Consider the following 57671-nt stretch of genomic DNA (forward strand, 5'->3'; position numbering starts at 1 on the left):
TCTTTTTCAAGGCATATTAACTGTAAGGAGAATCATGAAATGCTACTTCAAATCTTTATTAGGGGAAAGATTTTGAAAAAGCTTAACATACATCTATTTTTACATAAATGTAATATATAGTAAATTGATAATGTTTATACTTACTATTACTAATATTCAATCAAGATAGTTAACACTATTTGTATAGTGTTAACTGATGTTTAGTGTAGTATACATTTAGAAATCTGGTATTAGATTAAAATTGTCAAAAAGCTAATAGATTTATCATTTCAAATTTTAATTAAGACTTAAACGATTTTAATTGAAATTGGTGTGTATTAACTCTTATAAGCTAATGAAAGTAAATAAAATAAACAAAGACCCTGTAAAAAAATACAGGGTCGGATACAGGGTTAAGGGAACGCATAGTTTCTTAAAAACATAATAGCATATATATTTTGTTTAGCTATATGAGGATTTTGACAAAATTAAGAACAAGACAAAAAATCTTTAAGAAAATATATTGGTGGAGATATGATTTGGAAGTGAACTGTTTACCTGTTGATTTAGATGAAAGTTTTGAGCACCGTGATCAATCGGTCTTTGAATTAGAGGTTTAGGTTAGTGAGATAATTAATCTTTCTGAAAAAGAAAAATGTTTTTTTAGATTAAAAGAAGAAAAGACACCTTTTGGGTGTCTTTTCTTTTGATATACAGCTCACATATTGTTGAATTAGATACGAAACCATAATTCGACTATAAAATAAACAACATAAGAAATTTTAACATAATCTGGACTGAACAGAATATGTAATAGTGCATTTTTAGTATTCATTTGGTTTATTGTGGATATAGAACAGCAATATAAATAAAAAAGGGCATGCAGTCGTATCTGCTGCCCTTTTTAGGAGGAATTTAAGACACCAATAGGACACGTATTGGTAAAAAGGCTCAAAAATAGTATATGTAAAAAGAAAAAGTCCTATACCAAAAGTGGACTGAGCTTTATCTTTTTTACTTATTCAAAAATCAAATCCCGCTCTTTTTGAAATCGGTACAGCAAACATATAGTTTGGAATGGAATCAGAAAAAGTATACATGAAAATGGCAGACAACAATTTTGTCGCCTGCCGGTGCCAAGGGACTGAATGAGTTAGTCAATTCCTATAAATTGCTACCCCATTACCAGAAGAGTGAAGCCGCTAGTTCAAACGGCTTAAACCTAGTTTGCCTGATAAAGAAAAAATTATGAGTGAAAATTTTGTTTGCTCTATATGAAAAGATACTTAGATATTCATCAGACAAGGATAATACAGCATACCTTGAATAGGGTGTAGGAACGAATTAAGGAAAAGAATGTGATTAAGGAAGGGACTGAATCAGGAGTGGGAATTTCGGACAGGATTTGGGGAGCCGTGGTTGCCTTGGGCATTGCGACTAATATCGTTGCTTGTATAATGGCAGTATACATTCAAAAAAATGAGTTAATGATAAACTACCTTACAAATATTTTATTTTTAATAATTATAGCGATAACGTATATTAAGATGAAAATTAACAAGTGGGTGGCGTTAGGATTTACGTTAGTTGTAATGGAAAAAGGTATTAAGGCAGGTTATGATTTCTACACACATGATTACTATGGTGTCAGTTGGAGTTTAGCTATCATTGTCTATTGCATATACGAGATGGCTAATTATTATGTTGAAACAAATAATTAGCCCCAAAAATAAGGGTTAGTAGGCGGAATTCTTGTTAAAGTATACAATTTTTTTGAACAATGATATTACGGTCCTGTTTTTTACTTTAAGAGAATAAAAAAAGACGCCATAAGGCGCTCCAAAATTGGGTAAATGAGGTTTTAGCTTTTTAATTTAAAGAAATTATGTATCAGCTCACAATGAAAATATATCATAATATACAATCAAAATAATATACATTAGTACATATCTGAGTTTAACAAAAGTAAGAGGATGCAAATCAAAATAATATAAAAAAGACACTACAAGAGTGTCTTTTTTAGGAAAATACTCTATAATTAACTTTGGGGAAGGTAATGTTAGAGTATATATTTAGCATTATCTTTATATTTGATAAACCATGAAATCAAAAGATTTTGTGGTTTATTTTTTGAACAATAGATATTACATTATTGGCAGTGAGCTATTGATCATTATAAGCATTAGGAGAAAGGGGATTAAAAGTCTAACATCGAATAACAGTTCCGGAATATAGCGTTGCGAAATGATCTCCCATATCCCAAACGGTACTTGCTTGTATATAGCCCTTAAAGCCTTCTGAAGAATAATAGATCTCGTTTGGTATACTTTCTTTAGTTTGGAAATGTGCTTTAGAATATTTTACATAATGGTTTTTAATAACTTTTGATTCTGGAACAATATTGTTTTTTTGTTCCAATGTTTGCCTAGCACTAGAAGGTGGTATGAATTTTTGAGTGTCTTGGTAATTATGATCTAAGGTGTCAGCCTGTACACTGTGTGACGACACAAAGACGCTTAAACTACTTCCCACAATTAATGTTGCAAATGCTAACTTTGAGACTTTCGTTAATCTAATCATTTTATAATCTCCTTTTCATTATTTTGTAAGGTACCTCCTTACACCTCACAGTCTATATCCACTACATAAGGGTGTACATACATATTGATAGACAAAATTCTACAAAATACCTCTTGTTTTTTGATTTGTGTATAATAATTCAATGTTTGATAATTTATTAGAAGTAAAAATGTAGGCCTTATATAAATGAAAATGAATAATTTATGCAGATCTTGTATATAAAATTATTGTTCAAATATTCTAAAATGAGTTGATAAAGATGATGTGGTATTATTAGACAATAATTGATTCGATAGGATGATTTTGAAAAGTGAATTCTCTTTTTGAGTTTTTATCATTTAAAATAACTAAGGAATCAAGTACAAGACCACAATTTAAATAAAAAAAATGAGAAAAATGATACACATTTTTCTCACTTTCATCAATTAGGGTGGCATATACATAAATATGCGTTTAAGAGGATTTTTGGATGAAAAATCCACATACATAGTATAACAAAATATTTAAGACTCTTCGCATGTAATATTGCATATGAAAAGTTGGTAGATATAATAGATAGTCTATTTCTATTATTTAACGGATTTTCCGAAAGAGTTCTCCTGTCTTAAGAGAGTGCTGGGTGATAGATGAGAGAAGAATTTTGGTTTGGCTTAGCCAAAAGAACAATACATATTTTGATATGTAAAGACCCTCCAAATGGAGGGTCTTTACATACACTTATATTAATTTTGTTGTGGTGCACCACCATGATCGCCAACACTATATGAAGGAGCAGGATAATGTCCATGGGTAGCAAGCTGATCTGTTTTAGAAAACTGAGAAACTCCCGCCGTTAGAACTCCAATAAAAGCAATACCTGATAATAATAGGTTGATTTTTTTCATTATTTTAACACTCCTTTTTCAATTGATTTTCTTCTTGCTTGGTAACAAATATGGAAATAGTCACTTACCTTTTGGTGGTTCTCTAGTTGTCTACATTTTGTAGCAAATAATTCAGCGTATTCGACAACAAATTCCCATAATTCTTCTTCCTCAAAGTATAAGATTCCTTCTTGAATGATATTTTCTAATTCTTCCAATGGAATATTTTCGTTTAATCTTTTTAAAATAGAAAAGTGGTGTGTGTATTCTTCGTTATGAATTCCTCTACAGATCTGTAATCCCTTATCAATGAGTTTGCTAGCTGCTAATTGTTCTCCTAATTTATAATGTTCCTTAGCTTGTAGGAAGATAGCCTTGAAGTGTGTAGGGATTTTCTCTGTTACTTCTGAAAGGTGACGAATAGCTAACGTAGACATACTTTGATCAGAATACAGCCATCCCATAGTACTTTTTACGTATAACAAAGAATCTTCTTCCTTATTCTTTTGTAGTAATTCAATTGCACAATGTAGATATTCTTCTGCTTGTTCGTACTGCTTTAAATAGATACAGCAACCTCCTAGCAAACTATTACAAAAGGCTGTTTTTACTTCATAACCTTCATACTTCGAAAAGATTTCTCTCGATTTATTTGCGTATTCGATAGAAGCTAGCATGTTATAGGTATGGTGATAAAAAGTAGCAATTCTATAGTAGAATTCAGCGTGTTCAATTTCATCTGGAATGTCTACTAATATCTTTTCCGCCAGTTTATAATGTTCCTCTGCCTCAGTAAAACTTGATATAAAAGTGGAATGAATGGATTTAAAAAAGTGATAATAGAAGCGTAGAAAATGGTCTGTAGGCATATCATAATCACTAATAGCATCAAAACTATTTTGTTGAATACCGAGGCTATCTGTTAAGACCGTGTAACGAAATTCAAGTAGTGAGTAATAAAGTAACAAATTTTGATCCTGATGTTCTTGATTCGACTCAATGCGTAACTTATTAATTTTTTCATCAATTTTCTTTTTCAGATTAGTAGCTTTTATAACTTGTTGAGATAGCATAGATCGATACCAGTCGTTCAATAGAGAGGTTAACTCTTCATTTCTCTTTAATGAAACACTCATTATATACTCCCCCATCCTATAGAAATATCCTAATCCAATTTAATTGTAACTATCATAGCAAAATAGAAGGGAAAATGAAGTGATTTTACATTTTTTTCAATAATATTCAGAAAACAATCAATTGTTGTCGAATGTGCTTATAATTTAAGTTATTTGTTTGGTAAATGTGATCAATTTAATACGATTAACATTCAGAATAATCAATCATTTTTTATTTTGTATATAAAGAATAAAAGTTTTATATTGTGAAGTATAGAAGGGAGATGCTTATAAATGAAAATACCTTGTTTTATCATGCGTGGAGGAACGTCAAAAGGCTTCTTTTTTTTAGATAAAGATTTGCCTTCCAATCAATCTATTAGAGATGAGATTATTTTAAAAGCATTAGGGGCAGGGAATGCAAGAGGTGTTGATGGAATGCATTAGATCCTTTATCAAATAAAATTGCGATTATTCGGGCGTCTACTACACCAGGGATAGATATCGATTATACTTAGGAATCCCTCACTTCTAAACGAAGTGAAAGTGGGGGTAGTTCAAAATAATGAGAAAGAATCAAAGTTATGATGTATTGAAAGAAAAGAGCGTATTAATTTTCCGAACCAGGGTTAAATGTCAAAGGTTCGAAATAATCTTCTAAACCTTGAAATAACAGGTAAAAATAATAAGCACTCACGTAGAAGTGCTTATTCAAATGCGATTTCTGTTTTACCATCTGATGTGAAGTATCTTATGGTTGTTTTGTCGTATTCTTGCAAGCCACTTTGCGCAACGGCGTCTTTTAACTTTGTTCTCGTTCTGTAGCCGAAATTTTTTCGTAAGCCTTCGTCAGCATTTGACAATGCTGTTTTGTCAACGAAAACATATAAGACATACACGTTATTTTCTTTATTTAATTCAACCGCTGTTACAGTACCACCGAAATATTCTATAATCTCTTTGGTTCTACGTTCAATACTTTTTGTCATTCTTGTCTGCTCATCTTTTGGTTGTTCTGTTTTCACCGTTGTTTGTTGTGTTTTTGGCTGCTCCTTTTGAACCATTTCTTTTTCGCCGCAAGCTGCTAACATTACAACCGATAAACCAACTACGAATACTGATTTCTTCATCATCTAAATCCTCTTAATGCTAATATATAAATATTAGCATACAATGAAATTTCTTGCTGAATATGGAATGAAATGTAATGCTTGTCGTGGGTATGAATTATGTGATGTCACCTATTGTAACAGTTAAAATGTTAGTACTTATCTTTTCTTAATAACATTATATATTTGGCTTCGTGAAAAGCATTTTAATGGATTGTTTTAGCTTAATATAAAAAGAGAACGCATTATTATTTACGTCCTCTTTTTATATATTAGATAAATTTAAGCAGAAACATTTATTTTAATTATGTAGATTCACGAATAATTAAGTTAGTAGGATATTCGATAATTTTACGTTTAATAGATTCATCTGTATTTATATATAGTAGTATCTCGTTAACGGTTCGTTTACTCAGTTTAACAATTGGAATATCAATAGTACTAATTGTTGGGGTTGTAACTGTACAAATTAATTGATTATCATAACCACAAACAGCTAAGTCAGTTGGAATAGAATATCCTTTAATAGTAGCTCCTTTAATGACTCCAGCAGCAACTTGATCATTTCCTGTAAATAATGCAGTAGGTTTATCTTTTAATTTATCTAGCTTCTCAAAAATTCTAAACCCATCATTAATAGTAATTGCATCTCCAAATAGCCATTTTTTATTGAATGGTAATTGTTTTTCTTTTAAGGCATGCAGATAACCTTGTTGGCGTTTTAATTGTGCTTGACTATTAAGAGAATCAAAACAAAAGCCAATTTTTTTATGACCTTTGCTTATTAAATGTTTAACAGCTTTGTATCCAGCTTCAAATTCATCGTAACAAATTACCGGAATAGGTGCATTTTCCTCATACTCATTACAAAGTATTATGGGCCCATATGCTAAATAATGCTCTATATTTTCCCAACTATTTTCTAGGGATGCGAGAATTACACCATCTACAGCCTTATTCTTTAGTAAGGAAAGTAATTCAAGTTCAATTTTTTTCTCATAAAAAGTCTGATAAATTATCAATTTGTAATTATGCTTTAATAATTCTTTAGAAATTTCTCTAGCTAATTTTCCGAAAAAGGGATGATCTATATTGGGAATTGATAGTGCAATGGTTTGTGTCTTATTTATCCTAAGATTCCTTGCAATAGAACTAGGAGTATAGTTGAATTCTTGCATTACTTTTATTATTTTCTCACGTTTTTCTGAATTTACATAAGGATGATTATTTAGAACTCTTGAAACCGTAGCATTTGATACATTACATAATTTAGCTATTTCATTAATTGTTACCATAGAGAAACCCTCCGTAAAAAATATGTTGACATGTAATCGATAACATAAAATATAGTCTACTCATGATTTTCAAAATAATTTCTTAGAGGTGATTTAACGTGAAAACTCTTACTACAATTTCTGGACATAGTAAAGACAATTTAGCTTTATTAAAGTGCCTCCAGGGGGAAACAAAAGAAAAAGAATTTGAAATTAGTAATATATTACCGAATCACAAGATGAAAGAGAAATTATTTAGGGAAAACAAATTGAAAATAGATATTGATATAGAAAAAGATATTTTCAATTATAGCAGAAAAAATATACAGAAAATAGAATTTATGCCAGTTAATCGGTTGATTTCTCAAGATGAGGTTGAAAAAATTATAGGGGTTTTAAAAGATGTTTTACCGACAGGTCAATTCACAAGTGGACCATTTTCAAAAAAACTAGAAGAAGTAATCGGAAGTTATTTAAATAAAAAGTTTGTAATTGCAACAAGTAGTGGCACAGATGCTCTTATGGTGTCATTGTTATCTATTGGTATCCAGCCGGGGGATGAAGTAATTATGCCAGCTAATAGTTTTGCTGCTACTGAAAATGCTGTGTTAGCAGTCGGAGCAAAACCTATATTTGTAGATATAGATCAGAAGAGTTATTGTATTGATCCTTCTAAAATCGAAGAAGCTATCACCCAAAAAACTAAATGCATTTTGCCTGTACATTTGTATGGTAAACAATGTGAAATGAAAAAAATTCGTGAAATCGCGGATATATATCAATTAAGAGTTATTGAAGATGCATGTCAAGCTATTGGTTCTTCAAATCTTGGAGAATATGGAGATATTATTGTTCTTAGTTTTAACCCATATAAGAATTTTGGTGTATGTGGTAAGGCAGGTGCAATAGTTACCGATAATGAAACTCTTGCAATACGTTGCAATCAATATAGTTATCATGGATTTGAAATTGATAAAAAAAATAAAAAGGTATTAGACTTTGGATTCAATTCTAAAATTGATAATTTGCAAGCAGCGATTGGTTTGGAAAGAATTAAGTATTTATCATACAACAATTTAAAAAGAGCGTATTTAGCTCAACGATATATACGTGATTTAAAGGAATTAGAAGATAGAGAATTAATTAAGCTACCTAAGATGACAGAAGATAATGTCTGGCACCTTTTTCCGATTAGAGTTGAAAATGGAAGAAGAGACGAGTTGAAAAATAAATTGTACCAATTGTATAACATTGAAACAGATATTTATTATCCGGTATTATCTCATAAACAAAATACTAAGTGGGTAAAGGAAAATGATTTGCAAAAAAATATATTAAATACAGAGCAAGTTCATAAAGAAATATTACATTTACCTTTACACCCAAACATGATGTTAGAAGAGCAAAATTTCGTTTTGGAGGGATTATTCAATGTCAATAAATAATGAAGTTTTAAAGTCTTTAAATTTTGAAAGACTACCGCAGGTTAAAAAGCCTAAATATGTAGTGTTCTGTGATTTTGATGAAACTTATTATCCTCATAACATGGATGATTCTAAAAGAAGCAATATGAAATTGTTAGAAAAGTATTTGTATGAACACGGAAGTAAAGGGGATTTAGTAATTGGTTGGGTAACGGGAAGTAGTTTAGAATCAATTGTTGAAAAAATGAAAAAGGGTGGTATGCAGTATTTCCCTCATTTTGTGGCGAGTGGATTAGGTACAGAAATAACGTACTTTGATAGTAATGGGACTACTATAGATGATCAAATTTGGGAAGGGAGAATTATAGAGGGTGGTTTTGATTCTTCAAAGATTGAAAGAATTCTTAAATTGCTAGAAATAAAATATGAAATTTTTTTAAGACCTCAGACACAATTAGGAAGTTCTAAGTACAAATTTAATTTTTATTATGAAGAGCAAAATGAATTTATTGATGCAAAGAATTTAGAAAAGATAGAAGAAATCGGAGAAATATTCCAAGTTGGAGTTAATATTAACAAATGTAATCCATTAGCTGGTGATCCAGAAAATTGCTATGATGTAGATTTTATTCCACTTGGAACAGGTAAAGATGAGATAGTGAAATTTATTTTAGACAAGTACGAACTAGATAAAACAAATGCAATAGCTTTTGGAGATAGTGGGAATGATTTAAGAATGCTACAAGCTGTAAGACATGGTTATTTAGTAGAAAATGCAACAGAAGAGGCTAAAAAAATACACTCAATGTTAGCTCAAGGTGAATACTCGATTGGAATTTTAAATACTCTAAAGCACATTATTAATTAAAAGGGGATGTTCATATAATGAATATTGGAATTATAGGTGCAGGAAGTATTGCAAGAGCTCATTCTAGAGCATTATCAACTGTTGATAATTGTAAATTAGTTGGAGTGTATGATGTTAATTATGAGAATGCCGATAAATTGATAGGGGATTTTGGTGGGAAGGTTTTTAATAGCTATGAAGAGTTACTAGAAGTAGTTGAGGGGGTAATAATATCTTCCCCGAATTTTTGTCATAAATCTCAAGCTGTTCAAGCGTTATTAAAAAACAAACATGTGTTATGTGAAAAGCCAATGGCAATCTCTTGTGAAGAAGCAAAATATATGATGACAATAGCAAAAAATACTAATTTAGTCGCTTCAATGGGTTTTAACTATCGCTACTTATCTTATGTAAAGGCTTTAAAACAATTAATTCAAAATGAAGAATTAGGGGATATAGTAGTGATAAGATTGCATTTTAAAAAGAATAGCGCTTTTAGAAGAACTTCGTTTACTTGGCGAGATGATTTTCAAAGTAATAAAACTAGTGGGGCCTTGGGAGATTTGGGGATCCATCTAATAGACTTACTATGGTTTTTGTTCGAGAGTGATTTTAGAGAGGATACCGTTCGTACTAAAATTAAAACAAATGTTAAGGAAAAAGAAAGCAAACCAGTATTTGTTGATGACTATGCTGAGGTGTATGGCCAATTGAAAAATAAGGTTTTTGTTAATATTACAACATCTAAAAGTTCGTTTCTTGACGATTGTGGTTTTAGTATAGAGGTAATAGGTACGAAGAAAGAATATAAGTATTCTTCTAAAGAGCCAAATAAATATGTACTCTTTGATGGATTGGAAAAACATGAAATCCCATTACCATTACCTTTACTAGTCGATCCAGAAAATGAGATTTTTGAATGGTCTGATTCTTTTAGAAGTGAAATTATAGAATGGGCAAAGGCTGCGGAAGGTGGACCTAAAAAGTCTGTAGCAACATTTGAAGATGGATTTCGTTCACAAGTTATATTGGATATGTTTTTTGATAAGAGCAGTAGTAATAAAGAACGATCTGTAGCAACTATTTAGTTTTATGGTAAAAACAGGGGTTTAGAACATTTACTTAAATCCCTGTTTTTATTTTGGATTGGAGTTGAGAAAAGATGCGGTTAATGTTTTATTATGGTTGCTTGTTTTATTTTATTGTAGGAATAATACATGTTTGCATAGGTAGTTTAATTCCTTCATTAATACAATATTATGGAAGAACCCCTGATCAATTAGGTGTTTTAATATTTTTTCAATTCACAGGTTTTTTATTCGGTGTTCTAAGTTCACCCATACTAGTAAGAAAGTATCATTATTTTAAAACTATAACATTAGGTGTTTTAGTAATGTCCATTGTTCTAGGAGGTTTTATATATATTAAAGAATGGGCATATTTAGCCGTTATTTGCTTTGTATTAGGCTATGGAGCAGGTTTGTTAGAAACTACGGTGGGTTCCTTTATTATTTCAGCAGAAAGGAATAGTGCTGCTAAATTTAGCATTCTCGAAGTATGGTTTGGGGTTGGGGCGCTAGGGTTTCCGTTACTAGTTAATTATATTATAAAATTTTATGAATGGTATTTTATTCTTTATGGGATATTACTATTCTTTATTTTTACACTATTTGTTTGGTACATGTTTGGACGTACAAAATTTCTGAATTTTTCTCCTCAAAATAATGAAAAGGGAGGAGCATCCCTTTCCTCATTTACTCTAAAATTTAAAAGTGAAAAGATTACAGTTATATTATTTATTTCACTTTTTGCATTCTTATATGCAGGCATAGAAACTAATCTTGCAAATTTTTTATCTACAATAATGATTCTTACCAATAATGAATTAATCAGTTCAGTAAGTATATCTTGTTTTTGGCTAGCAATAGTTATAGGAAGATTACTTGTAGGTAAGCTAGCCCATAAATTTAATTATTGGACATACATTACATATAGTTGCTTTACATTAGTGATTCTTTTATCTCTATTTCCCTTTGTTCGAGGTACAGGTATGTATTTGTTTATCATCTTTATTATTGGTTTAGTCATAGCGGGTGTTTTTCCAATAACATTAATCCTAGCTTCCCGTATTATGGAAAATAATATTGATCAAGTGACTAGTCTATTTATTGCATCGGCCAGTTTAGGGGGGGCATTAGTATCTTTCCTAATTAGCTGGAGTCTATCATTAAATACTATCACTGTTACTTTTGGGATATTTTCTCTTTTTGCATTTAGTCTAGGTTGTATTATTTTAAAAATGAGGAAAATTTCAACTTACAGTAATGAAAGTACCAAAAAAGTAGAAAGTATGAAAAATTTATAGAAAAAATTTTTCATAATGTGAAAAAGGTAATATTATGTGGAATCTCTAAAAAAATTGATAAAGTTAAAAATTCCGTATTTGGGCTTTGTTTTATATATTGTAATGTGTAATATAGAAATCAGAGTTACTTCAAAAATAAAAATGATATGCAATAGTGAACAGTTTTCAGGTGATTGAATGTCATGATATGAAAAGAATGCCTTGTTGTATATACAATAAGGTGGTAAAGAACATATTTTCATAAGTAATAAAAAGTTATTTTAATTAGCTTTTAAGATTAATCTAAGAGGGGTTTGTTATCGAATGGAGATAAAGATTAGTAAAAAGGATAAGATTGATATCTCTAAAAAATTAAAGTCTTTTTTAGCTGAACAGTATTCACTGGAATTGGGTGAATATATAAGCTATGAGTTACTTGAATTCATAATAAAGGAATTAAATCCACATTTTAATCAAGTTACTATGGATAGGTTAGAAATGTTGTTAAAGAATATAGAAAAAGATATATACAGTTAATAGACTTTAAATGAGAATTGAAAAACTAAAATATCATTTTAGATATCTTAATACTCAGTAAGAATAGAATAAGTAATGCGTTATAAAACACCCATCCAATTTTATTGATTATATAAGGATGGGTGTTTTCTTCATATAGGATGTTATGAAAAAACTGTCGATGCAAGTCTACATTAAAGACTATCCCGCATTTTTGTATGCTATATCATTTTCTATAACTAAAACCTAATGATATATAGACTAATTCCATAAGGGAAGAGTTGGTAAATAATAGAATTGAAACAAAATTAGAAAAAATACATATATAATGGTAGAATATGGTTGGTTAACCTATAGATGAAGAATCCATAAATCTATTATTAAAGGGGGAATTAATTTGGGGAATAGGAACAAAAGAATGAAAAATTATTTTCAAAGGTTAGTAGCTGTAAGTGTTTGTTTTTTGTTAGTTTTTCTGGGGAGCAATTATTCAAAAGCCGAAACTGTTGCACCAATACCATTAAATTCTAAAGATGTAGAAGCATTCACCAATAAAGTAATTCCAGAGAAAATGAAAAAAGAAAACGCAGCTGGTGTAGCTCTTGTCGTTGTAAAAGATAATCAAATTCTATTTCAAAAGGGATTCGGATTTTCCGATAAAGAAAAGAATACTCCCATCGATCCTAAAAAAACAGTTTTTCGATTAGCGTCAATATCAAAAGTTTTTACTGCTAGTGCTGTCATGCAGTTAGTTGAACAAGGAAAAATTGATTTAAATAAAGATATAGTAAATTATATGGGGGGATTAAAGTACCAAAATAACATGGGTGAACCAGTTACAATGGAGCATTTACTTACCCATACAACAGGGTTTGATTACGTAGATCCTAGACCCGAGGACATCCATTATCAAGATAATGATTATACAATGCTTAAAGATTATGTAGAAGATAATATGCCCACAGTAGTGAGAAAGCCAGGAGATACATATACATATGATAATTTTGCTTCTATGCTTCAAGGGTATATTGTTCAAAATCTGACAAACACACCTTTTTATAAATATATGGCCAAAAATATTTTTTACCCTCTAGAAATGCATAATAGTAGTTTTGTTATGACTAATTTTATTAAAGAAAAGTTAGCAACAGGATATGATGCTACAGGTAATGCCATCCCATTTTACCAAACTAGACCAACAGATATGCCACAAGGGAGTATGTTTTCTACAGGGAGTGATGTAGCCAATTTCATGATTGCTCAATTGAATGATGGTAAATTTAAAAATAACCAAATACTACAAAAAGAAACTGTAGAAGATATGCAAAAAACAAAATTTGCTTTACATCCCAAATACCCTAACATGACATACGGATTTGAGTTCTTTTCACCACAAAGTCATAATGGGCAATATGTGTTCGGTAAAGGTGGAAATATACCAGGTTTTTCATCTTTAATGTGGTTAATTCCAGAGCATAAAATTGGAGTTTTTGTTGTTACAAATAAAGATAGTTCAGCACTTCCTGTTGAAGTATTTGATGATTTTATGAATCACTATTTTCCAGATAAAACAAAGCCTGAATATTTAACCCCTAATGAAGAAGAATTAAAGAAATTTGAAGGTGTTTATCGTGATTTGAGATTAAAAAACCTAATGTCACATGTAACCATAAGTGAAGGAAAGTTATATGTAAGTGATAAAGTATATGGTAAACAGGAGCTAAAACAAATAGATCCTTTACTATTTGAGGATGAAAAAGGGAATTATATGGCATTTAAACTTCACAAAGATGGTACTGTGAAAGAAATGATACATTGGAACTCTGGCAGCTCAGCGGCGAAGTTAAGTGAGCCTGAGAGATTTAAAGACGTAGATGAAAATCATCCATATGCTAAGTTTATAGATCCTTTACATCAATACGAGGTATTACAAGCCAATAAGGAGGGGAATTTCTCTCCAGAAACTTCTCTTACACGAGCAGAATTTGCATATTGGTTATCTCAAATTGCTTACTTTACATCACCTTCAAAAAAAGAACCAGTGTTTTCTGATGTGAAAAATCATCCGTATGCACCACATATTCAAAAGTTATATGAATTTGGTATTTTATATGAAAAAGAAGGGAAACAATTCTCTCCAGACCGTGCAATTACTAGACAAGAAGCAGCATGGATTACCTGGCAGTATTTAAAAATGTTAGGAGCGCCATCTGCAGATGCAACATTAAAAGGAGAAACTGATGATTGGGCAATAGAATCCGTGAAAAACATTGTAGGTCATCGTTTAGTAGGGCCTGAGGTTATATATAATGAAGATGGATCAGCAGATTATCTATCAAAACAAAGTATGAAACGACAAGAGGCAGCTGCATTGTTATTTTACGTTTTGTTATCTAGTTAATTTTTTTTGAGGTAAATTTCACAAAAAGAAAAAATCTAAAGAGCTTGAAATAATACACAGAAAAAGAATAGTCTTCGACCAATGATTTATCGTAACAAACAGGATGAATGAGTTATAACCATGCTCCAAATCTTAAGTAGAGCTGGTAATAGAAGGATTTCTTAAATGTTTTGTAATGTAAGGAGCTCCTTTCAGAGGAGCTTTTTTATTTTATTATTAATAATTTCATGTACCGTAATTATTAATAATAAAATAAAAATATTCAACAAGGGGATTCAGTCCAAGCTAGGTCACAGTAATACATTAGTTACCAATAAATAGGATACATAAAAAAATTGTGTTCATCTTTTTTCTTAGGAAAGAAAAATAATGTTAATTTATATAATTGTTTACACAGCAGCTCAATTATTAAAATTACTGACTGCTCACATTATGGAGGGACTGGAAAACAACAAAGACGTTCTCAAATGTATATATAAACTTTAATAACAAAGATAAAAAAGAATAGGGAATCGGAAATGTCGAAAGGATTAAATTGATATTAAAAATTGAAGGTGATACTATAAATTTAAACAATGTTTAAAACGTTGTTTAAATGATAAATTTTAGAGGAGGAGATAAGTTGAGGGGAAATGAAAACATATCTACGAAAGAAAAGATTTTAAATACAACATTAGAGTTAATTAAAGACAAAGGCTTCGAAAGTGTAACAATAAGAAAAATTGCGGCATTGTCAGATACTAATATTGCGCTTATCAATTACCATTTTGGCTCAAAAGAAAAGTTGATTAGTGAAACAATTAAAGTCTTATTAATTAGCTTTCAATACACTTTTTCTATTTTAGATGATATTAAAGTGCCAGCAAAAGAAAGATTAAAAATATTTTTACTTGATTATGTACTAGTAATTCGGCAATACCCCGAGTTAGTTAGGAAAATTATTGCAATGGGAACTACGGTATTTACATCTCAATACGAATATGGAGATTTTTTGAAGAGGCTCGGTTTTAGTAAAGTGAAGAATATTTTGAGTGAAATAACAAATGAAACGGATCAGGAAATTTTAATGATGATGACAGTGCAAATATTCGGATCCATTTTTCTTCCAGCATTAATGATGCCAATTCTTGAATCAGGGGCAGATATAAGAATACTGCCTGTAGAAAAGCAAATTGATTTCCTATTTGAACGCTATTTTTATAAAAATTGAGATAGTGGGTGATAGAGATGATTAGTTTCTTTAGAAAGCATTGGTGTGATGTAGGGTTAGTTATGGCAATTGTTGTCGTAGGTTGTTTGGTCACCAATTTTGGAGAAATGAGTGAAATAAAAGTACTGTTAGCGTTAAGTTTTGTAGCCATTTTAGTGCATCAATTTGAAGAGTATCGTTGGCCAGGTTATTTTGCTGGTCTGTTTAATGTAGTTATATTTAAAAGTGATATACCAAATCGCTATCCATTAAATACACAATCTGCTATGGTAATAAATATTTTGATTGCGTATGTTTTTTATTTACTTCCGGTTTTCTTTCCAAATATTATATGGCTTGGGTTGGCCCCTATTTTAATGGGATTTTTTCAATTCATATGGCATGGTATTTTTGCGAATATAAAAGCTAAAACAATATACAACCCAGGATTAGGTGCGGTTGTATTACTACATGTTCCGATTGGTTATGCATATATGAGATATGTTCTTTTACACAATTTAGCTACAAATTTGGATTGGATATTAGGGATAATCTATTTTCTAGTAGCTACCTATTTTTTAATTATAAAAGGAAATATGTTACTGAAAAGTAAGGAGACAAATTATTATTTTTCTAAAAAGCAATTAGGTCCGTACAATGATGCATTAAAGTGATTCAGAAGGGATTTTGGATGCAGAATAAAGTACAAGTGGATTACAAAAGGTGCGTAGGCGCCTTTTTTTGAAGGAGATTTTTGTATTTTGGGGTATCACTATATCGCAATCAACTTAAGAAATTAATTGTTCACCAAAACGAAAAAAATGAGCCGAATTGTATAAATAACTGTAAAAGGGGCAAATTTTCGTTTTTGGATGTCATAAAATTCTTAAGTTGATGGGCATGTGGCGGTACTCCATATACCACCATTCTAAATCAATTATTTTACTACCTTATTCATAGTTTCTATATATTTATTAAATTCATCATCTTTCATATCACCATCCATCTGTAAAAAGGAAATTCCCTCCGTACATCCAATTCGGAAGATTTAGACCAAGCATAATAAATCCAGCTACAAGCTTTTTTTCATATTTTGTAAAATAAAAAGGAGAAATTCCGCTTATGTGAAGATCATTTGTCTAGTAATGAGCATTTAATAATTATGGTAAGTACAAGCATCATAAGGAGATGTGTGCATGAATAAAGAAAATGAATTTTTGATTGGAGCAGCATTTGATCCGAACTTACTGGGTCCTACATTGCCACCTATCCCGCCTTTTACATTGCCAACAGGACCCACTGGTTCGACTGGGACTACAGGTCCTACTGGTCCGACTGGAATAACAGGACCTACAGGATTCACTGGATCAACCGGAGAAACCGGATTAACGGGACCAACAGGAATTGGAAGTACAGGTCCAACAGGAATCGGAAGTACTGTAGCTTATGGAGCATTGTATGATAGATCTAATACACTTCGTACAGCAAATGTAGGCCAAAAAGTAGTTTTCCAGAATCTTGGTCCATCTTTGGGAACAAATCTAGATTTATTAAATAATAGTATCCAAGTGTTGAGTGGTGGAATATATGAAATTAATATGGATTTAACAGCAAGAGTCTTTAATCGTGATTTAACCCCTGCAAATACAGTTTTAAAATTTAGGTTATATATTAATGACATTACACCTGTTCAAGAAAGTGAATTTGAAGGTACGACATCTATAAGTACAGATGTCCCTGCAAACGTTTTGAATGCGTATACCATCGGGAAAACAGTATTAATTAGATTAAATGCAAATGATTCATTAAGTATTATAATTGATGTTGCACAAGGTGAAGTTTCTTCTTATGGAAATCCATCTTTAGTGGTAACAAGAATTGCAGATTAATATCGGGCGTTAGAGAAAAAATTTTAATAATAAATTGAACGAAGCTGTTCAATAAGAAGTGAAAAAGTTCGCCATTTAATACAATAAGAGCATGTTTTTAATAAACGTTTTTAAAAACATGCTCTTTCAGTTTGTTAATATTTTTGAATCTTGTGGTAGCACGCCATGCCCATCAAGCTGATATTCTTAGACATCTCCATAACGAGAATTCTACCTTTTTACAGTTATTTATAAGAATTCGTCTCATTTTTTTCGTTTTGGGTGACAATTAATTTTTTAAGTTGATGACCATGTGGTGCTACCCCATATAGTAATGTCGATGGGTAATATTAACAAAATATTCATTTAAATCAGATAAAACAAGAGTGTTTTTAACTTATAATAATATTATTACTCCGATGAGTTAAATTGAAAACTAATTTCAGGTAGGAGGAGGATAATGAAGACCAGAGAAAGTTATAAAATTGTTGTAATTGGTGCTGGAACTGCTGGAATATCTTCTACTGCACATTTGTTACGAAATGTACCCCTATTGAAAGAAAGTATTGCAATTATTGATCCATCAAAAAAACATTACTTTCAACCACTATGGAGTTTAGTGGGGGGAGGAATTGTATCAAAGGAAAGTACGATACGTGATCAAGAATTGCTTATTCCAAAAGGGGCAACATGGATCCCTAAAAGTGTTGTTAGGTTGTTTCCAGATGAAAATAAGCTACTTTTAGATGATGGACTGCTGATTGAGTATGAAATTCTTATTGTAGCAGCCGGTATACAAATAAATTGGGACGGCATTAAAGGCTTAAAGGAGTCTATTGGGATTAATGGGGTTTGTAGCAATTACTCTTATAAATATGTTGATTCTACTTGGAGAGAAATTGAAAAATTTAAAGGAGGAAATGCGGTGTTTACCCACCCAAATACTCCTATTAAATGCGGTGGTGCTCCACAAAAGATTATGTATTTAGCAGAAGAGTATTTTTCTAATAGCGGTGTAAGAAACAAAAGTGAAGTAATGTTTTATACCGCGAACGCTAACATATTTCAGGTTCCACGATATGCTAATACATTAGAACAAGTACTTGAAAGAAAGAAAATAATAACAAATTATAATAAAAACTTAGTAGAAATTATCGCTGAGAAGAAAGAGGCAATTTTTGAAGATACGCAAACACTGAAAAGAGAGACAGTACCGTATAGTATGATCCATGTTGTTCCACCTATGGGGCCACCTAATTTTATTAAAGAGAGTGAAATAAGTGATTCTCAGGGCTGGGTAGATATAAACCCTTATACTTTGCAACATGTACAGTATAAGAATATTTTCGGACTTGGAGATTGTACCAATTTACCAACCTCTAAAACTGGAGCGGCAATTCGAAAACAAATACCTGTCTTAAAACAAAATATTATGGACGTACTTAACGGAAGAGACTTGCATGCTAAATATGATGGATATACATCGTGCCCCATTGTTACAGGTTATAAAAGTCTTATACTCGCTGAATTTAACTATGAACATGAGCCTCAAGAAACGTTTCCGTTTAATCAAGCGAAAGAACGATATAGTATGTTTTTACTTAAAAGATATATGTTGCCCTATATGTATTGGAACTTTATGTTGAAAGGGATCCTATAGAAGAATATAGAAAGCGATTACAAGTGTTGAAAAGTAATTTGAAATAACTAATTGGAGGGAATAGCTATGCTTTTAAAATATTTTTATGATGAAAAATTAGCACATGCTTCTTATTTAGTTGGTTGTCAGAAGGAAGGCGTAGCAATTGTAATTGATCCGGGTCGCTATATAGAACAATATATAGAATTTGCTAAGAAAGAGGGGATGGAAGTAATTGCTGCGGCTGAAACTCACATTCATGCAGATTTTCTTTCTGGGTCTAGAGAACTTTCTACTCTTTATCATGCCAATTTATATGTATCTGATGAAGGTGATTGTGATTGGAAATATCAATATCTTAACGAAGGTCGATATTATTTGGTTAGAGAGGGGGCAGAGTTTAAAGTAGGTCATATAAAATTTAATGTAATTCACACACCAGGGCATACACCTGAAAGTATTTCTTTTTTAGTAACTGATACAAGTCAAAATAACTATAAGAATGATAAGCCAATAGGAATATTCACAGGTGATTTTATATTTGTTGGAGATATAGGAAGACCCGATTTATTAGAAACTGCTGTAGGTATGAAAGATACCGCAAAAATAGGAGCGAAAGAATTATTTGATTCTATACAAAAAATAAAAACACTCCCTGATTATTTGCAAATATGGCCATCACATGGTGCAGGAAGCGCATGTGGAAAAGCATTAGGAGCAATTCCCACTTCTACCTTAGGCTATGAAAAGATGTTCAATTGGGCATTTCAGTGTAATGAAGAAAGTGATTTTGTATCGACTTTATTGACGGGACAGCCAGAGCCTCCAAAATATTTTTCATTAATGAAGAATTTAAATCAGTATGGTCCTCCAATTCGTAAGAAGAGAGAAGTTTTTGCTATTAAAACAGTAGAAGAACTTCAAGAAGTTATGAGGAGCGTTCAGCAAATAGTTGATATAAGGGATATAGAGAGTTTTGCTTATGGGCACATCGAGAAATCAATTAACATACCGTATAACAATTCTTTCACAACTTGGTGTGGGTGGTTACTAGAATATAAAACAGAAACTTTAATCATTCTAGATGAGGAAAAGGTTAAAGCGGAGGAGGTTATTAGAGACTTTGAGTCCATTGGCTTAGATAATATTATTGCTTTTGCACCTTCAAAGGTAATTCAAAGATTCCAAAGTTTAGAAATTTATAAGGAAAAAACATCAAATGAATTATATCCGTTAATAAAAGATGGAAGTGTAAAGGTTATCGATGTGCGTAGTAAAAAAGAGTGGGATGAAGGATATCTTTATGATGCAATACATATTGCTTTAGGTAATCTACTTGAACGGCTAGATGATGTACCGAAAAATTGTCCAATAGTTTTACAATGTCGAACGGGGTTACGTTCCGCTATAGCAGCTAGTATTTTACAAAGAGCTGGTATAAAGGAAGTAGTTAATCTAAAGGGAGGATTTCTTGCGTGGAAAAAGTCGGGATTACCATACGAGAATTAATTTTTTTATAAACTAGTTTTTTAATCCTGTAACTAAATAAACGAGATATTATGAAATTATTAAGTCTTATAATATAGATAATATACAGTTAGGGTATAAAAAAGAAATCTAGTTCGATAGCTAGAAATTGCATCGCCTATTTCTAGCTATTGAACTAAAAGTGGGAGATGCTTATTTTATTTAATGAAATATTTTAGAATGAATTAATAACATTAGATTTAATTAATTTATCCAAATGAATCAGTATTTCTCAATAATAACAGCTGTATATTTTATTTACATTTATTGTATGCGAAGCGTATGCTAGATTTAGTTGTAATAAATGGAAGGGAGCTGTATTTTTGAAAAGAAAAGTTTTTTCATCAGTTTTGCTATCGTCACTTTTGTTTTTAGGAATAACTGATTCAGGAGGGGTAGATGCTTCTACGATTACACAAGTAAAATATAACCAAGGCGGGGCAAAGTATATATATACAAATGCACCTGAAGTTGTATACGATAATCCAAATATGGGATCGAACTTTGACGATGGTAAGTATGCTTACTACACAAACGAAAGAATATTAGAAGCAAATCAAGAATATAGTGCTGAATTTTTTAATCGAAATTATACTGGGGCTACATTGAAATTTGGATATGCTATACACAATGAAGATCGTATACCACAAACTATAAGAATTAAAAATAGCGCTGTAAATGCGGCATACCCGGTTAGCCCTGACGGTTCGTGGGACATAATGGGGATTACATCTAGTACTATAGTTAAATATGGAAATAGTAGCAATGATCAAGCTATTACTATTCCAGCAGGTGGCCATGTATTTATATTAGAGAAAGAGGTAGAAGACACTTTTGCAGTTAATGGGAAAATTAAATTCATTCCGAATACAAAATTAACACTACGTCAATTTGTTTCAAAGAAAAAACCAGATGGACAGTTCCCTAGCCCTTCAGCAATCTTTGATTCCATAAAAACACCACAGGTTAAAAATTATAATAAAAATACTTCAACTGCTAATTATAATTACGATGAAAGGTATGCTGTTATTGATAATGCGACAACAAGTAGCTTTTATGTAGGTTTAAAAACAAGTAAAGCCTATCCTCAATCCAGTGTTGGTATTAATGAATACGAAGCACCTCTATGGTATTTAGGAAATTCTAACCCAACTCTTGAAGGGAATTATGGAATTGTTTACGACTTTCAATTTAAAAATGCGGCAGGAAAGAAAATTAGAATTAAACCTGAAATTATTTCAGAAAATGATAAGCCATCTGATCCAGAGAAATTTCCGCCACTAGCATTTTTTTCACAAGTAACTTATTGGACTTCAGGAGCTTGGAAAAGTACTACTAAATTAACCAAACCCGATCAATATCATTATATAACTATTCCAACAGACCAACATGTAAAATTCATTTTACCAAGTGGTAATAATGGTAATAATCTTTTTGAAATCATTGAATAATGATTTGGGATTAAGATTAAATAAGAAGGTGGAGCATATTGCAGATGCCTTTTTTGTCACAATGGTGTAAGAGCATAAAAAATCGTCAGTGGCTGTTTAAAAGCACTGACGATTTTTTTGTATAGTTCATAGTTATACTTAAGTGTTTAAAGTTGTATAAATTTCTTTTGAGTGTAAAATCAAAGGAGCGTCACATATTTAATAGAAATTTGGAACATAATTTATTTTAAAGAGATTCAGGTGGGTTTAACTTAATTGAATCTATCATAACTGTAATATTTTTCGAATTACCTTTGACTGAAAGTTTTATCTTTTCAAGTTGTACTGTTTTTGAAAAATCTTCATGTCCAATTGACTCAATTAATTGATCTAATTCATTAGTCCAGGTAACGTTAGTAGCTTGTATCATCGCTTTAATCGTAGGTTTATCTGCATGGCCATTATACATAATTCCATCAATCATTTTTCCGCCTTCCCTTAACATAACACTTACCCATTTCGCATTTCTATCTAAATCATCTCTTGTTTTTGGATAAAAAAATCTATATGTATTAGATTTTTTTTCTAGCTCAAGATTAAATGGGAGAATTTTGACACCCTGAGTAGATAATGTACTCTTTATATTATTATAGTTCTTCAAATATTCTTCTGCTGTCATATTATTAAATGGAATTTTTTCTTTTTCACCTTCATGCTTTTTTTGAGATGTTTCCATTTTATTTAGAGTATCCTTGTGTTCTGTATCTTTGCAACCTAATAGGCTAGCTGCTAACAGAAAGGTTCCTAGTAGAAGGATTTTTTTTGTCATATGAATCTCTCCTTTAGTAGTATAGAAAAATGCAGAAAGAGTGGGTATCGGTATCCCTAACACTTTCTGCATTTTTCATGTTTAGATACTTATTGTGTTTTTGGTATATCGAAAGAATATTATTTATATGATCTAATTGATTTAAGAAAGAACAGCACAATTAGCCCTGAAATAAATAATAAGACTCCATTTATTAATAAGATTAATGGTGGACCATATATGTCAGCAAAAAATGAGGAAATAGCTAGAGCAATTGGTGATGCTATACTCGTAAGGGAACCAAGTGTTCCAAAGGTTCTACCTTGCAATTCTGGTGATACTTCAACCTTAATAATGACATTGACTAAGAGTGTGCAGAACGAAAAAAGTATTCCCAAGAGTAGAATTAAAGGCACTGCATACAGTACTGATGGAGCAAAAGATATTCCTACAAAGATTGGAGCCAATAAAACCATACTAAGAATTATCCACCAACCACGACGATGTAATTTTTTATCAAAAAAGATGATAATCCCTGCGCCTAACATATAACCTATTGGAATACTGGATTCTATTATTCCAAATTCAATAGGATTTGCTTTCCATACTTTTACAGACATTACCTGGATAAGCATTAAAGAAGCGGTGAAAAATGTAATTAAAGTGGGTGAGAGAATAATAATAGACTTAGCAAATGGATTCTTCCATATATACTTAAAGCCTGCAATAAGGTCTTCATGAAATGAGTTTTTCACATCAGATTTTTTAATAGAATTAGGAAATTTTCCACTTAACAACACTAGAATGGCAGATAGCATAAAAGTAAATGCGTCGACTGAAATAGCGATGCTCCCACCAAAGGCTGCAACGACAATTCCTCCTATAGCTAGCCCTGATATTCGGGAAACGTTATCTGCGACATTTAATACACCAGTTGCTTGTTGAACTTTTTCTTTTCCTACAATATCGATTAAGGAAGCATGGAAGGCGGGAGATTGAAATAGCCCTGCGCAAGAAGTGAGGGCAGTTAAGATAATAATGAGAATAAATGGTGTGCCAGGAAGTGCAATACAAAGTGCAATACCTAGTATCAAAAGACTTCGTATCATATCTGTTATCCACATTAATTTTCTGCGATCGACCCTATCAGCAACAGTACCTGCGATGGAAGAAAATAACATGCTCATAACCATATGAGTTATAGCAATGGTAGACATTAATTTAGCACTACCGGTGGATTGCAGTACCCAGAGATTTAAAGCAATACTGTGAAATGAATTCCCAAACATTGACAAAGTATAACCTGTAAATACAAATGTAAATGTACGATTTTTCCATATTGTCTTTTTAGAAGAAACAGCAAGAGAAGAATCTAATTCGACTTGTTGTTGCATAGTATGGCCACCTCACAAATTTAAGTATTTAATTTTGAAAATTTGCTTACAAACTAAAAGTGGTGAATTTAAGTAATCAAGTTAATTAGAAGGCTAATGAAATAGAATCTTGCTGCATTAGAGTTATATTAATATAAAATATTGTTATTCTGAGGTAATAAAGGCAGTGATGAGATAGATTTAAGTACATAAGTAACTAATATAATCCCTATACATTATTTTTATGAAATCAAATTACATGAAAATAACTACTAATAGCATTATTACATTCGTAGAAGCAAGTCTATAATGTATAGAGAAATTGTTAATGAATATTTAAGGGAGAACATTTTAACTGTACAATAATGTTTTAACTTTTATATAAGATTTTCAAAAATAAAATATTTCTCCAGATTATTTTGAAATTTCCTTACAACTTTTTCCTAGGTTTTTAATATTTGTAAGAACAGAAACTATATTTGTATTTTATAGTTAATTTAGGCATATAAGATTGAAATTAGTAGTATAAATGGTGATTTTATTAAAAATCTAGCATTTATTATAAATACTCCTCTCTTCAGAAAATTTTACCAAATATTTTCAGGTGAATATTACCAAATTAAAAATGTTTTGTCTATATATTTTATTAGTTCTCTATTTTGTAAGCTGATTCAATGAAAATATTTTCTATATTTATCCTCCCTATATAATGACAATTTTTCCCTTACTTCGACATAAATCAAATGGTACAGTTTACAGGACAAATATAGAACCTACTTGTAGACGTTATTTTATATAAAAATTAAAAAAACAGTAGTTACTAGTTAGGAGGGAAAATATATTCTAACTATTTTTCAAATGGTACTTAAGGGTAGGGTGCTGAATGTTTGAAAATAGCTGATTAATACTTCTATAGGATGGAGGTTGTCATTTGAAAGAAAAAGATAGGCTTAAATTTAGTAGGAGTAGTGTGAATTTTTCTAAAGATATAATATATCAAATTGTAACTGACAGATTTCTTAATGGATGTCCATCATATAACCCAAAAGGAGAGTTATACGATGAATCTAGGAGAAATAAAAAGAAATACTTTGGTGGGGATTGGATAGGGATTATTGAAAAATTAAATGCAAATTATTTTACTGAACTAGGTGTGACGTCTCTATGGATATCTCAACCGGTAGAAAATATCTTTACACCAATAAATGATTTGGTAGGAAGTACTTCATATCATGGGTATTGGGCTCGTGATTTTAAAAGAGCAAATCCTTTTTTTGGGACATTTGAAGACTTCCAAACATTAATCAAAACTGCTCATGCAAAAGACATAAAAGTTATTATGGATTTTGCGCCGAATCATACCTCACCTGCATTACACGATGATGCGACCTATGCTGAAAATGGTAGATTATATGATGATGGATTATTACTTGGTGGATACGATAATGATTACAATCATTATTTTCATCATAATGGTGGGACGGATTTTGAAGAATATGAAGATGGAGTTTATCGTAATTTATTTGATCTTGCAGATCTAAATCATCAAAATATCGTTATTGATTTGTATTTTAAAGAAGCTATTAAACTATGGTTAGATCAAGGAATAGATGGCATACGGGTTGATGCAGTGAAACATATGTCATACGGCTGGCAAAAAAGTTGGCTAAATTCAATCTATAATCATAGGCCAGTATTTATTTTTGGTGAATGGTATATAAATCCGAATGAGTATGATCATAGAAATATTAACTTTGCAAATAATAGTGGTATGAGTTTGTTAGATTTTAGTTTTGCTCATAAAGTACGTGAAGTTTTTCGAGATGGAATTGATTCCATTTATGGTTTACACAAAATGATTGAAGAAACATATCAAATTTATAATGATGCGAACAATCTTGTTACTTTTATTGACAATCATGATATGGATCGTTTTCACATGAAGGAACAAAGTAAACGTGGAGTAGAACAATCATTAGTATTTTTATTAACTTCAAGGGGGATCCCTTCTATATACTACGGTACAGAACAGTATATGGTTGGGAATGGAGATCCGAATAATCGTGGTCAAATGGAATCTTTTAATGTAAATACAGACAATTTTAAGATAATACAAGCTTTATCTTCGTTACGTAGATTAAATAATGCACTTCCATATGGAACTACTAAGGAACGGTATATAACAGATGATCTCTATGTATATGAAAGATGCTTTGGCGGTGATGTGGTATTAATAGCTTTGAATCGAAATTTAACAGAAGGGTATGAAATAAAAGGTGTTAAAACAGCACTTCCTTCTAGAAAGTATAAAGATATATTAGAGGGCCTTTTAGATGGTGAGGTAATTACGGTTGAGAATAATAGTATAAATTCATTATGGCTCGGACCAGGATCAGTACATGTTTGGCACCATAAAGGAGTAAATAGTTTACCTTTAATAGGAACTGTGGGACATAAAATGACTACAGTTGGTCAAATAATTTGTATTGATGGATGTGGTTTTACTTCTAAAAAAGGATCTGTATTTTTTGAGGAAGAAGAGGCGGAAGTGATTTCATGGTCACATACTAGTATTCAAGTGAAAATTCCAGTGGTGAACGACGGTAAATATGGAATTACTGTTGTAACAGATAAAGGAACTAGAAGTAATATCTATAAACATGTGGAGGTCTTAAATAAAAAACAAGTTTGTATTCGATTTGTTATTGAAAACGGATATGAAATACCCGAGAGTGAAGTTTTTATAATGGGGAATACATATTCATTAGGGGATATGACCCCTTGCAAAGCAGTAGGGCCATTTTTTAACCAAATCATGTATCAATTTCCTATTGGTTATTTTGATATATGTGTTCCAGCAGATACCCTGCTTGAATTTAAATTTATTAGAAGGGTAAATAAAACACTACATATTGAAGGGGGAGAGAATCATAGATACCAGACACCAAAGTTTGGAACAGGTGAGGTTGTGGTAAAATGGCAAACCGCAGAAAAATCTATCTTGGTTGAGATTTAATGATATGAATCTACTTGCTATTAAAAATATTAATTTATATCCATGAGCTATTTCATTTTGAGGGTTAAATCAGAAATTTATACTAAAGATTTCTAGAGTATAGCTTTGGAGTTTAAAAAATCCGTGTTGAACTGTATGAAGAGAAGTGAAAAATACAATTTTGGAGGTTGCTATGGTACACGCTTCTAAAGTGATTACTATTGAAGATTTTTACTCTGAAACACTAGAAAATAGTAGGAAATTATTTGTATATTTACCACCTGGTTACGAAAAGCATTCACAGGAAAGGTATCCTGTATTATATATGCATGCCGGGCAACGTCTATTTGAGCCTTTAATAAAAAATGATGAATCTTGGAATGTCCACAAGACAGCTGATGAGCTAATTCTTGAAGGGAAAATTCAAAAAATAATAATTGTAGGTATAGCACATAAAAGAATTATAGAGAACAATGAGTTTTGCCATTTTATTTCACCAGATAAACATATAAAATGCTCAGGTTTATTATATGAAAAATTTATAATCAATGAGGTGAAACCTTATATCGATGATAATTTCAGAACAATGTCTGACGCTAAAAATACTGCTTTAATAGGTTCTTCAGCAGGAGGTTTATCAACTTATAATATCGGTTTCCGTAACCCTAAAGTGTTTGGGAAAATAGGGATGATATCTCCATTCTTTGTGAAAGTCGAAGATGACCATTCAGAATTAAAATTATATGAGATGTATAAAGGGAAAAAAGACTTGAAAGTTTGGATGGATATAGGTAGTGCAGAAGGCTTTTTCTTGGTGAAACATGTAAGAGATATTGCAGAAACTTTATTAAAAAATGGTTATAAATATAGAGATAATTTAATTTTTTATCAGGATCCAAATGGTGCTCATTTTGAAAAAGACTGGGGAGATCGTATGCATCTTCCATTAATATATTTCTTTGGAGATATAGGGAATATAGTTAATGTTACCTTAGATGGGCGAGATGAAGTTGGATTAACTGGAATGAAGGTGAAAATTAATCCAATTATGACGTACGATAGTGGCTTTAAAATGAGTGATTTAGATGGTGTGTTTTTAGTCAATAACCCAGATGTATTAGAGGTTATGAATGATGGAACGATTATACCCAAAAAAATAGGAGAAGCCGAAGTCACCTTTGTAACACAAGGTGTAAAGGGAATACCAAAAAAATATAAGGTAATAGAAACATTATCAGAATTTGTAGATGTTTCCGTAACAGTCGAAGTACCTGAAAATACACCAGCTGGTGAACGAATTTATATGAGTGTAGGAATGATACTAGATAGAATAGAAAAAAATCGTTTTGCTGGGAACTTTACAGTGCCTAGGGATCTTGCATGCAAGTTTAAGTTTTCAAGAGGCTTTAGGCTCTTTGAAGTGGATAAATTTGGACAACCTATTCAAAATAGGAAATTTAAAGCTACTAAGGACTTACAGTTAAATTATACTGTCGAGAACTGGATAGGACTATAAAAATTAAAAGTGTGGGGTGAGTGCTGCAGTGAAAATGAAGGAATTAACACCAACCTTTGATGTTCCTTATTATTATTCATGTTATATACCAATTCTTCACGATAAATTAAAAAGTATGGGTAGTATTAGTTACTTGAGCTTAATAGCAAATGAAGAATTATATAGCATACCATCTTACCGTGTGGATACTACCACATCTGCACCTTCTGTAGCTAGATATACACAGTTGTTAGAATATAATCAAACATTTCGCATGGAGAAAAATGTGTATTCTGATTTTGGAAATGGTCTTCAATTTATAAAAGAATGTCTGAATCGTCAAGAAGTTTTTATTGCCTTAGGAAGTACATTTTTTCTACCTTATAGTAATGATTATTTGAATCCAAAATTTATAAAGAGTCATATAGATATCCATACGGATAAGTATGTTACAGACCACTACTTAGCGATTAACAAACTTACAGAAGATAGTGTATTTGTTCAAGATCCTGTCCCTAATAAATATATGGGAGAGATATTACTTGAGGAGTTTCATTCTTTTTGGAAAGGTGGAAGAGGTATACCTGAATTGGTTCAGGCAAAAGGAATAGAAAGAATCTCATCTTACTCCTCAATTAATGTGATTATAGAGACAAAAATAAACCTAGAAAATATTAGAGATATTTTTTTGAGAACATTACAAAAGATATCGAGTGAGTATATTAGAGGTTTAGTTATGAGAAAAAACAATAAGATATATTATTTTGGCAAGACTGCAGCACTTGAACTTAAAGAAAATATAAATACCGATTTTCATAAGCAACGAAACATGTTTCCTTTGTATTTAAAATGTTTATTTGATATGAGATGGAGTAGATATTTTTTATATGACTTACTTATAGATATGAATGATTTATTTAAAGATAAATTTATGCATCTTGCTAGTGACTTAATGGATATAAAGCAATCATGGGAAAGACTGTATAAGATTGCACATATTAAATTATTAAAAAAAGATAGTAACTTAAGTGATCTTGAATCTTTTAATTTGATAATGATGGATGTTATTACTAGAGAGAGTGTATTACACGAGAATATTTTATTTCTTCTGCAACATAATTATAGTCTCCAGTCTTGATAGAGAAGAGATAATTGAGAAGTAAAGTAAGGGAACTACTATGTGTATACTTATGTATCTTAGTAGTAGATGAAAACGTGTATCTAGTGTTCATGTTAAACACTTCTACAGGTGTTGGAAGGAAATCTTCATAGTAAAAAATGATTTATAAAAAGGAGTGCATTTACTTGGAAAATACTAATAAAGAAAAGATTATTCAAATCGTATTGTGCTGTGTTGAAGAAGTGAATGAAAATCTTGAAAATAAAATTGATCTTGAAAAAGGCTTGAAAGCACATCTTTATGATTGGGAAGGGTATTTAGATTCGCTGGGACTGGTATCTTTGCTGGTAAGTATTGAACAAGGCTTAGAAGATGAATTGGGTTTATCCGTTGATTTGGTTAATTTAGATACAATGTCACAACATAATAGCCCATTTAAAACAATAGATACATTAGTTGCGTATATCATACAATCCCAGGAAACATTAAAATCACTAACATAGCAAAATAATAAAGGATAAAACTTAAAAGGAGGTTGGGTATGCATATTGATTTTTTATTAGAAAGGTTTGAACTGAACAAAGAATGCGAAGCTATTGTTTGGGAGGATAAAACTTACACGTATGAGTGGTTACTAAATCAAACAAAGATTTATACTAGGGAGTTAAATGAAAATAGAAAGATGGAGTATAAAATAGTCTCTTTAGAAGCGGACTATTCTCCATATTCCATAGCAATGTTTTTAGCACTTATTGAATTAGGATGTACAGTAGTACCAATCTTAAATTCCTTGGTTGACAGCAAGAAGAAAGAATACTATGAAATAGTTGAATTAGAAAAAGTAATTAAAGTTGAAAGTGGATGTTTTGAAATCATTAATATGCAAAGAGATTACATTCAAAATGAATTATTATTACAACTGAAAAAGTTAAAACATCCAGGATTAGTATTGTTTTCATCTGGCACAACTGGACGCAGTAAAGCAATTGTACATGACTTTACGTTACTTCAAAAGAAGTACAGCGTTGCAAGAAGTGCAAAGCGGGTTATACCATTTATGTTATTTGATCATATTGGAGGAGTTAATACGCTCTTCCAAATTCTTTCTAGCCTAGGGTGTTTGGTAATTATAGATGATCGTACCCCTAATCAAGTATGTAATATGATTGAGAAACATCAAGTGCAAGCTTTACCCGCATCACCAACTTTTATAAATTTACTTATACTGAGTGAAGTTTATAAAAAGTATAAATTAAATAGTTTGCAGACTATTTCTTATGGATCAGAAGTTATGCCGGAGGCTACATTAAATAAAATAAACGAAATTTTCCCTCACATTAAAATTATACAAATGTATGGCTTGTCAGAATTGGGGGTTTTATATTCACAATCTAAATCGAATGATTCTTTGTGGATCAAACTAAGCGATGGGAATATTGAGACAAGAGTTGTGGATGGAATGTTGCAGGTTAAATCAGTGTCTACGATGATTGGTTATATTAATGCTCCAAGCCCATTTACCATAGATGGCTGGCTTATGACAGGCGATATGGTGGAAGTAGACGGAGATTATATTAAAATCTTAGGAAGAAAATCAGAGCTTATAAATATTGGCGGAGAAAAAGTATTTCCAGCTGAAGTTGAAAATGTAATACAGCTAATGAGTGGAGTAGAAGAGGTCGCCGTAGTTGGTGAAAAAAATGTAATCACGGGGCAAATGGTTAAGGCTGTTGTTAAATTGAATACGAATGAAACTGTAAGTGAATTTAGAAAGCGATTGAGAGAGTTCTGTAAAGATAAACTACCAGTATATAAGATTCCACAGAAAGTGGTTCTAACAACTGAGAAAATGCATACAGATAGGTTTAAAAAAAACAAGAAAGTATTTATGTAATTATAGTTTTTATAATAGGGAGAGGTCGCCTTAGATTAAAATACAAATAAAAAAGTACTTCTATTTAAGTTCTTTTAATTTAGGAAATAGATTGGCCTGACTTACGTCTGGGATATGTTATCTTATCCTTTTTCGAATTGGCTTGTTTTTAATTTAATTACAAGTTTCGCATAAATAAGCTTCTCCTTAACACAAATAATGAAGTGTTGGGGAGAAGCTTTATTTTTGTTAGTGTACTTATAAAGTTTGCTGTTGTTTAGTTTTATGATTTAGTAGTAATTTATCTAAGGAAATAGATTGGATGTTAGTTAGTACAAAAATAAAGATACAGCTAATAATAACTCAAATTCAAACCCTCCTATAAATCCTTTATTGAATTTTATGGTAATAATCGGTCCAGCCAAAAGTATAGAAAATAAGGTTGAAATGCATTGGTTTTTATTTTCCAACTTTTGGTTTAATGAAATAAGGTTCGACTTCTCCATTTTGTATTTGAATATCCTGAATTGCTGTATTATTAATAGAACCTTTAATGGATCCAAATGTTTTATTTAGGATTAGAGTTAATTCAGACTTTCTAGGGGATATTAGTAGAATAAAGAATACCATTAACTAGTTTACTCTATATCTCTGTTTAAATTTTAACTATGATGATTCAAAATCAAATAATCTTTATGCTTTAGATACACAACATGGTAGATTTGAAATACTTAATAAAAAAGGAAAACACCAGGGAGAAGTAGACTTCAATTTAAACTCAACAAAACCTGCGGACAAATCTGGGGACATGGTTTGAAAATGGGTTAAGAAAGGATTCATTTATGAATGAATTAGTAAAAAAAGCAATACAATATTTTACCACAAAAGAAATGGAATAGGGTCAAAAACCATTTGTAAAAATGAATGGATCCACTTTAATTGGCGGAAAACCAATCGTTGGTTGGTATCATAAGTGAAATGTAGATTTGAAATAAAATTGTACCACTTATAAAAAATATGATGTTTTGAATAAAGTTGTCATGTTTATATAAAAAATTTTATAGATAAGTTTAAAAAAAGAGTGAAACTTGTCTCATAATGAAAAGAATACTTATCTTATTGAGATAAGAGGAAAATTTTGTAGCTATATTTTAAAATCTGCATTTGAATGAAACTAAACTGAATGTTTACCTAAAGAAAGTACAATAAAAAAACCTTGGATGCAAAAGAACTAAAGGAAACACTCTCTATCGACATCACGCACTATTAAGTTTTGAGTACAACACAAGCTATTTAGTCTTAAGGGGTTAAAGTTAACTGTTTTTATTAAAGTGTATTTACATGATAGCTATAGCCTATAAGCAACCATATAATCAATATAATATGTATAGGTGAATGTATCTGAAACTAAAAGATATTCATACTGATGAAAGGGAATGATGCATTTTATTGAATTAACATAAGAGTATTATAAAAAAAGTAAAAAAGTAAAGACCTTATAACTTCGCACGAAATATCAATTTTACGAACAATAAAATGTATTAATAAAACTCTAATACAGTATTTAGGAATTTCGAGCTCATTAGCATGAATCTCCCTATATTGGCATGTGTCCATATAATTCATATTTTATATAGAAATTATCAAATACTAAATTACTCATTGCAAAATTTTTATAGTAAATTACATTTAAATTTATAAAAGTTTTTCTTATGTTGATCTATTTAACTCCTTATAATCATGATTAAATTAACCAATTCGTATTTAATAACAACTGTTAAAAATTTTTCGTGTATTCATTTTGTATGAATTTATATATGAAAATTGTTTTATTTTGTACACCTGTGAATGTGATTTTTATAGCTTAATACAGATTTATCACACGCATATCTATAATTTTATTAGAATGACTACACTATCCTTATTTAATTTTGAGTATATTTTAGTAACCCATAATTTAATTATGTAAATAAGTCTGTGTAAAAATTGAATTTAACGCGAACTTGTGTTCGTAACTTTTTTCTGTTATAGTATTTATGAGGTGATTTTTATGGATTACAGCAAGCAACGTCAAAAATCCGTACATCGTAAAAAATTATACGAAAATTTAAATGAAATGCCCTTTTACATAGAAGAATTTGTGGAGTATAAAGAATTGCATGATGCCTCTCCCTCCACCCTACTGAATTATGTATATGATTTTAGAGTCTTCTTTAATTGGCTATTATCTGAACAAATTATTGAATTTAAGCCCATTAAAGACGTATCTTTCTCTGATTTGGAGAATTTAAAGAAAAAAGATGTCGAGAACTTTATGAGGTTTCTAAAACTACAACAAAACATGCAGAATTCCTCTGTTAACAGAAAAATTTCGGCCTTAAAATCTTTATTTAAGTACCTCACCTCCCTATCAGAGAATGAAGATGGAGAATGCTATTTTTATAGAAATGTAATGGCTAAAATTGAAATACATAAAGATAAAGAAACATTAAATGCTCGTGCAAAACGTATGAGGTCTAAAATATTCCATAATGATGATGATCAAGAATTTCTGGATTATGTTAAGTACGAACATGAAAAATCTTTAACAAAACATCAGTTATTCTATTTCTTAAGAGATAAGGAGCGTGATGTAGCTATTCTTTCCCTCTTTCTTGGTAGTGGTATTCGTGTAAGTGAATTGGCCGATCTCCGCATGGAAGATATAAACTTAAAAGAAAGACTAATTGATGTAATCCGAAAGGGAAACAAAGAAGATTCCGTTTGGATTACCCCCATTGCATTAAATGATATTGAAAAATATATAGAAACTAGAGATAACAAATACGCTCCAGGGAAAGAATTAAAGAATGTGTTTCTATCAAAGTATAAACATACTGCACAGCCTCTTTCAGTTAGGGCTATTCAGGATATAGTAGAAAAATATACTAAGGCTTATGGAAAAAGAATGTCTCCTCATAAATTACGACATACATTGGCAAATAAGTTATATATGGAAGAAAAAGACTCGTTACAAGTGATGCAGCAGCTTGGGCATACCAGTCAAGATACAGCTCTGTTATATACTCAACTTGGAGAAACAACTATTAAAGATAGTTTAGGAAGAATAGGAAAAAATAAAGAATAAGGTTTTAGCAATTTTGTATTGCTGAACTCTTATTCTTTTTCTTACCCCCAAAAAAGGGTTTACATATTATATATATTTAGCTTGAAATGTAGTTTTATTGTATAAAAAATACATAATATAAATTTTACATTAATTGGTTTATAAAAACACTTCATATTTACATTTGCTTCTTATTACTATTTAATGAGATATAATATTTGTATCAAACTTATCGAATGTTTCGGAATTTACTTTTTCTCCATCTATCGTCATATTTATTTTCTGTTTCGGATTTGCTGTTACCACCCAAGCATTTGGTAAATAACGATCTTCATGTGATAATGTAGAAGGTGAATTTATAACCCTGCCTCCTAAATATATAGTAGCAGAGGATCCTCCATCCATTGCCATTGCATTTATTGCTCCTTTTTCATATAGAATATCTTGACACTCTTTTAACGTAGCTCCTATGCTATGTGTTTGTCTACCATCTATTACTAGAAACATAATTGTACCATCTTCTTTTTGGGCCATAATACTTCGCGGAGCAGAACCCCAACCACCGTCTCCTTCTGTAATCATTTTTTCACCATTTACAATTAACTGTGGCATAAATCCTGCTGCTGAAACGACTTGTTTATCCAAAAGTTGTCGGGTAGAATAATTTCCTGTTATCATATGCCCAAACTTTGTTAAACCCGTAATAATTGTAGGGGTATTAATATCCATATTCGTATCAATAGCTTTCCCATTTTCTATTACTATTCCAGTTGCAACATTTCCTCCACCCCTTCCTGTTTCATCAGCAAATCCACTTGCATTCACAGCAACAAGTGCATGATTACGTTTTGCCATTACACTAATTTTTTCTCCCCTGTTAGCACCCTGTGTTCCTTGATGGCTAACAAGTTTAACATTGAAAGGATTACTAATAGTGACTAACTTTCCTTCGAATAGAAAGCGACTATCTTTATTACTTTTAATTGTTTCTACATCAATTTCTAATGGCTGACTTTTTAATTCTTCTAATCTTTTTCCTACTATTTTTTTATAAATATGCTCATCACTGTTTGACCATTTCGGATGATTAATTCTATCTTGCAGTTTATCTAGTTCCTTTTGGGATAGGAGTGTATATTTCGCATATTGTGGATGCTGAGAAGTTAGTATACTCCCAGCGATTGTTATACGAAGCTCTCGGCCATAGCTAGTACCAAATAATATTCCTATGCCAATAATCATTAAAATAGAAAATAGAAGCAAGATTCTTTTGAAGATTTTTCTTAGATGTTTCATAGTTTTATCCTCCAGCATTCATTACATTCAATAAATCCATTAAAATATTATTTATCTAAAGACAAAAGTGCTTGATTTTCTCATTACTAAATTTCCCACTATATTTTAGTAATCAAGGCAAAATACTTATTCCGCATTTGTTTTTTTTCAGTGTATATTTACAAATGTAATAACGTTTTTGCAACCATGAAATAAATTACTAATCCTGTTCCGTCAACAAATGTTGTAATAAATGGACCTGAAACAACTGCAGGATCCAGTTTTAATTTTCTTAGAATTAAAGGTAAAACAGCTGCAACAAGAGAGGCCCAAATAACAATAAATAATAAAGTGATTGCTACAACTTGTGCAACTTCTGTTCCAACACCTAACATATAAGCACGAGTGAGTCCAGCTACCGCAAGTGCAAGTCCAAGAAGCATACCAATTGCAAGTTCCTTTTTCATTACACGGAAAATGTCTTTAAATTTCACCTCTCCAATACCAATTGCACGAGTAATTGTTGCTACAACCTGTGTTCCTGTATTCCCTCCAGTACCTACTAATAATGGAACAAAGAAAGCAAGGGCAACTACAGTTTCAATTTCGTCTTCAAAATACTTTAATACTGTACCTGTATATGCCTCAGCAACAAAAAGAAGTAATAACCATGGTAGACGTTTTAAGAAAATGCTCCAAATGCTAGCTTCAAAGTAAGATTGATTTAATGGTTCACTTCCGCCTAACTTTTGAATATCTTCTGTAGCTTCTGCTTCCATAACATTCATTACGTCATCAAATGTTATAATACCAATCATTTTATTATTTGCTGTTGTGACAGGTATTGCTGCTAAATTATAATTCAGTAGCTTTTTTACAACTTCTTGCTGATTAATTTCAGCTTGTACTGAAATTACCTCTTGAATCATGATAGTAGATAATATCTCTTCATCTGGTGCTAGTAATAACTCATGTATGGAAACGATTCCCTTAAGATAACCGTGATTATCAAGAACATAACTATAAGATATTGATTCTACATTTTTAGAATGTTCCCTAATGTACTTCAATGTCATTTTTACTGACCAATTTCCTCTAACTGCAACAAAATCACTTGTTACAAGACTTCCCGCCGTTTCAGGTTTGAAAGTCATCAATTTTTTCACGTTATGTTTTGTAATTTTATCTAGATACGCCATTAATTTAGCCTGTTTTTCCGGATGAACCGCTAGAAGTAAATCTACTAATTCATCAATCGGTTGTAAATTCAGCAACTTTTTGGCTTTATTTTCAGATAAGTGAATTAAGATATTATATTTTTCTTCTGCACTCATATATTGAAAAATTTTAGAGCTTTTTAATACAGGTATTGTATTTAGCAATATGACTTGATCTTCAATTGAAAACTGTTTTACTTCTTGTGCAATATCATACGATGGATGACGTAAAACTTTCTCTGTATCCAAGTTATTTTTGGTTATAAGTAATTCCTTTAATAATTTCTTCATGTTAACTCCTCCTCATATTGCTAAGGGAGACTCTAGAGTTTCATGAGTGGTTTTGTTTTATTTTATCTGTCTTAAATTTTTTATTAAAGCAATAATAGTTACATTGCAATCAATTCATTAGTTAGAATTACCTCCTTTTTGAATATAGACAAGATAAAAACAAATAAAATTAAACAGAAAAACCTTTACTCAAAAAGGAGTAAAGGTTTTTTCACAATACAAATAAATGATTATTAAGACCGCCCTGCCAAAATCACAGAGGTGCCTTTCTATCAAATCGTATACCACTCCCTCGTTGAGTTTTAGCACTGTATAGCATAGGTTTTTATAACCAGCTACATTAAGAAGGGCCTTAATCCGACCGTTCCTGTTGACCCATTGGCGTCTCTCGACATTTTTGGGCAGCAGCGTTTCTCTATACAGGAGCCTCACCTAACAAAGATTATTGAATTACTTCAAAATTTAAACCAGAATTTAATATTTGTCAACTCACTTTCAATTCTATTCTTAAAAACTTTTTTATAGAAAATGAAAATATATCTATCACAAATTTAAAATTGCACTAAAAAACATAGAATTCATTCGAAGAAACGTTAAAAAACATATGAAATTTCGTATATGAAACTTATTGTTTATAATCAATCTTTAACTTTATAGCAAAAGATAAATGATTAGTCATTCTGTACTTTAAAAGAACATTCTTAAAAAAATCTTCTTTTATGATTAAAATCTTCTTTACTGTTTATCAAATTTATATGGTTAAACTACTTAATCAAACTATATACTACAAGTCGAAAATATGTACTTATACGGAATGATTACATACATTTTCTCACATCATTTCTCAAAGGATTATAAAGCAATAAAACATATAAAATTAGCAATACGGTTACTTGACAAGAAAAAAATATATATTTATGCTTGCTACACGAAACAAATACATAAAATTTATATTGCTTAACCTGTTAGGTGAGGCTCCTATGCAAACACAGGCTATTGCCCAAAAATGTCGAAAGACGCCAATGGGTAGAACAGGAATTGTCGGATTAAGGCTCTTCTTAAGATAGCTAAGTGATGAATTTTCATTACTTTACGTTGTATAGTGCCAAAGCTCTACTAGGGGGAAAAAGCCTTATTTAGTCATGCCATTTTGAATCCCCCTAGTTATATACTAGGGGGATTTTTGCGTAAGAAAACAGGGTGTAAGCGATAGAATCTGCCTAAACAAAAATCCTGTTAAGTAATTGACGAGAAAAAGGTTTAATGGATTAGCAAATGTAATATTATGTTTTGTTTTAAATTAGGAGGATATTAAAATGAAAAAAATATTAAAACTCGATTATCTATTGCTCCTCCCTCTACTCATAACATGTACCTTAGGTATTATCATGATGTATAGTGCGAGTTCCATTGTCGCTGTCCAGCATTACGGTTATAACAGTAGACACTTTATTGATTCTCAATTAACAAAGCTAATTTTAGGAACAATAGGGTTAATAGTTTGTGCCATACTCCCATATGAAATATGGAAAAAACGAATAGTCTCTATTTGTATTATGGTTGGGGGGATTTTTTTATTAATTATGGTTTTATGGAAAGGAAAAGTGGTAAATAATGCTCAATCATGGATCTTTGGAATACAGCCAGCTGAATTTCTTAAATTAGGAACAATACTCGTAACAGCCCGTTTTTTTGCATTACGACAAGAACAAGCTAAAAATAGCTGGAGTGGTAGTGGAAAACTTTTATTGTTTTTAGCTACAATTTTTTTTCTTATCTTTAAACAACCAAATTTAGGATCAGCACTTTTAATAATAGGTATAGGTTTTAGCATATTTTTTTGCTCAGGAATAAATATAAATCTACTAATCAAAAGAACTACCATCGGTTCTATTTTGGGATTACCTATTTCATATTTTTTAATTCAATATAGTTTGTCAGAAGTTCAAAAGACACGTATTACTACGATTTTCAATCCCTTTGTTGATGCACAAGGAAATGGATACCAGCTTGTAAATTCTTTTATTGCCATTGGCTCTGGAGGAATTATTGGTCGTGGATTTGGAAATAGCATACAAAAAACAGGTTATCTTCCAGAACCACATACTGATTTTATAATGGCAATAGTTTCTGAAGAACTAGGATTTATTGGTGTATTTATTCTATTGGCTGGTGTTTTGACTATAGTACTTCGCTCTTTAAAAATAGCACAATTATGTGTAGATCCATTCGGCAGTTTTATAGCAATTGGTATAGGGTGTATGATTGGTATGCAATCCGTTGTAAATTTAGGTGGTATTACAGGACTATTTCCTCTTACGGGTACTCCATTTCCGTTTATAAGTTTTGGTGGAAGTTCTTTAATGGTCAATTTAATAGCAATAGGAATATTGCTTAATATTTCAATTTTCAATAAAATTAAGTTTGATAATTAGAATATTTAGTTTTAAAATTATAAAATTCCACCCTATTAATTAATCTATATTCAAAGAATTTCTAATTAATTTTTTACTGTATGAATGCTAATATTTATATTTATTTCAATACCTAAAAAGGCAAGCATAAATTTATGCTTGCCTTCCGTTCTCAAAATTGATTACACCTAAAACAACGTGGGATAAAGCAAATTTAAATACTGACTTCTACCCTCTATTTTTTACTTTTCTAAAACAATTTCTGCTATTTCATTAGCATATTTTTTAGAATCAAATCCATCATAGTTACTTAGGACTATAACAGACAAATATTCTTGTGGAAACCGCATGAAGTGTGAACGATAACCCGCCCAACTTCCTGAATGTTCCAAGTACCGACAGTTAAAACCTTCAGCAAGCCTTAGTCCAAAAGCATAATCTTCATTGTCAATAATCGTCTGCCCAGTTGGGGAAATTTTTGGACCTATTTCGCTCATTCTTTTAACAAGTTCTTTTCCACCAACGGTACCTGTAGTTAAATTTTCTCCCCACTTTATCAGGTCTTCAACTGTTGCATGAACTGCCCCATCCCCTGTATGTTCCCAAGGACTTTCATAGACCATATATGCTCCTTGTTCATTCTTTGAATACCCTCTAGCAATTGATATAGTAGTTGGGTAGCAATCCACAATTGTTGTGTCTTTCATATGTAAAGGATCAAAAATACGATCCTTTGTAAACTGACGTAGAGACTTGCCGCTTACCTTCTCTACCACTTGTGATAATAAAAAATATCCTGTATTGCTATACTCAAATTTTGTACCAGCTGCGAACCTTGCAATTTGATGACCATTAAGGTGGTTTAGCGATTCTTCCACAGTTAATGTATCAGTAAATTTAATAGTTGCTGTTTCAGCCAATTCCATATAATCAACTAGTCCACCAGTATGATGAATTAGATGTCTTAATGTTACATGTTCAGCATATGTTCCAATAAAAGGGATGAACCTCACAATTGAATCATCTAAACTCAATCTTCTCTCTTGTTCTAAGAGTAATATAGAAAATGCTGTGAATTGTTTAGAAACTGAGGCAATGTTAAAAATATTCTTTGTGGTTATAGGTAAATTTTCCTCTATAGAAGCTAAGCCAACCGCACCTTTATAAGTTACCCCGCTATCAAAACTAGCAATATATGCACAGCCAGGAGCTTTTGGTGAAAACTTGTTAAATAATTGTTTAATCAATGTATGTGTCTTTTCATTATATGAATTAACCATCTCAATCTCGTACCCCTTCCATTAAATAATTAAAAATAGATTACCCTATTATCTTTCTCATATTGAATCCAATTAACCTTCGTATCGAATGTTTGATATAGGGAATATCTCAAATTACCCCCACTTTAGTTTCTGGGGAAACTAAAGTGGGGTATAATTATATCTGTACAATAGATATCGTTTACAAATCCATTGTGCAAAATCTTGTCTTAGCTCTTAATTACGTAAAAAAATGGAAGGCATGACATGGAAATTTATTATGATGTAGCGGTAGTTGGCGGTGGTCCGGTTGGACTTATGACAGCATGTGAATTAGCTATTCAAGATGTAAAAGTTGTGGTTTTAGTGAGAAGATTAAATCAGATAAGAAATTCTAGAGCACTCATACTTCATCCCCGCTCCTTAGAATTAATGGCTATGAGAGGTATTGAAAATCGCTTTTTATCCAGAGGGAAGAAATTAGATACAAGCCATTTTGCTGCCCTAGATACAAGATTAAACTTTAAAAATTTAGATACCGATTTTCCATATACGCTTTTTATTCCCTAATCTATTATAGAAGAAATATTAGAAGAGCGTGCGTTAGAATTAGGTGTAGACATTAAACATGGTCATACTTTAAAAGATTTAAAACAGTATGAAACATTCGTACAATTAGAAATAGAACAAGGAAAAACAATATATATAATAGAAGTTCCATATGTAGTAAGCGCTGATGGCGCAAGAATATATTAATAAATATTTATATATAAACATAAGGATTCATATATTATATTAATTAAAAACTTATATTTAAAAGACATTTACTTACTCTAATTCATAAGTAAATGTCTTTTGATTAAAAAATAGTTATTTCTATTAATAACTCCGAGTGGGAAATCCAACAATATAATTAACTATTTAAATTTAACTGTTAACCAGACTTAAAAATTGCCCTATTTTAATAGCAATTTTTTATTTTTCTTACATTATATTTGATTGCTCTTTGTCTTGCTTCTCGATAGTAAATTTTGAAACTAATTCTGACAATGCTTCTACTTTTTCTTTTATTTTGTTCGATTGATTCGATATCTCCTCGATTGATGCTGCTTGTGATTGGATAGACTGTACAGTTTGAGTTGTTTCCTTAGCTACTTGCGTGGCAGTTTCAGAAACACTAGACATAGAGGCATTGACTTCTTCTGTACCCGCAGACATTTCTTCTGTCGCTGCAGATACTTCTTGAATTTGACTAGTGATTTTATTAATATCCGACATAATAGATGAGAATGCTTGATCTGCTTTATTAGCTGTTTCTTTTCCTTCTGAAGCTTTTTGTTGGCCTTTTTGCATTGCAGCAACTGTATCTTTGGTATCTTGTTGAATGGCTTGTATTAAATGATTGATTTCATATGCAGATGTTTTAGACTGCTCAGCTAAATTTCCTACTTCCGTAGCCACTACTGCAAATCCTTTTCCGTTTTCTCCAGCACGTGCAGCTTCAATTGAGGCGTTCAAGGCAAGAAGATTTGTTTGTTCTGCAATATTAGTGATTGCATCCAGAGCTTTATCAATTTGCTGCGTACGTGTAACAAGTCTCTCTATTACTTTGGATGTTTCTTCAACAACCTCATGAATAGTATTCATTTGAAGTATAGATTGTTTTATTACTTCACTACCAGAATTGACTTGTTCTGTTGTTGTGACAGCCACTTCTGTAACCGTTGCTGAAGATTCAGCTACTGTTTGAACGCCAGTCGCAATTTCTTCCATTGATGAGGAACTTTCTTGAATACTAGTAACTTGTCCTTCTATTTTTTTATCGACCTCAGATATAGTTTGGACAACCTCTCTTGATATATGAGATGCTCGTTTAGTATCTTGCAACATCCCATTGGTAGAAGAAATAACCTCTTGTGTTGTGTTTTTTACTTCTCCAATTAATTGTTGCAAGTTATCCAGCATACTATTAAAAGACTTCACAATGCTTCCCAATTCATTATTTGATTTATAAGAAGTACGTATCGTTAAGTCACCTTCAGATACTCGCTCCATATCCCTTTGTAATAATACAATTGGTTGTTTAATCGCACTTTTAATGATATAGCCAATAAAAATAACGATTGCGATTGCTATAATGGAGATACTAACAAACAGCATCATGGTATTTGTTGCACTGTCAGTATTATTTTTTTGTAATTGATCTGCATTATTATTATTAAATTGGATAAGTTCACGAATTGACTGAATTGACTTTTTCATATTGGGATCAACCTCTTTTAGGTAATAAGCATATGCTTCTTCATTATTAGATTGTCCCAAATCTTGCACTTTTTTCAGTTGTGTTCTTAAGTCTTTAAATATTGTATAAAATGTGTTATACAATTCCTTTTCTCTATTAGAACTAACTCTTGTCTCAAACTTCTTTAATAACTGATCAGTTTCTGTACGAGCTACATCTATTTCTGTTAAAAGTTCTTTTATTCGTTTTTCATCTTTTGATAGGATTGTTTCTTTTACATTCATATTGATAAGATAAAAATTAGACTCTATAGCTCCTATCCACTGAATTGGTAATAAACTATCTTCATACATAGTAGTAGAAGCATGTTCCCCTTTTTTAAGGCCCCAAAATCCTAGTATAGATAATATTATACAAGAGACACTTGCTATAACTACCATTACGTTTAGTGTTGTTCCAATTTTACTGTTTTTTAAAAACGACAATTAAATCCACCTCATTGTTATATATTGATTAAATAATTAGATGTATAAAAATAAAATACACTTAATTACTTGTATACATTGAAAATACTATAATTTAACTTAAATAATAAATATAAATGGTTAAAAGAGCGTGTTGTTATATATTTAGGTCAACGCGCTCTTACATATATTTAAACCCTATATCATTTTCTTATTCTATTCATTTAACTCATAAAGCCTTTTTATATTTGTTTATCATGCCAGAAGTTTATTGAAAAATGATTATTCTCATCATAAGCTTCAAATTCATAACCTTTTTCTTTTAATCCCTTTATAATTGCTGGAACTGCCGAGACAGATTGTGGATGAATATCATGCATTAAAATAATTTCTTTTGAAGACGTCGCACCTGCTAAGACATTTTGAACAATTTTTGCGGCTGCTACATCAACGGGTAATTTATTGTATTTCCAATCTAAAGAATCAATTGTCCAATCCCATACTTTTAAATTATTTCCGATCACTTCATTTCGAAGTGATTCATTTAACCCGGGCATTGATCCATATGGTGGGCGTGTTAATTTCGGTGAGTTTCCAATAATATTTCTAATTAAAGATTGATCCTCTTTCATTTCCTTAACATATTGCTGATTGGTGTATAGCTTTTTAAAATCATGTGTCATACTATGCATGCCCACATAATGGTTCTCTACATGCTCTCGTTTCACTAAATCTGGGAGCCTTTTCACATTGTCGCCAATTAAAAAGAATGTTGCTTTCACATTATTTCTTTTTAATATATCTAATAGGTTAGCTGTATATTTTCCTGGTCCATCATCAAATGTTAAATATGCAACTTTTCTTTCTTTACCATCAAAACGAGTAGGTATCAATTTTTTCAATTCATTTTTAGGTAGACTGCTCACTTGTTGAACACTGTTTACTTCTTCTGCATTTACCAGCTTAGGATTTGTAATAGATTGAAACATGTAATACCCTATTGCTACTAATGTAATAGCCAACAATACACTTATAATTCTTTTTTTCTTAAGTTTAATTTTCATATTATAATCTTCTTTCTATCCTATTATTTCACTTTATGTTGTTTAGTTATATTATCCTATTAGCTTATAAAGTTCTTTAACTTAACCAATCTCAATTTTGGACTAATCATTTTAATAATCTATACAAGTAAAAATTAGTACCCTGCACTAGAGTTCATGGCATTTCCTATAATAGTTAGAACTACCGGAAATAATACTGGTCCTAAGGTAAGGAAAATGTTTAAAAGTATAATAAAATTATAAAGCAAGCTATAATTTTTACTATTACGGTTTTCGAATACTAGGATGACTAATGTTATTATAGTAATTAAATGTAGTAATAAAATTATCAACCAATAATACATCATTATAGTAAGATTCCACTTTCCTAATAGTTGATATGTTACCCCTATTATTATCCCTAATATAGTAGCATTAAAGGAAATAAACAAAGTTCTTTTTAGTATTTTAGGAAATGTTTTGTGATCCACAGTTTTATTATATAAACCTATTAAAATGCCCAAAGATAGATATGCCAGTAATAGCCCTACCCAATTCCAGATCCAATCTCGATTCCCCATTAAATTGAACAAAAGCGAAATGACCCCTCCTACCGCAAGAATCAAGGAGATCATAATGTTAGTTAAAGCTGATTTCATAATGTTTTCACTTCCTAAAAAATTTTATAATATTACATTCGTTTTTTACTCTTAACTTGTCCTTTACTTATTAAACTTTTTTTAATTAACTGAGACCCTGTTTTGATAGTGTTCTTCCATTACTTCTTTTGGAACCATACTCCCTCCTGTTCCCCATACAATATGTGTACTTTGAGTCAAAATTTGTTTTAAATCATTTATTGTATATAATCTTTTTCTACTTATTAGTCCAATCACTGCTGCTAATGCTGGTGGTTCTAACTTGAGATCCTCTTTACCTATTACTTTTCTTAATAATTTATATAAATGTTGTATATGCACCACTTAAAAATAGTCCCGTTGTTTTACCTACAAATTTAGATGCTCTTCCCAGTGCCAGGCCATTAGCTATTGTATAATTGTTAATCCCAAAATCTTATACAGAAATTCCATCATATAATCAGGTCATCATACTTAAAAGTTCACATGGTGCATAAGTATCAATCATTTCTCGTCTTATTTACTATTCTCACAACTATGCAGGTGCTTGAAAATTAATCATACTTTATTATAATTAAGTATATATTAACAATATGTTTAGTATAAGTGAATAAAATTAATTTTAATTTTATTCACTTATTTAAAGGGGATTACGTATATGAACAATATTAATATTGGTGAAAAAATTATGGTATTTAGAAAAAGTGCCGGATTAACTAGTAAACGGTTAGCTGAATTATCCGATATAACACCTTCCATGTTAAGTCAGATTGAGAAAGGAATCACGAATCCATCCTTACAAACACTAAAACTAATTTCTATAGCATTAAATATTCCTTTATTTAATTTTTTCTTAGAAGATACCAATACAGAAGAATTAGTTGTAAGAGCTAATCAAAGAAAAAAAATAACTTTCCCTGAAAGCGGCAATGTTTCGTATGAGTTATTATCACCTAATTTAGATGGATCACTGGAATTAGCTTTAATGAATCTGTTACCTCAAACCGCTTCTTCTATGGAGCCTATGGCACATAAAGGTGAAGAAATAGCATTTGTTATGGAAGGACAAGTAAAACTATATCTAAATGATGAGGTTTTACTTCTTAATCCAGGTGATAGTGTTAAAATCCCACCATACGCAAAACATAAATGGGAAAACACTTCTTTACACAAAGTCACTGTTATATTTGGAGTAACCCCACCATCTTTTTAATTTCAAGTAATAGCACATAAAAGTTAGAGAAAATAATTCTCTAACTTTTTTGTATACATAACTATATTTAAAAAAGTAAAAAACTTGTCTTATAATTATATGTCATTTAATTATAAACGATTATGAGTAGTGAAAGAGACCTTTCTAATTACATACTTAATTTACTTTTTAATGTCCAGTATTTTTCTCCAGTAGCTTCAAAAGAGAATTCTACCCATCCATTTGGATCTTCACGATATATAAAGATGTTTGTTCCAGGAGTTACTGTACCGACTTTATTTTCCTCGACTGCAACATCTGATTTACTTTTAATTTTTAAATGAAAAGGATAAGGTACTTGGTAATAAGCAGTTGAAGATACCACATTTGCTGTTTTCGCATCTGCATACATGTTATACGGAATGTTATTAGATAACGCTTCAACATCTAATGTTTCAGGACTTTTGGGTAATTTTTTTGCAGATTTATAGTCTTCCACACGGAACGGTTTAATACGTTCCATAATATTTGCGATTTTTCCAGCCCAGCCTTTGTCTGAAGCATATTTTACGTTCATACCAGCTAATGTTGGTCCATTATAATGCATGCCATCTTCTTCTAAATATCTTTCTCGTACATAATTGGCATTATAAGCAATACTGTCACCGTAGGTTGGTAAATATTTTGCATATTTAAACGGATCCTTATCATACGCGCGTAACCCAAATAAATTGTGTTTTTGATATGCGATTTCTGATTTTCCATATCCAGACTCTAAAATTGCATGTGCTGCTAAATACTGTGCATTGACACCGTATTGATTTTGCGCATTAATAAAATCTTGCCCATGGCCAACTAACGGACTATCTGAATGGTATTTTGCAATAAAACTATCAATCTCTTGGGCTGTAATTTTTGAAGCCACTGTTAAATTTAAATCTTCATATGACGTAGCAGTAATAATCTCTTTTTCTTCTAAAACATTCTTTGGAGTTAGTTGCATCATATCAGTTTTAGCAGTAAGTTGAGCGGCTTCGGCGCGTGTTATGAATCTATTTGGTTGCCAACCATTATCAGTACCAACGGAAATTTTTAAATCAATTAAAATATTGGCGAATCTTTCTCCCCAGTGTCCTTTTAAATCTTCAAATTTACTTTGGCCATTATCATGTGCTGGACTTTTTAGTTTATAAGCATTTACTAGCATGGTCGCCATAGCAGCACGTGTAACTTTTCCGGATGGATTGAAGATTCCATTCCCTTCACCTTTAACAATACCAGCTTTTTCAGCTGCAGCAATATAGGGCGTAGCCCAATGGTTTTGGGAATCTGTAAAGGATGGTTTTGCATCGAAGTCAATTTGTATACCTAATACTTTTGTCATAATTTTCGTGGCGGAAGCTCTGTCTAATGAATCATGTGAACCAAAATTTCCATCTGGATAACCAATTAAAACTTGTTTATCCACTAAGTAATTAACGGATTGCTCTGCCCACTTTGGAACATCAGGGAATTTCTTGGTATCTGCAAATATATTAGATGAGTAGGATAGTAGACTTCCTGCAATAATTCCTGTAGCAATTAACTTGGATTTCATAAAATATTCTCCTTCTAAATCTTAATTTCTGGCCATTTTCATGCAATTAATTTATAACATTCCTTTATTAAGAAATAATAATAAAAAATTGCAATGAATGTTGGTAAGCTTATTGAATAATTAACTATATTGTTAATGGACAATATATATACTCTGTTGGATAAATAAAGGTTCTTTATCCAACAGAGTATATAGAGAAAAGGTTTTCTATCAATATGTATCTTTTAAAAATTTTTAAGCATAACATACATTTGGTTCAACGATTTTAGTTACCTGTATATAAGTGTCAATGAACAAATATAAGTTTATATTCAACTTTTTTAATTAAATTCAAGTTAGTTTTTGTATACTTGTTAAACTAGTAAACAAACTTGAAAATCAATCTCAATTAATATTGATTAATTATAGTTAAGTATACATTAATACGTCAACACCTTATTAATTTTTAGTAAATAAAATTAATTTATATTAATTTTTTATGTAAATATAAAACATTTTTGTTAAAATTATTCATTGACACTTATGTATATAAGTAACTATAATCGTTACACCAAATTGAATAGATGTCAGCATCATCACAAACATATAAATATAAAAATAAAAAATCTCAATTTGGTAATACAATAGATTGGTAGAGGTGTATATTTTTATGAAGCGCAAATTAATCACAACAGGTCTTCTTGCGGGGGCTATATTATCCTATTCTTCTAGTATTTTTGCGGATACTCAAAAGTTTTCTGATGTTCCAAAGTGGGCAGAGCAATCTGTTAATTATTTATTAGAAAAACAAGCTATATCAGGTTTACCAGATGGTACCTTTGGCTCAAACGCTATGTTAGATCGAGCTTCCGCCGCAACAATTATAACAAAAGCCTTAGGGATAAAAATTGATACAAAAGCCAAACCTTCTTTTACAGATACCCAAGACCACTGGGCTACTCCCTATATTGCTGCAGCTGAAAAAGCTGGTATTGTTAAAGGTGAAGGGAATGGAATCTTCAATCCATCCGGAAAAGTTACACGTGCTGCTATGGCGACCATGCTAGTAAATGCTTATAAACTAAAAAGTCCAGCACATGATAATGGCCAAAGTAAATTTGAAGATTTAAAAGGACACTGGGGAGAAAGATTCGCCAATATTTTAATTGATTTAAAAATTTCCGTTGGTACTGATAATGGTTGGCAACCAAATAGAGTGATAACACGTGTTGAAGCTGTTCAACTTACTGCTAAAACTGATATGCTTTCTAAAGAAATAAAAGGTGTATTGAGAGAAAAAGTCAGCAGTAAAGATATGGATGTCAATAGTAAAGAGGTTGAGTTAATTTCAATAGAAAATCGATCTTTAACTACTGAGACAGCTGTTTCAACAAAAAATAATAAAGAACAAACTCTACTAAATCAACACAAAAAACGTTCTGGTAAAGTAACTGCTAAAACAGAAAAGTCTTTAATTATTTCCGATGGAGATTCAAGTTTAGATGCTATGGTTACTTCCCCTGAAATCCTTAAAGATATTCAAATTGGAGATACCGTTACTATTTATGCACCTATTTTTATAGATGGTCTTGTATTTGGTCAACCCGATACAGCTAAATATGCAATTGTTCAAAAAGAAAATGAAGACAACGTGCTAAAAAAACAATATAAAATGCACACTGGAAATGTAATCAATAAATCAAATGACGCTATTGAAATTTCTAATGAAGATTCGACTGTTAGTGCTATCGTTTCATCTGAAATCTTACAAGATATAAATATTGGAGATACTATTACTATTTATGGGGCATCTTTTATAAGTAATATGGCAACTGGTGAATTATCCGCTAAAGCTCCTATCATTGAAAAGTTGGCCAGTAAGACAGTTACTCCTAATACAAGTATGGATAAATCGAATTCTATATTAGAAGTCAATAAAAAAGAACAAAATGCTTTAAATCAGCACAAAAAGCGTTCAGGAAAAGTAACTGCTAAAACAGAAAAGTCTTTAATCATTTCCAATGGAAATTCAAGTTTAAGTGCTATGGTTACTTCCCCCGAAATCCTTAAAGATATTCAAATTGGAGATACCGTTACTATTTATGCACCTATTTTTATAGATGGTCTTGTATTTGGTCAACCCGATACAGCTAAATATGCAATTGTTCAAAAAGAAAATGAAGACAACGTGCTAAAAAAACAATATAAAATGAACACTGGAAATGTAATCAATAAATCAAATGACGCTATTGAAATTTCTAGTGGAGATTCGACTGTTAGTGCTATCGTTTCTCCTGAAGTCGTACAAGATATAAATATTGGAGATACCGTTACTATTTATGGGGCATATTTTATGAATAATATGGCAACTGGTGAATTATCTGCTAAAGCTCCTATCATCGAAAAGGTGGTAAAATAAGCAATAAGTTTCCAATGGGAAAATCCCCATACCAAATAAGTATATAGATGCTATTTCTCTAATATCTATGGTTGTGTTAGTTATTTAAAATTGATATGAATTTGCTTTGTCTAAAGCTAAAAACAAGAGGCTTCTTACAATTAAGAAGCTTCTTGTTTTTTGTATAAGTGAATTTGTTTATAATTATTTAAATGAAACATTTTATCCCCTATAAATCTATTTAGAATACTTTCATGGATATTTTATTATAAGCTAAGTAGTTTAAAGTTTCTTGTCCCTAGTTCAAAAAGTTTAGACTTTTATGTCTTTCTACAATTATTGTACTGTAGAAAGACATGAAAATGGATACTTTTTTATAAAGGAATTGCTTTAGTTACATATATCTACGTGCATCTTTACCATGATTTTCAATAGCAAATCTATTAATTAAAAGAGAACTTTATTTCTGTACAGCTGCGTATAACGATCCTTTCTAAAATAAAAATACATCACCATTTAATAGTGATGTGTTTTTATTAATGATAAGAAGTTATTGTGTTGTAATTCGCTTCTGCTGGTAAATATTAGTTCAAAGCCTTCCCCTTTTAAGTTTTTAGAAGCAGGTTAGTCTATTATTAGGGAGCACTAACAAAACACGCATTTCGTACGCTAATCGAAAAGATACAATTCTTGATAATCTATATATGTTTCATGTGTATAAACGGTTAAATCTCTCCCTTTACGCACAAATGATTTCCCAAATCTTTTGTCTATAACTTCTTGCATTTCTAACCCTTTGCTACTTCCCTTTGGTCCAAAACGTAAAATTAGACATTGACGATTTGCACATAACTTACCAAATCCAGCTCGCCTATTTTTTCGTTTATATGCAATTCCTCTCTTGGTTTGTGGTGGTTCAAAAACATCTTGGAAGGTATTCCATATATATGAGTCAATTCCTTGTGCAATCTCCCTTGATAATAAGGGTAATTTCATAAAATGGTGTTGATGTGTTATGCCACCTATTCCGTTTATATCACAAAACTCATCAAACTGTTTAATCAGAAAATATGTTTTAGAATCTGGGTTATATTGTTTAATAACATCATTAAAATACTTACATTTAAACTTACTTATGATATTGCAAAGGTTTTAGAAGCGCCTATCGAGACTCTATTTTGGTTTGAGGAATAGAATAATTCTAGTAAAAGTAAGTCAATTTTTGTAATTGATATGTTCATGAGTTTTGATCAATCTTTTTTATAAAATCTACAATCAGACTTTAAACATGGGAACCCGTTTTGATTAATTTTTCCAAAATAGATTCTTTTTAATGTTAATTCAATAAGGATTTTCAAAGCATTTAGGGGTCACGCCACATCACCATCAAGCTAAGAAAAGCAAATACCCCAAAATACAAAAAACGCACTAAATACCAATAAATAACTGTTGTAGTGATATGATTTTTCGTTTTTTGATCATGGGACAGCAGTCTAATATGCTTGAATTATAATCATTGCAAGCAGCTAAAAAAGTCATTACTGGAATAGAAGTTAAGCATATAATCAAAAAAGGACAAACTCTCCAAGATGAGGAGTTTGTCCAAAACCATAATCTATTTGATTTAACAATGTAAAATTCAATTCCGCTAGGAATCTTTCTTTTTTCATATCCTACGATTTTTGCATGATAACCAACAATAGTGAATTAGAATAATGACTTAATACTTGCTAGTACAGTAAGGATACCTATAATAATGACAAATACATTGCTCATCTTCCCTCTATATTTAGCTAGTACAGGCACTTTACGAATTGCATACATTGGTAATAGACATAAGATAGCAGCAACTAACGGACCGCTAAGAGCATCAATGATTCCAAGAATACTTGGATTTGTATAAGCAACATACCAGCATGTTAATATGACAAAAGTAAGAATCATTGTCTTAACTGTTTTCTCTCCTATATCTTTCCCACGTTTTTTACCGGACTTGATAATCATGTCACGCATTACCTCATACGCTCCTATATAATGGCCAAGGAAAGACTTTGTAATTGCCACAAATGCAATGATCGGAGCCGCAATAGTGATTACTGGTGAATTAAGCTCATTCGCAAGATATGATAGGATTGACAAGTTCTGTTCTTTTGCCACCTTAAGATCATCTGGAGTTAAACTTAAAGTACTGCTCCACACAAAGAACATAACAACAACGAATGTCATGATATAACAAACTTTTTGTATTTGAGCACACTTGGCATCAGTAGCATCTATTCCATACGTAGCTCTCTGTTTCATAACAAATGACGAAATCATAGGAGAATGATTAAACGAGAATACTATAATTGGTAGTATCATCCAAATCATTCCAAAATATCCTGTTCCAGTTGAAGCAGTAGAAACACTTGAAAAACTTAGCATTGAAGTATTCCATTGTGGAATTAAAGATATTGCAATAAAAAGTAGAGAAGCAATGAAAGGATATACTAACATACTCATTATCTTTACAGTAATATCTTGACCAAAATTCAGTATAGTGATAAGACCGAGTACTAATACAAGTGATAAAATGGCCCTTGGAGGCTCTGGCATGTGTAATTGATGCACAATAAAACTACTTGCAGTATTTGTAAGTGCAACCGAATACATCAGCACGATCGTATAAATTGAGACGAAATATACGATGTTAAAAATGATACTTGCTTTATTACCGAAATACTCTCTTATTGTTCCTGTAATCCCCTCGTCGGCAGAATTCGAAGCGTATATCATTTTAGCAAGCGCCCTATGTGAGTAATACATAACAGGATATGCAAGTATGGTAATTATCAGCAATGATAATAAACCACCTGAACCTGCATTAATAGGTAAGAAGAGTACTCCTGCTCCAATTGCTGTTCCAAATAGACTCAATGCCCAGGTAGTATCCTGTTTATGCCACTTTTTAGGGTCTAGATATTTCTCATTTTTTACTGCAGTATTATCAACTTGAAATTCTATGTTTTTTGCAGTATTCCCATTCATATAATAATTCCTCCTAGTGTCCTATTCTTACTTCTCTATTTAAGGCATCGGAATATAAACAGTTCTTGAAAAATGAATTGTTTATAAAGTGCGCCACATCGTATATCCTTCTTTTAAGTTGATCAAAATTAAAAAATTTACGAAGCATCAACCTGACGATTTTATTACCACTTATAAAATGTTTCAATTATATAGCAGGATATATTATTGATAATTCCCCCAATATCCAGAAATCCTTAAGCGAACAATAGAGAATAGATTGTTAACTATTTCACAATATAGACGTTAACTGTTCATTGATTTGATTGTTTCTCCCCAAATATTTTATTTTTAATGGCAATCCCTGTAGGTGTAGCTGCAATTCCACCTAAACCTGTCTCTCTTAATTCGCGAGGCATCTGTCTTCCAACTCTATACATCGCTTCAATAACTTCGTCAGCATTGATGATATTGTTTACACCGGCTAATGCGATGTCCGCTGCCGCTAAAGCATTTGCCGTCCCAATGGCGTTTCTCTTTACACAAGGAATTTCTACCAAACCAGCGACTGGATCACAAACTAAACCGAGTAAATTTTGTAATGCAATTGAAAAAGCTTCAGAAGATTGCTGTGGCGTTCCACCCGCAGCTTCTACTGCAGCTGCAGCCGCCATCGCTGAGGCACTTCCTATTTCAGCTTGACATCCTCCGTACGCTCCTGATATACAAGCATTATTTGCGACTACCGTTCCAAATAACGCTGAAGTGAATAGAAAATGAATCATATCTTCATGACTTAAATCTAACGTATCTTTAATACTAAATAGAACTCCCGGAATCGTTCCACTCGCACCTGCTGTTGGAGTTGCACAAATAGCTCCTAATGCAGCATTTACTTCATTAACACCGATAGCACTTTGGATGCCTAACACCATCAAATCTCCAGAAAGAGTTTTCCTATTTTCTCGATATTTTTTAATTTTAACTGCATCCCCTCCAGTTAAACCAGTTGGAGAAAATACCCCGTCGCCCTCAATACTTTTATTTATAGCATTTTTCATAGTCGCTAAATTTCGTTCCATTTTACTCCAAACTTCTTCATAAGTAGATTTAGTTTGTTTTATTTCCTGTTCAATTGCTAATTCATAAATTAGCTTTTGGCTTTTATTAGCTGCATCCACAATTCCTTTTATGGACATATACATATTTTTTCACTCCTTAATGTAACTAAAGAATAATGAGATTAGCTATATTGCTTAAATTTCTTAACTCCTCCTGGATATTACCAGGCAATATTGAATCTAATGCGAATGCAAATAAAAATTTTCTATTTTCTTCTAATCTATGAAAATTATTAATTTCCACATCATATTGTTTAAAAATCCTGCGTAAAACAAATTCAAAGTCAGTTCTTTCGGAAAGTGCAATAATAACTGGCAATGGCCCCTGCAGATCCAAACTAAATCCGTCAATTTCAACATGTTTGATTTCAATTAATCCACCGCCAACAGAAATACCCATTGTTCTAATACTTCGACTTCCATCCTCTAAATATATATCTGCCGTATTTGGATGATTAGCAGGACTATCACCCGCTTTTTCAATAAAGGTAATGTCGATTCCTTTAGATTCTGCTATTTTAATTGCATCTGGCACTTTGCTGTCATTGGCTGCAAATCCTAATACCCCAGCAATAATCGCAAAATCAGTTCCATGTCCTTTATGTGTTTCAGCAAATGACTCATAATACCTTACCACGACTTTTTTTGGAAGACCTTGAAATAATTTATTGGCAACTTTTCCAATAGCCAAAGCCCCTGCAGTATGTGAGCTCGAAGGCCCTATCATTACCGGCCCAATTACATCAAAACAACTTTTGTATTTAACAACCTTTTTTTCTTCAATAGATGCTACATTTATGTTCATATAAGCACCTCCATAATTTATGATTTTAATTACAGTTGAAACTAAGTTATTAGAATAATTAATTCAAAATAAAACCTCGTTGTTAGCGCTTTCTTTTGATGTTAAATAAATTTCCTTTCTGATTACACATCCTTTGTAGAGTAATCATATCAGTATGTCCAATTTAAGAAAGTTACTTGTAAGGTCTTTAGAATTTTCGCACCAAAACTAGATTTGATATTTTATCTAGAGGTAACGAACTATCTCTCGACGCCCTCATTATAACTTGTATATTTATGAGTTTAATGATTTTTTATTTTTAGAAAGATTGAATAAACAGAATCTTGAATGGATAATAAATTACACTTAGCATGTAGCAATTATGTCCTTTGTTTGAAGCTGTATTAGTTAATAGAAAAGCAAAAATAACACAGAGTTCCTTACATTAACACATTGATTATATTGGAAAATCATTATAAAGATACTTGTATTGTCCTTTGTTTGAACATCTTATTTTGGACGTGAAAGCTGTTACAATAAATGATTCATGTAGATGGAAAGGAATACATGAATCAAACATAAAACATTTCACGTATATTAATTATAAATTACGCATCAATATTTATTATCAGAAAAGAGGAACTTCTTTTGTGGATCTTAAGATAAAGTAATACTTTATCAGTATTCATTACTTTAAATTTAATTTATTCTTCTTATAACTGTACAGCATTGTGACGATTTTGGTGCAAATAAAAGATAAGTTCCAAATAACACTAGGGATCCCTAGTGGACTCCGTTTTATATTGTTTTCATTTAAAAAATCCTCTTCAAAAAGCAAATAAAAAAGAGCAATTCCAGCCCTTGTTTATTTATAAATCCCCTATATAATATTCGGTATATCCCTCATAATAGTAACTAATATCAATGCCTCTCATGAATACTTCACGGCTATTAATTTTATCTACTAGTGCATTTTGGAGTAAATGCTTAATTTCAATATCTTTAATTGGGCTGCGTTCCATTGCCAGTAAATAATCTTCTTTACCAATTTCATTCCAGTCAACCACCTGTTGAATTTCATTCTTAAAGATTAAATCTAACCATATTCTAGTCGCCCTACCATTTCCTTCTCTAAAAGGGTGAGCAATATTCATTTCAACATACTTCTCAACGATTTCATCAAAGGTTGTTTGTGGCATAGTGTTTATATGTTCTAGTGAATGACTTAGATACATAACAGAAGCAAATCGAAAATTCCCCTTCGCTAGGTTAACCTTTCGAACCTTTCCAGCAAAGAAATAAATATACTCAAATAGATAATTATGAATGTCGGAAAGACCCTTAAATGTGCCAACTTCTATGTTGTTTATTTCTCCTGAATCATATAAATCTTTGGATTTTATTTTTGATAGTCGTTCTTCCACCCGATTCAATTCCAACTGATTTTTGATACCTAATTCATTTTCTAGCACGATCATTCTCCTCTATTTCTGCCACTAATTCTTTTAACATATCTAAATCTTCTTGTGTGGCTAAATTCTTGATGAAACTTCTAGCCAATTATGTTCTTGTTGTGGATATCAAAATAAAAACGTTAAAAATCTAAACCTATGTGAATGGGACTGTCCTTCTTGTCATACACACCATGATAGGGATATTAACGCAAGTATCAATCTAAAGAATGAAGCGATAAGGCTTATAACCGCAAGGACTGCGGGGTTAGCCTAATCAATTAGGGTTCGATAGAACTCTTTAATTAGGAATCCCTCACTTCTAAACGAAGTGAAAGTGGGAGTAGTTCAATATTTCACAATATCTATCTACTTAGAATAAGATAATAATCATCTTCAGAACATGTTCTTCTCAAGATGCTCTA

Annotated in this window: 44 protein-coding genes, 5 pseudogenes and 2 riboswitches; of the genes and pseudogenes, 29 read left to right on the plus strand and 20 right to left on the minus strand. The window is 31.2% G+C overall.

Translation table 11 applies throughout. The features are described from left to right. The first annotated feature begins 458 nt into the window (after window positions 1-458). Both DN393_RS31635 and DN393_RS20570 read left to right on the plus strand, forming a co-directional pair. Window positions 459-599, plus strand: coding sequence for a hypothetical protein (locus DN393_RS31635; RefSeq protein ID WP_154131523.1), 141 nt, complete (start codon window positions 459-461; stop codon window positions 597-599). A gap of 765 nt (window positions 600-1364) precedes the next feature. Further along, a complete protein-coding gene (locus tag DN393_RS20570; protein WP_088047429.1) occupies window positions 1365-1700 on the plus strand; it encodes a hypothetical protein in 336 nt (111 codons plus the stop codon). Between the two features lie 484 nt (window positions 1701-2184). Here DN393_RS20570 and DN393_RS20575 read toward each other — a convergent pair whose 3' ends face one another. The 3 genes from DN393_RS20575 to DN393_RS20580 form a co-directional block, all read right to left on the minus strand. Continuing rightward, window positions 2185-2559 carry a hypothetical protein gene (locus DN393_RS20575; protein WP_064474042.1) on the minus strand — a complete coding sequence of 125 codons (375 nt, stop codon included), beginning with the start codon at window positions 2557-2559 and terminating at the stop codon, window positions 2185-2187. Window positions 2560-3281: 722 nt separating this feature from the next. Continuing rightward, entirely contained in the window at window positions 3282-3443 is a 162-nt protein-coding gene (locus DN393_RS31640) for a hypothetical protein (RefSeq protein WP_064474043.1), read from the minus strand. Further along, on the minus strand, window positions 3443-4558 hold the full coding sequence (locus tag DN393_RS20580) for a response regulator aspartate phosphatase (RefSeq protein WP_088047400.1): 1116 nt from the start codon (window positions 4556-4558) through the stop codon (window positions 3443-3445). The genes DN393_RS31640 and DN393_RS20580 overlap by 1 nt, the downstream gene beginning before the upstream one ends. Before the next feature lie 273 nt (window positions 4559-4831). Between DN393_RS20580 and DN393_RS20585 the strand changes: the two genes are divergently transcribed. After that, window positions 4832-4984, plus strand: coding sequence for a PrpF domain-containing protein (locus tag DN393_RS20585; protein ID WP_229135779.1), 153 nt, complete (start codon window positions 4832-4834; stop codon window positions 4982-4984). A 260-nt stretch (window positions 4985-5244) separates the two neighbouring features. On the opposite strand, the gene DN393_RS20590 is transcribed toward DN393_RS20585, so the two are convergent. Next, window positions 5245-5670, minus strand: coding sequence for a hypothetical protein (locus tag DN393_RS20590; protein ID WP_064474045.1), 426 nt, complete (start codon window positions 5668-5670; stop codon window positions 5245-5247). 281 nt (window positions 5671-5951) lie between these two features. After that, a complete protein-coding gene (locus tag DN393_RS20595) occupies window positions 5952-6941 on the minus strand; it encodes a LacI family DNA-binding transcriptional regulator (RefSeq protein WP_149173809.1) in 990 nt (329 codons plus the stop codon). A 98-nt stretch (window positions 6942-7039) separates the two neighbouring features. Here DN393_RS20595 and DN393_RS20600 point away from each other — a divergent pair, with 98 nt between their 5' ends. From DN393_RS20600 to DN393_RS20655, 12 genes are all read left to right on the plus strand, one after another. Further along, a complete protein-coding gene (locus DN393_RS20600) occupies window positions 7040-8365 on the plus strand; it encodes a DegT/DnrJ/EryC1/StrS aminotransferase family protein (protein WP_016135571.1) in 1326 nt (441 codons plus the stop codon). Further along, the gene (locus DN393_RS20605; protein WP_088047397.1) at window positions 8352-9212 is read left to right on the plus strand and encodes an HAD-IIB family hydrolase; all 861 of its coding nucleotides are present in this window, start codon (window positions 8352-8354) and stop codon (window positions 9210-9212) included. Before DN393_RS20600 ends, DN393_RS20605 begins: the two co-directional genes overlap by 14 nt. A 17-nt stretch (window positions 9213-9229) precedes the next feature. Continuing rightward, window positions 9230-10279, plus strand: coding sequence for a Gfo/Idh/MocA family protein (locus DN393_RS20610; RefSeq protein WP_064474049.1), 1050 nt, complete (start codon window positions 9230-9232; stop codon window positions 10277-10279). A gap of 74 nt (window positions 10280-10353) precedes the next feature. Then, entirely contained in the window at window positions 10354-11556 is a 1203-nt protein-coding gene (locus DN393_RS20615; RefSeq protein ID WP_088083750.1) for an MFS transporter, read from the plus strand. 303 nt (window positions 11557-11859) lie between these two features. Next, window positions 11860-12072 (plus strand): DUF2164 family protein, encoded by a 213-nt coding sequence (locus tag DN393_RS20620; RefSeq protein WP_064474051.1) that lies wholly within the window; start codon window positions 11860-11862, stop codon window positions 12070-12072. Window positions 12073-12469: 397 nt separating this feature from the next. Beyond that, window positions 12470-14452 carry a serine hydrolase domain-containing protein gene (locus DN393_RS20625; RefSeq protein ID WP_149173957.1) on the plus strand — a complete coding sequence of 661 codons (1983 nt, stop codon included), beginning with the start codon at window positions 12470-12472 and terminating at the stop codon, window positions 14450-14452. A 622-nt stretch (window positions 14453-15074) separates the two neighbouring features. Then, window positions 15075-15662, plus strand: coding sequence for a TetR/AcrR family transcriptional regulator (locus DN393_RS20630; protein ID WP_064474052.1), 588 nt, complete (start codon window positions 15075-15077; stop codon window positions 15660-15662). A gap of 8 nt (window positions 15663-15670) precedes the next feature. Then, window positions 15671-16315, plus strand: coding sequence for an HXXEE domain-containing protein (locus DN393_RS20635; RefSeq protein WP_081257092.1), 645 nt, complete (start codon window positions 15671-15673; stop codon window positions 16313-16315). A gap of 522 nt (window positions 16316-16837) precedes the next feature. Beyond that, window positions 16838-17530 (plus strand): exosporium leader peptide-containing protein, encoded by a 693-nt coding sequence (locus DN393_RS20640; protein WP_064474054.1) that lies wholly within the window; start codon window positions 16838-16840, stop codon window positions 17528-17530. Between the two features lie 439 nt (window positions 17531-17969). Beyond that, window positions 17970-19169 carry an FAD/NAD(P)-binding oxidoreductase gene (locus tag DN393_RS20645; protein ID WP_064474055.1) on the plus strand — a complete coding sequence of 400 codons (1200 nt, stop codon included), beginning with the start codon at window positions 17970-17972 and terminating at the stop codon, window positions 19167-19169. 66 nt (window positions 19170-19235) lie between these two features. Then, window positions 19236-20657 carry an MBL fold metallo-hydrolase gene (locus DN393_RS20650; RefSeq protein ID WP_149173810.1) on the plus strand — a complete coding sequence of 474 codons (1422 nt, stop codon included), beginning with the start codon at window positions 19236-19238 and terminating at the stop codon, window positions 20655-20657. A gap of 341 nt (window positions 20658-20998) precedes the next feature. Continuing rightward, window positions 20999-22126 (plus strand): copper amine oxidase, encoded by a 1128-nt coding sequence (locus DN393_RS20655; protein ID WP_149173811.1) that lies wholly within the window; start codon window positions 20999-21001, stop codon window positions 22124-22126. 226 nt (window positions 22127-22352) lie between these two features. On the opposite strand, the gene DN393_RS20660 is transcribed toward DN393_RS20655, so the two are convergent. Continuing rightward, window positions 22353-22934, minus strand: coding sequence for a hypothetical protein (locus tag DN393_RS20660; RefSeq protein ID WP_064474058.1), 582 nt, complete (start codon window positions 22932-22934; stop codon window positions 22353-22355). 119 nt (window positions 22935-23053) lie between these two features. Beyond that, the gene (locus tag DN393_RS20665) at window positions 23054-24307 is read right to left on the minus strand and encodes an MFS transporter (RefSeq protein ID WP_064474059.1); all 1254 of its coding nucleotides are present in this window, start codon (window positions 24305-24307) and stop codon (window positions 23054-23056) included. A 910-nt stretch (window positions 24308-25217) separates the two neighbouring features. Between DN393_RS20665 and DN393_RS20670 the strand changes: the two genes are divergently transcribed. From DN393_RS20670 to xerS, 8 genes and pseudogenes are all read left to right on the plus strand, one after another. Further along, a complete protein-coding gene (locus tag DN393_RS20670; protein WP_149173812.1) occupies window positions 25218-27302 on the plus strand; it encodes an alpha-amylase family glycosyl hydrolase in 2085 nt (694 codons plus the stop codon). Window positions 27303-27474: 172 nt separating this feature from the next. After that, window positions 27475-28797 (plus strand): alpha/beta hydrolase, encoded by a 1323-nt coding sequence (locus DN393_RS20675; RefSeq protein ID WP_149173813.1) that lies wholly within the window; start codon window positions 27475-27477, stop codon window positions 28795-28797. 28 nt (window positions 28798-28825) lie between these two features. Next, window positions 28826-29914 carry a hypothetical protein gene (locus DN393_RS20680; protein WP_088047391.1) on the plus strand — a complete coding sequence of 363 codons (1089 nt, stop codon included), beginning with the start codon at window positions 28826-28828 and terminating at the stop codon, window positions 29912-29914. Between the two features lie 167 nt (window positions 29915-30081). Beyond that, window positions 30082-30399 (plus strand): hypothetical protein, encoded by a 318-nt coding sequence (locus tag DN393_RS20685; protein WP_064474063.1) that lies wholly within the window; start codon window positions 30082-30084, stop codon window positions 30397-30399. Window positions 30400-30437: 38 nt separating this feature from the next. Next, window positions 30438-31790, plus strand: coding sequence for an ANL family adenylate-forming protein (locus tag DN393_RS20690; RefSeq protein ID WP_149173814.1), 1353 nt, complete (start codon window positions 30438-30440; stop codon window positions 31788-31790). A 664-nt stretch (window positions 31791-32454) separates the two neighbouring features. Continuing rightward, window positions 32455-32586, plus strand: a pseudogene (locus DN393_RS20705) (colicin E3/pyocin S6 family cytotoxin); the annotation flags it as partial. Window positions 32587-32641: 55 nt separating this feature from the next. After that, a pseudogene (locus DN393_RS20710) lies at window positions 32642-32743 on the plus strand (DUF4879 domain-containing protein); the annotation flags it as partial. A gap of 1076 nt (window positions 32744-33819) precedes the next feature. Further along, window positions 33820-34896, plus strand: coding sequence for a tyrosine recombinase XerS (xerS, locus tag DN393_RS20720; RefSeq protein ID WP_098103235.1), 1077 nt, complete (start codon window positions 33820-33822; stop codon window positions 34894-34896). A 180-nt stretch (window positions 34897-35076) separates the two neighbouring features. On the opposite strand, the gene DN393_RS20725 is transcribed toward xerS, so the two are convergent. Beyond that, window positions 35077-36171, minus strand: a complete 1095-nt coding sequence (locus DN393_RS20725) for a phosphodiester glycosidase family protein (protein ID WP_098103236.1) — start codon at window positions 36169-36171, stop codon at window positions 35077-35079. Between the two features lie 158 nt (window positions 36172-36329). Then, window positions 36330-37658 (minus strand): magnesium transporter, encoded by a 1329-nt coding sequence (mgtE, locus tag DN393_RS20730; protein WP_149173816.1) that lies wholly within the window; start codon window positions 37656-37658, stop codon window positions 36330-36332. Window positions 37659-37937: 279 nt separating this feature from the next. Continuing rightward, a riboswitch (M-box (ykoK) riboswitch) is annotated at window positions 37938-38105 on the minus strand. Between the two features lie 507 nt (window positions 38106-38612). Further along, window positions 38613-38789, plus strand: a riboswitch (M-box (ykoK) riboswitch). Window positions 38790-38974: 185 nt separating this feature from the next. Between mgtE and DN393_RS20735 the strand changes: the two genes are divergently transcribed. Next, window positions 38975-40093 (plus strand): FtsW/RodA/SpoVE family cell cycle protein, encoded by a 1119-nt coding sequence (locus DN393_RS20735; RefSeq protein WP_088063474.1) that lies wholly within the window; start codon window positions 38975-38977, stop codon window positions 40091-40093. Window positions 40094-40314: 221 nt separating this feature from the next. Here the strand turns inward: DN393_RS20735 and DN393_RS20740 are convergent, their stop codons facing one another. Beyond that, window positions 40315-41352 carry a serine hydrolase domain-containing protein gene (locus DN393_RS20740; RefSeq protein ID WP_088047372.1) on the minus strand — a complete coding sequence of 346 codons (1038 nt, stop codon included), beginning with the start codon at window positions 41350-41352 and terminating at the stop codon, window positions 40315-40317. A gap of 246 nt (window positions 41353-41598) precedes the next feature. Here DN393_RS20740 and DN393_RS20745 point away from each other — a divergent pair. Beyond that, window positions 41599-42078 (plus strand): annotated as a pseudogene (locus DN393_RS20745) (FAD-dependent monooxygenase); the annotation flags it as partial. Window positions 42079-42315: 237 nt separating this feature from the next. Here DN393_RS20745 and DN393_RS20750 read toward each other — a convergent pair. The 4 genes from DN393_RS20750 to DN393_RS20765 form a co-directional block, all read right to left on the minus strand. Continuing rightward, window positions 42316-44058 (minus strand): methyl-accepting chemotaxis protein, encoded by a 1743-nt coding sequence (locus DN393_RS20750; RefSeq protein ID WP_149173817.1) that lies wholly within the window; start codon window positions 44056-44058, stop codon window positions 42316-42318. A gap of 221 nt (window positions 44059-44279) precedes the next feature. After that, complete coding sequence (locus DN393_RS20755) at window positions 44280-45101, minus strand: peptidoglycan-N-acetylglucosamine deacetylase (protein ID WP_149173818.1); 822 nt, start codon at window positions 45099-45101, stop codon at window positions 44280-44282. A gap of 134 nt (window positions 45102-45235) precedes the next feature. Then, on the minus strand, window positions 45236-45739 hold the full coding sequence (locus DN393_RS20760) for a DUF3902 family protein (RefSeq protein ID WP_088047371.1): 504 nt from the start codon (window positions 45737-45739) through the stop codon (window positions 45236-45238). Between the two features lie 81 nt (window positions 45740-45820). Further along, window positions 45821-46063: a hypothetical protein gene (locus tag DN393_RS20765; protein ID WP_242069231.1), complete on the minus strand. Its 243-nt coding sequence runs from the start codon at window positions 46061-46063 to the stop codon at window positions 45821-45823. A gap of 313 nt (window positions 46064-46376) precedes the next feature. Between DN393_RS20765 and DN393_RS20770 the strand changes: the two genes are divergently transcribed. Further along, window positions 46377-46931, plus strand: a complete 555-nt coding sequence (locus DN393_RS20770) for a helix-turn-helix domain-containing protein (RefSeq protein WP_064474082.1) — start codon at window positions 46377-46379, stop codon at window positions 46929-46931. 148 nt (window positions 46932-47079) lie between these two features. Here DN393_RS20770 and DN393_RS20775 read toward each other — a convergent pair whose 3' ends face one another. Further along, entirely contained in the window at window positions 47080-48507 is a 1428-nt protein-coding gene (locus DN393_RS20775; RefSeq protein ID WP_064474083.1) for an S-layer homology domain-containing protein, read from the minus strand. Between the two features lie 649 nt (window positions 48508-49156). On the opposite strand from DN393_RS20775, the gene DN393_RS20785 reads away from it, so the two are divergent. Continuing rightward, window positions 49157-50905 (plus strand): S-layer homology domain-containing protein, encoded by a 1749-nt coding sequence (locus DN393_RS20785; RefSeq protein ID WP_149173819.1) that lies wholly within the window; start codon window positions 49157-49159, stop codon window positions 50903-50905. 648 nt (window positions 50906-51553) lie between these two features. Here DN393_RS20785 and DN393_RS20790 read toward each other — a convergent pair. Further along, on the minus strand, window positions 51554-51880 hold the full coding sequence (locus DN393_RS20790) for a hypothetical protein (protein WP_242069230.1): 327 nt from the start codon (window positions 51878-51880) through the stop codon (window positions 51554-51556). 123 nt (window positions 51881-52003) lie between these two features. On the opposite strand from DN393_RS20790, the pseudogene DN393_RS32460 reads away from it, so the two are divergent. Next, window positions 52004-52078: pseudogene (locus DN393_RS32460) on the plus strand (helix-turn-helix transcriptional regulator); the annotation flags it as partial. A 513-nt stretch (window positions 52079-52591) separates the two neighbouring features. Here the strand turns inward: DN393_RS32460 and DN393_RS20800 are convergent. The 4 genes from DN393_RS20800 to fic form a co-directional block, all read right to left on the minus strand. Next, entirely contained in the window at window positions 52592-53911 is a 1320-nt protein-coding gene (locus DN393_RS20800) for an aromatic amino acid transport family protein (protein WP_064475247.1), read from the minus strand. 293 nt (window positions 53912-54204) lie between these two features. Further along, the gene (sdaAA, locus tag DN393_RS20805) at window positions 54205-55095 is read right to left on the minus strand and encodes an L-serine ammonia-lyase, iron-sulfur-dependent, subunit alpha (RefSeq protein WP_064475246.1); all 891 of its coding nucleotides are present in this window, start codon (window positions 55093-55095) and stop codon (window positions 54205-54207) included. 22 nt (window positions 55096-55117) lie between these two features. After that, on the minus strand, window positions 55118-55816 hold the full coding sequence (gene sdaAB, locus DN393_RS20810) for an L-serine ammonia-lyase, iron-sulfur-dependent subunit beta (protein ID WP_064475245.1): 699 nt from the start codon (window positions 55814-55816) through the stop codon (window positions 55118-55120). 848 nt (window positions 55817-56664) lie between these two features. Further along, a complete protein-coding gene (fic, locus tag DN393_RS20815) occupies window positions 56665-57273 on the minus strand; it encodes a protein adenylyltransferase Fic (RefSeq protein ID WP_472926288.1) in 609 nt (202 codons plus the stop codon). Window positions 57274-57346: 73 nt separating this feature from the next. On the opposite strand from fic, the pseudogene DN393_RS20820 reads away from it, so the two are divergent. Beyond that, window positions 57347-57523: pseudogene (locus DN393_RS20820) on the plus strand (zinc ribbon domain-containing protein); the annotation flags it as partial. Window positions 57524-57671: the final 148 nt, after the last annotated feature.

The sequence above is a fragment of the Bacillus sp. BPN334 genome (assembly GCF_008368885.1).
Classification (GTDB): Bacteria; Bacillota; Bacilli; order Bacillales; family Bacillaceae_G; genus Bacillus_A; species Bacillus_A wiedmannii.

Bases quoted from the DNA above. Each gene is read 5' to 3' on its own strand.
- DN393_RS20575 (WP_064474042.1), bottom strand. From the start codon at position 2,559: ATGATTAGATTAACGAAAGTCTCAAAGTTAGCATTTGCAACATTAATT.
- DN393_RS31640 (WP_064474043.1), bottom strand. From the start codon at position 3,443: ATGAAAAAAATCAACCTATTATTATCAGGTATTGCTTTTATTGGAGTT.
- DN393_RS20580 (WP_088047400.1), bottom strand. From the start codon at position 4,558: ATGAGTGTTTCATTAAAGAGAAATGAAGAGTTAACCTCTCTATTGAAC.
- DN393_RS20585 (WP_229135779.1), top strand. From the start codon at position 4,832: ATGAAAATACCTTGTTTTATCATGCGTGGAGGAACGTCAAAAGGCTTC.
- DN393_RS20590 (WP_064474045.1), bottom strand. From the start codon at position 5,670: ATGATGAAGAAATCAGTATTCGTAGTTGGTTTATCGGTTGTAATGTTA.
- DN393_RS20595 (WP_149173809.1), bottom strand. From the start codon at position 6,941: ATGGTAACAATTAATGAAATAGCTAAATTATGTAATGTATCAAATGCT.
- DN393_RS20605 (WP_088047397.1), top strand. From the start codon at position 8,352: ATGTCAATAAATAATGAAGTTTTAAAGTCTTTAAATTTTGAAAGACTA.
- DN393_RS20610 (WP_064474049.1), top strand. From the start codon at position 9,230: ATGAATATTGGAATTATAGGTGCAGGAAGTATTGCAAGAGCTCATTCT.
- DN393_RS20615 (WP_088083750.1), top strand. From the start codon at position 10,354: ATGCGGTTAATGTTTTATTATGGTTGCTTGTTTTATTTTATTGTAGGA.
- DN393_RS20620 (WP_064474051.1), top strand. From the start codon at position 11,860: ATGGAGATAAAGATTAGTAAAAAGGATAAGATTGATATCTCTAAAAAA.
- DN393_RS20625 (WP_149173957.1), top strand. From the start codon at position 12,470: ATGAAAAATTATTTTCAAAGGTTAGTAGCTGTAAGTGTTTGTTTTTTG.
- DN393_RS20640 (WP_064474054.1), top strand. From the start codon at position 16,838: ATGAATAAAGAAAATGAATTTTTGATTGGAGCAGCATTTGATCCGAAC.
- DN393_RS20645 (WP_064474055.1), top strand. From the start codon at position 17,970: ATGAAGACCAGAGAAAGTTATAAAATTGTTGTAATTGGTGCTGGAACT.
- DN393_RS20650 (WP_149173810.1), top strand. From the start codon at position 19,236: ATGCTTTTAAAATATTTTTATGATGAAAAATTAGCACATGCTTCTTAT.
- DN393_RS20660 (WP_064474058.1), bottom strand. From the start codon at position 22,934: ATGACAAAAAAAATCCTTCTACTAGGAACCTTTCTGTTAGCAGCTAGC.
- DN393_RS20665 (WP_064474059.1), bottom strand. From the start codon at position 24,307: ATGCAACAACAAGTCGAATTAGATTCTTCTCTTGCTGTTTCTTCTAAA.
- DN393_RS20675 (WP_149173813.1), top strand. From the start codon at position 27,475: ATGGTACACGCTTCTAAAGTGATTACTATTGAAGATTTTTACTCTGAA.
- DN393_RS20690 (WP_149173814.1), top strand. From the start codon at position 30,438: ATGCATATTGATTTTTTATTAGAAAGGTTTGAACTGAACAAAGAATGC.
- xerS (WP_098103235.1), top strand. From the start codon at position 33,820: ATGGATTACAGCAAGCAACGTCAAAAATCCGTACATCGTAAAAAATTA.
- DN393_RS20725 (WP_098103236.1), bottom strand. From the start codon at position 36,171: ATGAAACATCTAAGAAAAATCTTCAAAAGAATCTTGCTTCTATTTTCT.
- mgtE (WP_149173816.1), bottom strand. From the start codon at position 37,658: ATGAAGAAATTATTAAAGGAATTACTTATAACCAAAAATAACTTGGAT.
- DN393_RS20735 (WP_088063474.1), top strand. From the start codon at position 38,975: ATGAAAAAAATATTAAAACTCGATTATCTATTGCTCCTCCCTCTACTC.
- DN393_RS20740 (WP_088047372.1), bottom strand. From the start codon at position 41,352: ATGGTTAATTCATATAATGAAAAGACACATACATTGATTAAACAATTA.
- DN393_RS20755 (WP_149173818.1), bottom strand. From the start codon at position 45,101: ATGAAAATTAAACTTAAGAAAAAAAGAATTATAAGTGTATTGTTGGCT.
- DN393_RS20760 (WP_088047371.1), bottom strand. From the start codon at position 45,739: ATGAAATCAGCTTTAACTAACATTATGATCTCCTTGATTCTTGCGGTA.
- DN393_RS20770 (WP_064474082.1), top strand. From the start codon at position 46,377: ATGAACAATATTAATATTGGTGAAAAAATTATGGTATTTAGAAAAAGT.
- DN393_RS20775 (WP_064474083.1), bottom strand. From the start codon at position 48,507: ATGAAATCCAAGTTAATTGCTACAGGAATTATTGCAGGAAGTCTACTA.
- DN393_RS20785 (WP_149173819.1), top strand. From the start codon at position 49,157: ATGAAGCGCAAATTAATCACAACAGGTCTTCTTGCGGGGGCTATATTA.
- DN393_RS20790 (WP_242069230.1), bottom strand. From the start codon at position 51,880: ATGAAATTACCCTTATTATCAAGGGAGATTGCACAAGGAATTGACTCA.
- DN393_RS20800 (WP_064475247.1), bottom strand. From the start codon at position 53,911: ATGAATGGGAATACTGCAAAAAACATAGAATTTCAAGTTGATAATACT.
- sdaAA (WP_064475246.1), bottom strand. From the start codon at position 55,095: ATGTATATGTCCATAAAAGGAATTGTGGATGCAGCTAATAAAAGCCAA.
- sdaAB (WP_064475245.1), bottom strand. From the start codon at position 55,816: ATGAACATAAATGTAGCATCTATTGAAGAAAAAAAGGTTGTTAAATAC.
- fic (WP_472926288.1), bottom strand. From the start codon at position 57,273: ATGATCGTGCTAGAAAATGAATTAGGTATCAAAAATCAGTTGGAATTG.